57 protein-coding genes and 1 pseudogene (1 of these 58 running past the window's edge) are annotated in these 57671 nt (G+C 39.4%); 45 read left to right on the top strand and 13 right to left on the bottom strand.

Translation table 11 applies throughout. The annotated features are described in order from the left end of the window. The 3 genes from H0184_RS00285 to H0184_RS27480 form a co-directional block, all read left to right on the top strand. A protein-coding gene (locus H0184_RS00285; protein ID WP_221819716.1) for a hypothetical protein crosses the window boundary here: on the top strand, positions 1-373 show its 3' portion. 236 nt of this gene lie to the left of the window's left edge; only the last 373 of its 609 coding nucleotides appear in the window; the start codon falls outside the window, past its left edge; it ends in the stop codon at positions 371-373. Positions 374-496: 123 nt separating this feature from the next. Then, positions 497-781: a hypothetical protein gene (locus H0184_RS00280; protein WP_221821301.1), complete on the top strand. Its 285-nt coding sequence runs from the start codon at positions 497-499 to the stop codon at positions 779-781. Next, positions 778-909: a hypothetical protein gene (locus H0184_RS27480; protein ID WP_260631355.1), complete on the top strand. Its 132-nt coding sequence runs from the start codon at positions 778-780 to the stop codon at positions 907-909. The genes H0184_RS00280 and H0184_RS27480 overlap by 4 nt, the downstream gene beginning before the upstream one ends. Positions 910-1066: 157 nt before the next feature. On the opposite strand, the gene H0184_RS00275 is transcribed toward H0184_RS27480, so the two are convergent. Beyond that, complete coding sequence (locus H0184_RS00275; protein ID WP_221819715.1) at positions 1067-1273, bottom strand: helix-turn-helix transcriptional regulator; 207 nt, start codon at positions 1271-1273, stop codon at positions 1067-1069. A gap of 139 nt (positions 1274-1412) precedes the next feature. Here H0184_RS00275 and H0184_RS00270 point away from each other — a divergent pair, with 139 nt between their 5' ends. From H0184_RS00270 to H0184_RS00260, 3 genes are all read left to right on the top strand, one after another. After that, positions 1413-1619, top strand: coding sequence for a hypothetical protein (locus H0184_RS00270; RefSeq protein WP_221819714.1), 207 nt, complete (start codon positions 1413-1415; stop codon positions 1617-1619). Positions 1620-1710: 91 nt separating this feature from the next. Beyond that, complete coding sequence (locus H0184_RS00265; RefSeq protein WP_221819713.1) at positions 1711-1986, top strand: hypothetical protein; 276 nt, start codon at positions 1711-1713, stop codon at positions 1984-1986. Continuing rightward, positions 1983-2228, top strand: a complete 246-nt coding sequence (locus H0184_RS00260) for a hypothetical protein (RefSeq protein WP_221819712.1) — start codon at positions 1983-1985, stop codon at positions 2226-2228. The genes H0184_RS00265 and H0184_RS00260 overlap by 4 nt, the downstream gene beginning before the upstream one ends. A gap of 23 nt (positions 2229-2251) precedes the next feature. Here the strand turns inward: H0184_RS00260 and H0184_RS00255 are convergent, their stop codons facing one another. Continuing rightward, complete coding sequence (locus tag H0184_RS00255; RefSeq protein WP_221819710.1) at positions 2252-2491, bottom strand: XRE family transcriptional regulator; 240 nt, start codon at positions 2489-2491, stop codon at positions 2252-2254. Between the two features lie 181 nt (positions 2492-2672). Here H0184_RS00255 and H0184_RS00250 point away from each other — a divergent pair, with 181 nt between their 5' ends. From H0184_RS00250 to H0184_RS00170, 17 genes and pseudogenes are all read left to right on the top strand, one after another. Next, entirely contained in the window at positions 2673-2981 is a 309-nt protein-coding gene (locus H0184_RS00250) for a hypothetical protein (protein ID WP_221819707.1), read from the top strand. Then, entirely contained in the window at positions 2966-3184 is a 219-nt protein-coding gene (locus H0184_RS00245) for a hypothetical protein (RefSeq protein WP_221819706.1), read from the top strand. Before H0184_RS00250 ends, H0184_RS00245 begins: the two co-directional genes overlap by 16 nt. Before the next feature lie 75 nt (positions 3185-3259). Beyond that, on the top strand, positions 3260-3478 hold the full coding sequence (locus H0184_RS00240; protein ID WP_221819704.1) for a hypothetical protein: 219 nt from the start codon (positions 3260-3262) through the stop codon (positions 3476-3478). A gap of 15 nt (positions 3479-3493) precedes the next feature. Continuing rightward, positions 3494-3712: a hypothetical protein gene (locus H0184_RS00235; protein ID WP_221819701.1), complete on the top strand. Its 219-nt coding sequence runs from the start codon at positions 3494-3496 to the stop codon at positions 3710-3712. Beyond that, positions 3709-4017: a hypothetical protein gene (locus tag H0184_RS00230; protein WP_221819699.1), complete on the top strand. Its 309-nt coding sequence runs from the start codon at positions 3709-3711 to the stop codon at positions 4015-4017. The genes H0184_RS00235 and H0184_RS00230 overlap by 4 nt, the downstream gene beginning before the upstream one ends. Positions 4018-4660: 643 nt before the next feature. Next, the gene (locus tag H0184_RS00225; protein WP_221819697.1) at positions 4661-4837 is read left to right on the top strand and encodes a hypothetical protein; all 177 of its coding nucleotides are present in this window, start codon (positions 4661-4663) and stop codon (positions 4835-4837) included. 5 nt (positions 4838-4842) lie between these two features. Next, complete coding sequence (locus H0184_RS00220) at positions 4843-6270, top strand: TOTE conflict system archaeo-eukaryotic primase domain-containing protein (RefSeq protein ID WP_221819695.1); 1428 nt, start codon at positions 4843-4845, stop codon at positions 6268-6270. A gap of 108 nt (positions 6271-6378) precedes the next feature. Next, positions 6379-7050, top strand: coding sequence for a hypothetical protein (locus H0184_RS00215; protein ID WP_221819693.1), 672 nt, complete (start codon positions 6379-6381; stop codon positions 7048-7050). Between the two features lie 63 nt (positions 7051-7113). Continuing rightward, positions 7114-7329 (top strand): helix-turn-helix domain-containing protein, encoded by a 216-nt coding sequence (locus tag H0184_RS00210; RefSeq protein ID WP_221819691.1) that lies wholly within the window; start codon positions 7114-7116, stop codon positions 7327-7329. A 28-nt stretch (positions 7330-7357) separates the two neighbouring features. Further along, on the top strand, positions 7358-7579 hold the full coding sequence (locus H0184_RS00205; protein ID WP_221819689.1) for a hypothetical protein: 222 nt from the start codon (positions 7358-7360) through the stop codon (positions 7577-7579). Next, a complete protein-coding gene (locus H0184_RS00200; RefSeq protein ID WP_221819688.1) occupies positions 7576-8142 on the top strand; it encodes an HNH endonuclease in 567 nt (188 codons plus the stop codon). Before H0184_RS00205 ends, H0184_RS00200 begins: the two co-directional genes overlap by 4 nt. 365 nt (positions 8143-8507) lie before the next feature. Beyond that, on the top strand, positions 8508-9221 hold the full coding sequence (locus tag H0184_RS00195; RefSeq protein WP_221819686.1) for a hypothetical protein: 714 nt from the start codon (positions 8508-8510) through the stop codon (positions 9219-9221). Positions 9222-9287: 66 nt separating this feature from the next. Then, positions 9288-9563: a hypothetical protein gene (locus tag H0184_RS00190; RefSeq protein ID WP_221819685.1), complete on the top strand. Its 276-nt coding sequence runs from the start codon at positions 9288-9290 to the stop codon at positions 9561-9563. Positions 9564-9709: 146 nt separating this feature from the next. Then, positions 9710-10039 carry a hypothetical protein gene (locus tag H0184_RS00185; protein ID WP_221819684.1) on the top strand — a complete coding sequence of 110 codons (330 nt, stop codon included), beginning with the start codon at positions 9710-9712 and terminating at the stop codon, positions 10037-10039. Positions 10040-10204: 165 nt separating this feature from the next. After that, positions 10205-11362, top strand: a pseudogene (locus H0184_RS28150) (phage tail tape measure protein); the annotation flags it as partial. A gap of 1023 nt (positions 11363-12385) precedes the next feature. After that, the gene (locus tag H0184_RS00175) at positions 12386-12925 is read left to right on the top strand and encodes a hypothetical protein (RefSeq protein ID WP_221819682.1); all 540 of its coding nucleotides are present in this window, start codon (positions 12386-12388) and stop codon (positions 12923-12925) included. A 13-nt stretch (positions 12926-12938) separates the two neighbouring features. Beyond that, positions 12939-13385 (top strand): phBC6A51 family helix-turn-helix protein, encoded by a 447-nt coding sequence (locus H0184_RS00170; RefSeq protein WP_221819681.1) that lies wholly within the window; start codon positions 12939-12941, stop codon positions 13383-13385. 557 nt (positions 13386-13942) lie between these two features. On the opposite strand, the gene H0184_RS00165 is transcribed toward H0184_RS00170, so the two are convergent. Continuing rightward, a complete protein-coding gene (locus H0184_RS00165) occupies positions 13943-14884 on the bottom strand; it encodes an aldo/keto reductase (RefSeq protein ID WP_221819680.1) in 942 nt (313 codons plus the stop codon). A gap of 19 nt (positions 14885-14903) precedes the next feature. Then, on the bottom strand, positions 14904-15899 hold the full coding sequence (locus H0184_RS00160; protein ID WP_221819678.1) for a Gfo/Idh/MocA family protein: 996 nt from the start codon (positions 15897-15899) through the stop codon (positions 14904-14906). Between the two features lie 126 nt (positions 15900-16025). Between H0184_RS00160 and H0184_RS00155 the strand changes: the two genes are divergently transcribed. Then, on the top strand, positions 16026-16874 hold the full coding sequence (locus tag H0184_RS00155; protein WP_221819676.1) for an AraC family transcriptional regulator: 849 nt from the start codon (positions 16026-16028) through the stop codon (positions 16872-16874). Between the two features lie 270 nt (positions 16875-17144). Here the strand turns inward: H0184_RS00155 and H0184_RS00150 are convergent, their stop codons facing one another. Then, positions 17145-17270, bottom strand: a complete 126-nt coding sequence (locus tag H0184_RS00150) for an IS3 family transposase (RefSeq protein WP_396953571.1) — start codon at positions 17268-17270, stop codon at positions 17145-17147. Between the two features lie 202 nt (positions 17271-17472). Beyond that, positions 17473-18576, bottom strand: coding sequence for a TDT family transporter (locus tag H0184_RS00145; RefSeq protein ID WP_221819674.1), 1104 nt, complete (start codon positions 18574-18576; stop codon positions 17473-17475). A 141-nt stretch (positions 18577-18717) separates the two neighbouring features. On the opposite strand from H0184_RS00145, the gene H0184_RS00140 reads away from it, so the two are divergent. Both H0184_RS00140 and H0184_RS00135 read left to right on the top strand, forming a co-directional pair. Next, positions 18718-19047: a DUF1904 family protein gene (locus tag H0184_RS00140; protein WP_221819672.1), complete on the top strand. Its 330-nt coding sequence runs from the start codon at positions 18718-18720 to the stop codon at positions 19045-19047. 392 nt (positions 19048-19439) lie between these two features. Continuing rightward, positions 19440-20951 (top strand): ElyC/SanA/YdcF family protein, encoded by a 1512-nt coding sequence (locus tag H0184_RS00135; protein WP_221819670.1) that lies wholly within the window; start codon positions 19440-19442, stop codon positions 20949-20951. Between the two features lie 400 nt (positions 20952-21351). On the opposite strand, the gene H0184_RS00130 is transcribed toward H0184_RS00135, so the two are convergent. Next, complete coding sequence (locus tag H0184_RS00130) at positions 21352-22857, bottom strand: MFS transporter (protein ID WP_221819668.1); 1506 nt, start codon at positions 22855-22857, stop codon at positions 21352-21354. 642 nt (positions 22858-23499) lie between these two features. Here H0184_RS00130 and H0184_RS00125 point away from each other — a divergent pair. The 3 genes from H0184_RS00125 (at position 23500) to H0184_RS00115 (ending at position 26888) form a co-directional block, all read left to right on the top strand. Further along, on the top strand, positions 23500-24666 hold the full coding sequence (locus H0184_RS00125) for an ROK family protein (RefSeq protein WP_221819666.1): 1167 nt from the start codon (positions 23500-23502) through the stop codon (positions 24664-24666). Between the two features lie 434 nt (positions 24667-25100). Next, positions 25101-25301 carry a hypothetical protein gene (locus H0184_RS00120; RefSeq protein WP_221819664.1) on the top strand — a complete coding sequence of 67 codons (201 nt, stop codon included), beginning with the start codon at positions 25101-25103 and terminating at the stop codon, positions 25299-25301. A gap of 153 nt (positions 25302-25454) precedes the next feature. After that, positions 25455-26888: an alkaline phosphatase PhoX gene (locus H0184_RS00115; protein WP_221819662.1), complete on the top strand. Its 1434-nt coding sequence runs from the start codon at positions 25455-25457 to the stop codon at positions 26886-26888. A gap of 241 nt (positions 26889-27129) precedes the next feature. Here H0184_RS00115 and H0184_RS27920 read toward each other — a convergent pair whose 3' ends face one another. The 3 genes from H0184_RS27920 to H0184_RS00100 form a co-directional block, all read right to left on the bottom strand. Then, positions 27130-27867, bottom strand: a complete 738-nt coding sequence (locus H0184_RS27920) for an SH3 domain-containing protein (protein ID WP_221819660.1) — start codon at positions 27865-27867, stop codon at positions 27130-27132. A gap of 5 nt (positions 27868-27872) precedes the next feature. Then, positions 27873-28793 carry a hypothetical protein gene (locus tag H0184_RS00105; protein ID WP_221819658.1) on the bottom strand — a complete coding sequence of 307 codons (921 nt, stop codon included), beginning with the start codon at positions 28791-28793 and terminating at the stop codon, positions 27873-27875. A 314-nt stretch (positions 28794-29107) separates the two neighbouring features. Further along, positions 29108-30079, bottom strand: coding sequence for a bile acid:sodium symporter family protein (locus H0184_RS00100; RefSeq protein WP_221819656.1), 972 nt, complete (start codon positions 30077-30079; stop codon positions 29108-29110). Between the two features lie 742 nt (positions 30080-30821). On the opposite strand from H0184_RS00100, the gene H0184_RS00095 reads away from it, so the two are divergent. The 8 genes from H0184_RS00095 (at position 30822) to dgoD (ending at position 41179) form a co-directional block, all read left to right on the top strand. Continuing rightward, positions 30822-31598 carry an IclR family transcriptional regulator gene (locus tag H0184_RS00095; protein WP_221819654.1) on the top strand — a complete coding sequence of 259 codons (777 nt, stop codon included), beginning with the start codon at positions 30822-30824 and terminating at the stop codon, positions 31596-31598. A 291-nt stretch (positions 31599-31889) separates the two neighbouring features. Further along, positions 31890-33206, top strand: coding sequence for an ABC transporter substrate-binding protein (locus H0184_RS00090; RefSeq protein WP_221819653.1), 1317 nt, complete (start codon positions 31890-31892; stop codon positions 33204-33206). Between the two features lie 48 nt (positions 33207-33254). Next, entirely contained in the window at positions 33255-34181 is a 927-nt protein-coding gene (locus tag H0184_RS00085) for a carbohydrate ABC transporter permease (protein ID WP_313771697.1), read from the top strand. 1 nt (position 34182) lies between these two features. Further along, on the top strand, positions 34183-35010 hold the full coding sequence (locus H0184_RS00080; protein ID WP_221819651.1) for a carbohydrate ABC transporter permease: 828 nt from the start codon (positions 34183-34185) through the stop codon (positions 35008-35010). 62 nt (positions 35011-35072) lie between these two features. Then, positions 35073-38249 carry a beta-galactosidase subunit alpha gene (ebgA, locus tag H0184_RS00075; protein WP_221819649.1) on the top strand — a complete coding sequence of 1059 codons (3177 nt, stop codon included), beginning with the start codon at positions 35073-35075 and terminating at the stop codon, positions 38247-38249. A gap of 70 nt (positions 38250-38319) precedes the next feature. Further along, the gene (locus H0184_RS00070) at positions 38320-38949 is read left to right on the top strand and encodes a bifunctional 4-hydroxy-2-oxoglutarate aldolase/2-dehydro-3-deoxy-phosphogluconate aldolase (RefSeq protein ID WP_221819646.1); all 630 of its coding nucleotides are present in this window, start codon (positions 38320-38322) and stop codon (positions 38947-38949) included. A gap of 31 nt (positions 38950-38980) precedes the next feature. Next, positions 38981-39988, top strand: coding sequence for a 2-dehydro-3-deoxygalactonokinase (locus tag H0184_RS00065; protein WP_221819644.1), 1008 nt, complete (start codon positions 38981-38983; stop codon positions 39986-39988). Positions 39989-40030: 42 nt separating this feature from the next. Then, a complete protein-coding gene (dgoD, locus tag H0184_RS00060; RefSeq protein WP_221819642.1) occupies positions 40031-41179 on the top strand; it encodes a galactonate dehydratase in 1149 nt (382 codons plus the stop codon). Positions 41180-41312: 133 nt separating this feature from the next. On the opposite strand, the gene H0184_RS00055 is transcribed toward dgoD, so the two are convergent. Together H0184_RS00055 and H0184_RS00050 are read right to left on the bottom strand one after the other, a co-directional pair. Continuing rightward, complete coding sequence (locus H0184_RS00055) at positions 41313-42476, bottom strand: serine hydrolase domain-containing protein (protein ID WP_221819640.1); 1164 nt, start codon at positions 42474-42476, stop codon at positions 41313-41315. Positions 42477-42527: 51 nt separating this feature from the next. Then, entirely contained in the window at positions 42528-43799 is a 1272-nt protein-coding gene (locus H0184_RS00050) for an FAD-binding protein (RefSeq protein ID WP_221821117.1), read from the bottom strand. 235 nt (positions 43800-44034) lie between these two features. Here H0184_RS00050 and H0184_RS00045 point away from each other — a divergent pair, with 235 nt between their 5' ends. Next, positions 44035-44718, top strand: coding sequence for a hypothetical protein (locus H0184_RS00045; protein WP_221819637.1), 684 nt, complete (start codon positions 44035-44037; stop codon positions 44716-44718). 172 nt (positions 44719-44890) lie between these two features. On the opposite strand, the gene H0184_RS00040 is transcribed toward H0184_RS00045, so the two are convergent. Then, positions 44891-45760, bottom strand: a complete 870-nt coding sequence (locus H0184_RS00040; RefSeq protein WP_221819634.1) for an SDR family oxidoreductase — start codon at positions 45758-45760, stop codon at positions 44891-44893. A 619-nt stretch (positions 45761-46379) separates the two neighbouring features. Here H0184_RS00040 and H0184_RS00035 point away from each other — a divergent pair. The 7 genes from H0184_RS00035 to H0184_RS00005 all read left to right on the top strand — a co-directional run bounded on the left by H0184_RS00035 (position 46380) and on the right by H0184_RS00005 (position 57058). Further along, the gene (locus tag H0184_RS00035; RefSeq protein ID WP_221819632.1) at positions 46380-48146 is read left to right on the top strand and encodes a sigma-54-dependent Fis family transcriptional regulator; all 1767 of its coding nucleotides are present in this window, start codon (positions 46380-46382) and stop codon (positions 48144-48146) included. A gap of 214 nt (positions 48147-48360) precedes the next feature. Further along, positions 48361-49338, top strand: a complete 978-nt coding sequence (locus tag H0184_RS00030; protein WP_221819630.1) for a 2-keto-3-deoxygluconate permease — start codon at positions 48361-48363, stop codon at positions 49336-49338. A 107-nt stretch (positions 49339-49445) separates the two neighbouring features. Then, positions 49446-50735: a four-carbon acid sugar kinase family protein gene (locus H0184_RS00025; RefSeq protein WP_221819628.1), complete on the top strand. Its 1290-nt coding sequence runs from the start codon at positions 49446-49448 to the stop codon at positions 50733-50735. Continuing rightward, entirely contained in the window at positions 50736-51731 is a 996-nt protein-coding gene (pdxA, locus tag H0184_RS00020; protein ID WP_221819626.1) for a 4-hydroxythreonine-4-phosphate dehydrogenase PdxA, read from the top strand. Between the two features lie 303 nt (positions 51732-52034). After that, on the top strand, positions 52035-53777 hold the full coding sequence (locus H0184_RS00015; RefSeq protein ID WP_221819624.1) for an SGNH/GDSL hydrolase family protein: 1743 nt from the start codon (positions 52035-52037) through the stop codon (positions 53775-53777). A gap of 70 nt (positions 53778-53847) precedes the next feature. Continuing rightward, complete coding sequence (locus H0184_RS00010; protein WP_221819623.1) at positions 53848-56769, top strand: glycosyl hydrolase 115 family protein; 2922 nt, start codon at positions 53848-53850, stop codon at positions 56767-56769. Positions 56770-56866: 97 nt separating this feature from the next. Beyond that, positions 56867-57058, top strand: coding sequence for a hypothetical protein (locus tag H0184_RS00005; RefSeq protein ID WP_221819621.1), 192 nt, complete (start codon positions 56867-56869; stop codon positions 57056-57058). Positions 57059-57671: the final 613 nt, after the last annotated feature.

Genomic DNA, 57671 nt, shown 5'->3' with positions numbered 1-57671 from the left:
CGACGTCGAGAAAGTCGTTGTAAGTGACATCGCACCGACTATGGAAGATGAAAATGCTAAGGCATCTGCAGTTGGCGTTAAGTTCAAGATGGAGAATACGACGGAAGGAAAATTTACTGTTTACCCGGATCAAGCAGTCTTGGTAACGAGCACTGGAGAACAAATAGACATGCCGGATATGTTTGTTTCCGATAGTATCGGTGGTGAAATTGATAAAGGAGTTATTAAAGAAGGAAATATCATTTGGTACCTTGAACGCGGTCATGCTGCAGATATAACTTGGATTAAAATGAGTTTTAATGGCCGTGTTGGCGCAGAAGATCAGTTTGACGGTGAATCAAAAGATTTTGAATTCGAAATTAAGTTGAAATAAAAAGGGCCCCGGAGAAATATCCGGGGCTTTTACGTTTGATTTCGCAAACTGACGCAAGACTGACGATTAACCACGCTAGATACTCTTTCTATATAATAAGCGAAATAGAAGGGAGGAATAGCGATGGAAATAAGGAAGACGAAGTTTGTTAGGAGTAGCTTGCTTAATAAAAATAAAACCTTTAAGCGATCTAGAGTATTGGGATTGAGGAAAGAGGTGTTTAGACAAGTAATGAAAATTGGCAACACAACTCTTTTCATCCATTCGGAGTTATGCCGCCTAACCCAGGACGAAAGGCGCCAATATTTCCAAGAGGAACTAGAACGTGGTAATCCTGTTTTGCTGGAACTTCAGAGGTTGGTTCGCGAATCGTATATTAAACGAATGCAGAGTGGTGATGTTAAATGAAGGCAAATAAAAAGAAACAAACGACACCCAAAGTAAAAATTGTAAAACAAGTTTTCTTAGGTGAATTTAAAATTGAGGATTATCTCCAAAAGGAAGTAGAGCGGCTTTTAGAAAAATATAAGAAATAATAAACAAGCCCCGAGCAATTAAGCACGGGGTTTTTTGCGGTATTACCGGTATGTATTTTTAAAGACGCAGCTCCTCTACGGACGCTGACACGCTTATACGTCAGCTTATGCGGCCATTTCCTAAATAATGCAGGTCCAGGCCGTAATACCGGCACATTTATTTTACTTCGTCTTTCACCGCATATAAGTCGTCCACTTTAACGCCCAGCAACGTAGCCAGTTCGAAGGCCTGCGGAATTGACGGATAAGTCTTGCCCGTACACCAATTCGATAGAGTATTCTGCGATACTCCGAACCTCTTGCATATTTCCGGCCGATTATACTCCGACTGTTTTATCCACGATCCTATTAAGCTAACTACCATCAACATCACCTACCATATAAATTCGACGGAGCTGTCCGTAATCCTCTCACAAGATTATTTGTAATTTTACCAAAAATGTTGTGATAGGACGATATTACCGCTCATACCATATACTATCAAGCGATAGGAGGCGTTAAGGATGAGTAATAAGAGAGTTAAGTCGGTTTCTTTTAACATTACCAATCCGCAAGATAGGGCGTTCTTAGACCGTCTGGCAGAGGAGAATATCGAGTTTAGTCCGTATGTAAAGGCGTTAATATTCGAGGATATGCAGCGCAGAAATGCTCCGCTCAAGATCGTTAAACGTAGTGCAAGCGGTGGAATCAAAATAGTCGTAGGGAAGTAATACCCGTCTCTTCGACGGACCCTTTGCGTAACAGTGTAACGCGGTTGACGTTGTCAATTGTCATGACGATTTCAAAAGGGAGGTCACCGGAATGATAGAAGGAAAGGGATTGGGTGGCAAGAAAGTTAATCGAGTGAACGTTTCGCTCTCCAATAAGCAAGACTCGAAGCTCAGGCGCCTGGCGACCGCTTGCAACATGAAGCCGACGACATTGGCCGGAATACTCATCGAAAAGGGGTTAAACGACGCAGAACTTGTCTCGGAACTGCAGCGCGAGTATTGTACACAAGCAGCCTACCGCGTGATCGTCGTCAATAATAACGGAGAGCTGAACTACGTATTAACTGGCCGGGAGGACTTCCGATGAGCTGGGTCAGTTTTATAACCGGAGGCATGACCGTCATAATGGCGTATGCTGTCTTTTCTACGGGTGCTGAGGAGGACGAGGAACTGGTTACGGAAGATTCGGACCTAGTCATTAACGAAGGAAGTGGCAGACATGTGACGCTGAGCTGTCAGACCTGTCGCAAGTTAAAGAGACACCGCGAAATACGTCCGAATGTATTCCAATGCTGCAAGTGTAAGAGGCATGTAGATATTAGCGCATGAAAAAGGCGACCTTGACGGGTCGCTTATTTGTATTCGTATGAAACTACATCCTCGATGCTGTAGCTGTGCTTTAATCCCTTTTCTTCGGCCAAGCGATTGACCGTGTCTAGGATGCTGACTAACGTCTCGACTTCGATTCGACTGACGTCACCTTTTACGTAGGATGAGACAGTTGCCGGTCGGATCTTGCCTTCTACCGCTAAGGCGTTCATCGATATCTCTAATTCCTCTAGTACGTCACCTAATTTAAATTCTAGTGTCATATATACCTCTCCCGAACCTCAGTTTCTGTATTTTCTATTATAACTTATTTTTACGAAAAAGTTTCTTAAAAAGTTTCTAAATTTTTTTAATTTTTACCTTGACGGTTTTACTGCTGGAGTTATATACTCTAATTAACCCAGTGGTATTACCGCAGGAGTTAAACAACAAGGAGTGGGCGCAATGATAGAAACGGTTTATTTGCGTGAACAGGATAACGACGGTTCAGAGATTTTTCAGTCTTATCAAGCGATCATGTTAAAAAATCGAGCTGCAGTTGTTTTTGAAGAGGAAGGAATGACAATTTTTCGTTTAAAAGACGGGACAAACGACCTCGACTTCACCTATTCATTATTTTTCGCACACTTTTTTCTCGTCGGTGATCCATGTAAAACGGTAGACATCGAAAAGGTTAGTAAAATGTCAGCCATTGAGTTTTTCGAATACTTAGTCACGTTGAGGGAGGCTCGGATTAAATGTTCATCCCGATAATTACTAAGCCTGTTGACGTCCGTTTTATCAGAAAGCCCGACGGCTCCTTTGACCTCCGTATCATCGGAACTACTGGGAAACCTATCTTTATTTGTTCGAAGCAATTTAAGCGATTTTTTCCAGGCACATCGACTAGTTATAAGGCCGGAATAGTAAAAATGGATAAGGCCTTTGCTGAAGAGTTTTTCGAGCAAAACACGTAATACTTACGTCGGTATTATGCCGACATCCTTTTTAGCTAATTTTGTACAAGTTGATGATTTTAAGGAGGTGATGGGATGGGGTTAAGTTTTAACCAAGTTGAACGAATTGTCTCTGAAATGGTTAAGGCGTGGAATGAAGTAGATGAACATCGGAGTCGGCTAGATTATACAGGTGACGATGAATACGTTGGTTACCGTGAAGGGCTTTACGACGCATACCTGGATATTCTACTAACCACTGGATATTCAGTTGATGAAATTAATGAAATGGAATCACGATTAGGTAAGAAATAATAGGAGGGAAATAAAATGACAGTTCAGATTCGTTATGTAAAAACAATAGTTGGCTGGTTTAACTTATATGTGGTAAACGGGGATCCTAATCCTCCGGTTACAATCTCACCAGCAAAAATGTCGGAGTTATTTCCGGAAATCTCTAAGAAAGTAAGATTTGGCTGCGGAGAAATTAACGCATTTCAAGCATCGAATCTATTTGGCGAAACTCTAAAGGAGGGAAGAATCGCATGACTGTACGCAAAATTAAGGCTGTTTACACTGTGTCGGATGATCCGGATTTCGGAGTAGTCGAAGATGAAGTTTTCTTGCTGGCGCCAAACGTCATTCTTGAGAGAAGCGAAAACGACGCAGTAATACTTATTCCTAACGAGCCTATAAGCGATGACCAAAATACCGTTTATATTGACCGTGCAGAATGCGGAATGCTTGAAGCAGAATTTCTCGAGGGAGATAACGAACGATTGGACGCTTTGGGCTTGGAATGGCTTGCGACTGCATCATTTCTCGAGGTTATGTATGAACTTGCAAAAAAGTAAGAGCCTGCCTTTATGACTGTGGAGGTCCCGGCAAGCTCTCGAAAATACTCTAGGAGTCGATTATATCATATGGTACACGATCCAGGTAGCGGTGGTTTTTAGGTAAGCGACGGCAATCGCTTTAGAAATAAAGGGTACGGCATTGCTGTACCGGTAATCGTGACGTTGGTACGTCGAAGGCAAGGGCGTATCAGCAAGCGATTTTAAATAGCAGCACGACTCCAGGTGGAGCTCCTTCGGTGGCACGAAAGATTTGTGCTTGGAGCCGTCACAAGTCTGCTGGCCGACTCTCGGTGACTGGCGGCAACCCAATAGGTAGCGCCGAGTATATGTAAGGCTTGATTCGTGGTGGCATGCGGGTCAGGCCTTTTTCTATTTTTATAATAGCATACCGAACAAATGTTCGCAAGTATTTTTTAAAAAGTGCGCGACTTTTAAATTTCGTTCTTATTATACAGTGAAGACTGCGCGACTTTCGGATCTCGTTCCTATTATTAAGTAAGGGTGCGCGACATTTAAAACTCATTCGTATTATTAGGTAAGGTGTCCGAAAAATCATTCTAATACGTCACTATTATTAAGCGGTATTTTTTCCGCGGCAAGTCCGCGTTCACATAAAACAAAATTACGGAGGGGATAACGAATGGAAGAAAAGTACAAGTGTGTACTAAGTGTAAGAGTTGCGAAGGAACTGGTCGCAAAAGATTTTAAGTTAGTTGATATCGAGCCGAGTCGACGGTACCGAGGCAAATTGGTCTTTGTATTTTTAAACACGCCTGAGCTCGATGGAGAATTAGCAAGATTCGAGAGGAAGGAATGAGTTGATTGCCAAAACTGCCAACAGAGAACAGCCGCAAACTTATTTACGCAAAAATAAATGAGCTCTACATCCAAACACGTAGCAAGTATTTAGTCCAATTTCCAAACAGTTATGTGACGTTTAATAAAAAGCATAGCGCCAGAGTGGTCGTTCTAAACGACAGTATGTTAAAGACGCATATTGATGGCGACCTAACCTACGGAATTTTCAACGGAGGCTATTTTAACAAATTCATAACCTTCGACGTTGACTTTAACGACAAAGGTCTTGCGCGCTGGGCAACGCTAAAGCTGATCGACGTACTAGTTCACGAGTTTAATATTAAGCGGCAGGACATTCACGTAAGCGTTAGCGGTAATAAAGGCTATCATGTCGATATGTTCTTCGATAAGCCGATACCCGTGAAAGAGATTCGCGTCTTCTATGACAACGTAATAGCCACGGTCGGCAAATTGCAGGACGGTCAAATAGAGTTTCGACCCTCATGGACTCAAGGCATAAAATTACCACTCGGCGTCCACCAAAAGACCGGCAATCGCTGTTGGTTTTGCGATAATGAAACGTTGACTCCTATTAAATCCTTCGACTATTTGCTCGACGTACAGCCGATGGACTCAACGATAATAACCGAGTCAGACTTCGGACTTACCGACCAACAGGCGAGTGAATTCGAGGCGGTAGCGGCTGAAACGAATATCATGGCCAACGTGATCGACGTATCTGCAGCATTGCAAAAAGCACGTCGCATACTCGAAGCGGGCAGACTTACCGAAAGTAACAGCAGGCACTCGACCACGCTGACGCTTGCGTGTTTCTATAATTCGCAAGGATTTGAGCCAGAAGAAGCTGTCGAGGCGATTATGGACATTCTTAACGCCACACCTCCGCAGTATTTCAGCAAAGGCAGCACGCCGGACCATTGGCTTAAAGAGGCGCAAAGGCTTGTCGCTTATGCTTACGAAAAAGATATGAAACTCGGAAACACAGACAAACAGGTTACGATTTATAAGTCCGAAATACTGGCGGTTCTGCAATGCGGCACCTTCAAGCAAAAGCAAATGCTTTACGCGATGCTCGTAACAAGCAAGCGCTACGGGCCGACTTTTTATCTGAAGACTAAGACAGCGATGGCTATGATTGGCACGACTTCGAGGGAGACCGTTCAGAATGCAATAAAGACGCTGGTGGAAAAAGGTTACGTTGAATATCGGCGAAAGGGCGAGGTAGATATTGCGAAGAGTCTTGAGCTCGGCCAATTTCGCCATAAGCCTAACAAGTATCGTCTATTACTTCCGGAAGTTGCGGAGGATGAGCCGAGTGTCGAAGTATCAAATGAGCAATCAGTCGTCGACGTTGCATTACAATTATGCGATGTAAAGGAAATCAAGCGGTATGTAAAGCGTAGGGAATACGAGAATAAGTGGGCGTTATAGGGCGGTGTTTAAAAGCTCTATATATATAAATATGTTATTACGTTACCGATTTTGTACACATTTATCCAATTTAATAGTAACACAAAACAGCCAAAAGGGGAAATGAAAATGACAGCCAATATAAATTTTAAGAACCCGGGCGAAGGAGCCATTGAATATGCAAGCTCATTCTTCGAACAATTGAACGTAGAGATAACTCGAGACAAAGCACTGTTACTAATTAATCGCCTAATCAAGGGAGATTTTAACGACAATAATGACAAACGGATTAAACGATGTGACTGGTGCGGGTATTTTTATCGCGACAAAACAAAGCCGAATAACTCGAAAGTGTGCGGCCCATCTTGCAAATTTGCGAAAGATAATCACGCCAAGGCGGTCAAGAAGGCTGACAAAGAGCTATTGAAGCCGAAGAAGGAGAAATCATTCGAACGCGAAATGTACGAATGTCACGTGCATTGGCTTGAGTATCCCTATTATGTCTCGGAACACTACATGCTTAAGCGTGCTCATCGTTACGAAACGCCATTCTCAAATGACAAACTCGAGCAAATTGACGCGGCAATTCAACGCGGGTATAAGCGAAATAACAAAGCTACGCCAACGGATGGAAGTGATAAGGTTTACGTCAGAGGGATCAGCCATAAGCATCGTTATGGAGACGTTGAAGTATCTCAATTAGAGCCAGACTATTTTGCGGAAAAGTATTCGGAGAGACACCTGAGACTCGAGCGCAAGAGGGCGCTAGAATTTAGCCGCAGTAAAAAAATGCATATATAGGAAAGCCCATAATAGTTCGTTAATTTTTTTGGGCTCAAACGGAATAGATAGGAGGTAATCGAATTGGACGGGATGAAAGCAAAGGCTATTCGTTATTTTTTAGAGGAATCGCAAGAAAAGTTCGCAAAAAGAATCGGTGTTGCGGCATCGACAATCTGTGCTATAGAAAAAAATCAGCGTGATATTACCGATTATATTCGAGCCAAATTAGTACGAATAGAAGCTGGACTGCCAGAAGAGTTTGATCTTTTTTACGATGGTTTTAGAAAAAGTGTTTAAACCTTAAATATAACACTATTGAAGGGGGATGGCAATAGTTTTGAGTGGAGAAAAGGCAATTCATACAATCCTTTGTATACCTGGCGGAAATTACCCGCACCATCAAAAACAGATAGTTGCGAAAGTCACGGACGGAGAAGAGGCAAGGTATTTCACGTTCGGACCGCATTGCACTAAACGCCAAATCACTGAAATGATTCCGAGGCTTTGGATGGATTTCCGATTTAAAAAGAGGGGGAAGAGCGCATGAGTCAAACGTTAAGGACTTGTAGGATTTGCGGCGAGGTTAAGGCACGGGATGAATTTGAACGGGATAAAAGATACGAAGGTGGTCGCACCACTAGGTGCAAAAGCTGTAAAGCGAAATCGACAGACCGCGCTTACCACGCCTTTTACAAACTAAAGCTACGTGCGGAAATGGCCGGAAATGAAGTCGCTGTAACTCTTGAAGAGATAAAAGCACTGCTGGAGGCCTTCGGAGGTATCTGTATTTATTGCGGAGCCAAAGAGGAGCCAAACGGACCGACATTTCATGTTGAACATGTAAGGGCTCGAAGCCAGGGCGGAGCGGATCATATTAACAATTTGGTAATTAGTTGTCCTACATGCAATTCAAAGAAAAGCGATAAATCGGTAATCGGTTACTATTTCGACGAAGAAAGTTTTACTGATGAAAATTTAAAGGTTTTAGTCCAGTACCTTGCTCTTTCTGCTGATAAAAAGGTCGAAGAATTGCTCGTGAACTTAGTGGATGATTTCGCCATAAGTGAAGTACGCAAGATTCGCGAGGAAATGGAAAAGGAAGTGAAATAATGGGCCGTAGAAATTCTGGTCAAGTAAGATATGAAGGCCTTAGCCAACGCGAAATATGAAGATTAGAACGAAATAAAAAATACAAAAATCCGAGGCGTGATGGTACCGATTGGACGGACCGAGTGCTTCAGAAAATAAAAGAGGCTGAGGAGGTTAACGAGAATGGCGGAATCAACTAAATTAAGGTGTTTTAATTGTGCATTGCAATCGGAATGTTTGCGAAAAGAGCGCAAAGAAAAGTACGAAGATGCAGGCTGGCAAACGTATTGCGAGAAAGGAATCAAAGTTTGGAGTGGCCCGAAGAAGAGTCGACGTCGCTAATAATGGATGTAACAAAATTACTTATAAAATAGGGGGATTTAATAATGAGAGAACACATTTCGAAAGCTCATGAAATTATGAACGGGGCTACAGCTCAATATAGGGAATTGGCAGATAAGCTAAGTCAAGCAGAACAGCAAATAAGACAGGACAAAACCCTTTCTGCACACGGTCAAAGATTAAAAATTGAGGAGCTTAAAAAGCAGCACAGTCGACAAATAATGGAGTTTGCAAAGAAGACCAAAGACGAGTTTCAAATTGAAGTCATTCGCGCAAAGGGCAAGGCTGAGCGCCTTCTTGAAAGTCCGCATAAGAAGCCTAGTGACGCAACTGTGCAAAAATATGAACGTAGCTTGAAAGATTTAAAGACTCGCGTAATGCTGGCGTTCCGTCCGGAAAAGGCCGCGGAACTTGTGAAGGAGTTTGCGGAAGGGATAGACGATCCTTATATTGCCGGACAATTCCGCGAACACTTTTCGGATGTCATTACGCCTATTATTCAGCAGGTAAAACCAGAGGCAAAAGCGGATTTAGTAAAGTTGTACGATAGATTGGATTCGGATTTTAAGACGGAAGACCAGCGAGAGGCGCAACAGGTAATGGAGCAAGCAGACGCAATGTTCTCGGCCAAGATATTCAAGCCTGCTGTCACGGATCACATTAAGGGATCATACGGAAGTCGTTATGCAGACTACGTAAACAAGCCGGACATGTATTTTGCTATAGAAGATTCAGTAAAAGAGCCAGAAGCGGAATAAGATAACGGCCGGCGACTTTATTCATCGGCTTAAATAAAAAAAACAATAAAAAGGGGCGGAATATAAATGAATATTACTACACTTCAAACAGGCAAAATTGTTATAAAAAACGACGAGGAACTGCTAAGTAAAATCGAAGGGCAAAGTCTTGAAGGTGTGGACATTAGCGATTTTAGAGTTAGCGCTGATGATCTTGCAAAGCTATTTAATCTAGCGCAATCTACCCGTTATACCTACGTCAAAGAGGACGGAGTGGAAAACCCACAAGTCATTAAGACCCACGATAATGTCAAGAGATACAAAGTGCTAAAAGCAGCATATCTCGAAAAGTTTAGTAAGTAATAGGGCGCCTTCGGGCGTTCTTTTTTATACATATCTCGTGATGAATTCAACGGTCAGCCATTCCGTTGTCGGAGCGAACATCTTAAAACTGACAGTCCTAACGGGCTGTTTTTTATTTGGCCAAACGAAACTAGAGGGGTGAAAACATGAACACATTGAGCGATGTTCAGCGCGTTGTTGACGAGTATTACACGAAGACGGGTCAATGGATGCAAAACGCAGCACAAGCGCAAGCACTGCCAGTTGATGCAACTTGGCGGCAGGCAGAGCGGCAATACAGCAAAGGCTTGGCGGAATTAAAAAAGTTGAAACTGTCGCAAGAAGACCGGAGAGGCTTCCGGTTATTACGAGATGGTTTCGAAATGATGATTCGAGCATGCGAAGCTGGCCAAAAAGGACGCTATCAAAAGGCGGAACAACTTGGCGCAAAGTCAGGCGAATTATTATCAGGATATTTAAAGGTGGTGACAACGTAAATGGCAGGAGATCAAACAATTCTTGTAAACGTCGGGGCAGACATATCAAACCTCTCATCTGGTTTGACTCAAGCTGCCAACGAGGTTTCTAGATTTTCAAGTAGTACGCAACAAACATTCGCTGAGCTCGGAAAAATCGGCGCTGGCATGACGGCTCTGGGCGTCGCGATAGCCGGTGGCCTCGGATTCGCAGCAAACTCGGCAATGAATTTCGAGTATCAGCTATCCTCGATTAAAGCAGTTTCGGGAAGCACAGCGCAAGAAATGGAAAAGTTGAGCGCATTAGCTATCGAGATGGGCGCAAAAACGAAATATAGCGCTACTGAAGCGGCTCAAGGTATTGAAGAATTAATGAAAGCTGGAGTAAGCACGGCAGATATCCTAGGCGGAGGCTTGCAAGGTGCGCTCGACTTAGCAGTTGCTGGCGAACTTGAACTAGCTGACGCGGCTGAAATCGCATCCACTGCGCTAAATGCGTTCAAAAAGGACAATTTAAGCGTAGCTGACGCCGGAAATCTTCTTGCCGGAGCCGCGAATGCAAGCGCCACGTCAGTTTCTGAACTGAAATTCGGCTTAAGTATGACTTCAGCGGTTGCTGCCGGAGTTGGGCTATCGTTTAAAGATACCTCAACGGCACTCGCAGCGTTTGCAAACTGGGGCTTGCGTGGATCCGATGCCGGTACCTCACTAAAGACGATGCTACTTAACTTATCGCCTAGTACGGACGCTGCCGCCGGACAAATGAAAGAGCTTGGACTTCTTACGGAGAACAATACCAGTAAGTTTTATGACGCTAACGGCTCAATTAAATCGATGGCTGAAATTGCGGAGTTATTGAAAACGCAATTGTCCGGCTTGACCGATGAGCAACGTCAGCTTGCAATGAAAACGATGTTCGGAACGGACGCAATTCGTGCTGCCAACATCCTTTACAACGAGGGTGCAGCGGGTATTGATAAGATGTACGAGTCAATGTCGAAGGTCAAAGCGGTAGATGTTGCGACAGAACGTTTGAATAACACTAAGGGTGCAATCGAGCAATTAAAGGGCGCGTTTGAGACGGCTTCGATTTCGCTTGGTACTGCGTTGCTACCGGCAATTAAGTCAATCACGTTAACAGTCCAAGGCATGATCGACAAGTTCAACAACTTGAGCGAAAGCACAAAGTCAACGATTGCGATAACAGCGGCTATTGCTGCAGGCTTCTTGCTAATCGCTGGACCGCTTCTAATGATTATCGGCTTTATTCCTGCCATTGTCGCAGGCTTTACCGCTATAGCAACGGCAGGTAGCTGGCTCGTAGGAGTTATTGCGGGTATTTCGTCCACCGTTCTAATCGTTGTAGGCGTCATTGCTGCGATTGGTGCTGCGCTCGTATTGGCGTATCAACATATTTCATGGTTTCGGGATTCAGTAGACGCAGCCTGGGAATGGATCAAGCAGGCCTTTAGCGTTGCGCTAGAATTTATCATCGGAATCGTGAAGTCGGTCATGTCCGCAGTGGCTTCGTTCATTGGCGATCGACTAAGCGACATTACGAAATGGTGGTCGGAAAACGGATCGGCCATTATGGAAGTAGCGAAATTTGCCTTCACATTCTTGAAGAGCTATATACAAACGGCGATGGGCTTTATTTCGATGATCTTCCAGACGATTTTTCCGGTAATTGTGGGCGTCGTGAAGATTGCTTGGGCAGTCATACAGGCAGCCTTTTCAACGGCGATAAACTTCGTGCTCGGACTGATTGGCTTTTTTGCTAAGATTTTTACCGGAGATTTCGAGGGAGCGCTAGAATCAGCGAAAAATACTGCGTCGCGAATCTGGCAGAATATCGTTTCAATCTTCAAGAGTATCAATTTAGCGGACATAGGACGTAATATTATCGCTGGATTAGTTAACGGTATTAAGTCGATGGGTTCTGCGGTTTCTAAAGCGGTCAGCGGAATTGCCGGCGCTATTCCTGCGAAGATCAAGTCGTTCCTCGGCATTCATTCTCCTTCAAGGGTTCTTATGGAGCTCGGAGAATTTACCGGAGAAGGTTTCGTAAACGGTCTAAAATCGATGATTAACGAAGTCAAGGTAGCTACCGGGGATATGGCTTCGGCTGCAGTCCCGACGTCCCTTGCTTACTCTACGCCAGGAGTTGCGGGCAATGCTTACACACGACCGCTGGCAGAGAAAACAACGACGCAAAGCTCAACAGTTAATCTAACGCTGAATTATAGCGGAAGCGGTTCGGAAGATGATGCGCGAGGTATGCTCGACATGATTGAGCGCGGATTATCGGATCGGTTTAACTTAAAGGCGCGATTTGGCGGAATCAGAAAGTAAAAACGGAGGTTGAATATGGACGACATTGAAAAGATGAAAAAGGAAATAGCGGCAATGAAAGCCGATCGAATTGCAAGAGGATTACCTGCCGACCCTCCAGCGGAATTCGTTCCGGTAGAAGTTGGCTATTTACTTTTCGAACGCTGCAAACCGCTTTTTGATTTTCTCGTAAAGTATGCAAAACTTTGCGGTGATTCCCAAAGGATTCCTCCGATTGATGATTCGAAGCTGGAGCCTTACGTGGCTGACTTAGAATTAATCGGCGAAACTATCGGCGGGAATTACAATGCCTTCTCTGTAGGGATGCGCAACGCTATGCGATTAGTAAAATCCGCAGATCAGAACGCACCGGAAAAGTTTATTCGTTCCTTACTTCTAAGTTTGAAACTGGCGAGTATTGACGCCAAAAAGTCTCTGAACGAAGTTGCATACGGACACGGGGGTTATGCAGACGTTAAGGCTAAATACGAGGCATACAAGAGTGATGAAGCGTTATTTGACGCGGAGCTCAGTCGACTTAAAGAACATTACGAATCAATTAAACACTTATACTAGGAGGGGAAACTAAATGGCAACATTAAAAGAATTGCAGGAGAATCTTACTCCGCAGCAACAAATGGCGGCTCACTTGCTAATTGCGAATGAATTCGCTGGTAAGGAAAAGCGCACGCAAGAAGCCTTAGCGGAAGAAATCGGAATTAGCCGTCAGCATCTTCATACTTGGAGAACAGAGGACGTCGACTTTATCCGCTACCAGGCAGCATTGACGGACATGAAGCTTGACTCTTATCGTTCACTGGTTGACGCAAGGTTAATGACTCTAATCGAAAAGGGTCCGTCTAATAACGGAATTCCTTCAATTAAAGCTATTGAGCTTTACTATAAGCTTAGCGGTCGCTTAGTTGAGCGCAAGGAAGTTACGCAGTTTACCGAGCTGCAAACAGATCGTCCTCGCCGATTATCCGATGAAGAAGTGGCGCAAGGCTTAGAAGAACTTAACGACATGCTGAAATAAAGAAAGGCCCTCGGAGTAATTCCGGGGTTATACATATTTCGAGTTTTATTGACACCGCATAACCTATCGACTATCATAAAACCGTAAAGGACGAATGAAAACTGTAACGGTGATTGACCGTAGACTGATTGACCGCATGATTGAACGTTGATGTTGGCGCTGATTGTGCCGATTGATTGTCCGGATTAACTTACGTAGTCTTCAAAACTGCTTGAGACCTGCGTGCCAGGTCTGGTGGGTTCGATTCCCACACAGTCCCGCCAACCATATCAAGACCTTAAGCAAATCCTTTCATACATAGACCTGAGGGCACTCGGGCTTTTTTATTGTTGATTGCTGTAAAAGTGCCAAACTTCCATTTGTGCTATCGAAGTCTTTTCAGAAGTGTATCTAATGTATCTACCCTAATTACTCCATGTTACCGGTCAAATGCGAATAGATATCCATGGTAACTTGTAACTTGGAATGGGGGAAATTTCATATTACCTTTATTCCAACAAGGCTTCCTCTTTAACAAAAGGAAACCTTCTAATCTTTTAATAAAAAGAGAAAGCACATTATCTCACACTTATTGCAACATCTTCCAGCCATTTTATCTCTTCTTGTGTTAAAACAATTTTGGATCCTTCATAACAAGAGTTCAATTCTGCTTCATTTTGAGCACCGATAAGGGCACAGGAAGGAAATGGTTGATTGAGAACATATGCAAGTGCGATTTGAATGGTGCTGACACCTTTTTCTTTTGCAAGCTCTTCAGCGCGGCGCAGACGTTCCCAGTTTTCATCACTGTAGAATACGCGAACAAGATCCGCATTGCTGTAATCATTTGACGAGAAGCGACCTGTAAAGAAACCTCTTGCTTGGGAAGACCACGACAAAAGCGGGATCTGATATTTTTCATGCCATTGGCAATCAGCTGCATCAGCGGATACACAACCAGCCCAAAACGGTTCTTTCGCTTTGGCTAAGCTTAGATTGGGACTGCTGAAAGTAAATCCGACTAACCCATTAGCTGCGGCATATTCATTCGCTTCCTGCAACCTTTGAACCGTCCAATTCGACCCGCCTATCGCTTTAATTCTTCCAGCGGCAATATGCTCATTTAAGGCATCAATAATGAGGTTAACCGGGACATTCGGGTCATCACGATGCAACGCATATAAATCGATATAATCTGTTCCAAGCCTTTCTAAACTCTCAAATAGATCCTTTGAAATAGCTTCAGGATTTACACGGGTGCCGTTCTGGTCGTGGTGAGCCCCTTTTGTTAAAATCACCACATCTTCACGATTGTTTCGCTCCGTCATCCACTGCCCAATTGCCACTTCACTCTCACCGCCACAGTAAATATGGGCGGTGTCAATCGTATTCCCGCCTATGGCGAAAAAACGGTCCAGCACTTGGCAAACTTGCTCATACACACTTGGCCTAAAATAGTCTGAGCCTTGAATAAGGGTCGTTACTGGTTTTGTTAGCCCTGGAATCGTAATCGTTTTCATTATTTCAACCTCCAATTTGTTAAATTTCCACACGACGGCGTTCTCGTGCCGATGTCAAACAAGCATCCAACACTTTCATATTCAGGACGGCATCTGATGCTGGAAAAGGAAGTGGTTCTCCGTTCCGAATACTTCTTCCTATAGCATCTGCCTGCAAGGCATATTGGTTCAAGTGAGGAACTTCTACTTCTCTACGTCCATCCTTTGTATGGACAAAAAAGTTATCTCTTTCATCCTGATTTACCACAAAGGCGCTCGGAACTTCAATTCGTCCATCTGTTCCTAAGACTTCAAGTGTATTTCTGAAAGCTGCCCACATGCCGCAATCAAACGTTAAAGCAACACCTTTATTAAACTCTAAAATGCCAGAGGCCATCATATCGACATAATCATGTTCTTCAGACAATAGAGCATGAACCGTTGCAGCCTGCGGCTCTTCGTTTAACAACATCCGTGCTGCACTAATTGGATATACACCTACATCGTATAGCGAACCGCCGCCCCAATCTTGTTTATATCGAATATTGTTCTTGTCCTTTGCGTTGTTAAAGGTAAAGGTGCCATGAATTCCGCGAATCTCGCCAATTTCACCCGATTGAATAATGTCGTGAATGACGTTATAACGCGGATGATATCGGTACATAAACGCTTCGGCAAATGCAACACCAGCTTTTTCGCAAGCCGCTACCATTTCTTGTGCTTCCTGTGCAGTAAGCGCTAATGGCTTTTCGCATAATACATGTTTTCCAGCTTCTGCTGCACGAATTACCCATTCTTTATGCATATGGTTGGGCAGTGGAATGTAAACGACTTCAATAGTAGGATCAGCAAGTAATTCTTCATAGCTTCCATAAGCGGTCGGTATATTCAATTCCTCCGCTGTTTGCTTTGCCTTGTCTAATCCGCGGCTAGCGATGGCAGCGACTTCGCCGGTTTCAGATTTCTGGATTCCAGGTATAACCGAGTGCTTCGCGATGCCGGCGCAGCCAATAATTCCCCAAAGAATTTTTTTCATTCTGTTCCTCTCCTTTTATGTAAGAATATTACTATATTGTCATTATATTAAACTCATAATAAAATAAAAATATAATCTTTTTGCCTTACATATGAAACAATATTGCTATGGAAAGAGTGATAGAACATGCTTCGACAATATCTATTACCTACACTCAATAATAACGAATATATGGTGCTCCCCGAATCGATCGGATGGTATTGGGATGAGCCGGAACATCAGGTAGATAGAAAGGTAGGTACGCTTAATAATTTTAGTATTCACTTTATTGTTTCAGGAACTGGCTATATAGAAATAGACGGAAAACAATTTACCTTGAAGCGGGGGGATGCTTTTTTGTATTTTCCGATGCAGGAACAGCGTTATTATAGCAGTCATCAGGACCCGTGGAATATTCGTTGGGTGCATTTTTATGGAAGCGTTCTCCATCCATTTTTATCAGAAAAAGGGTTTTACCGACATTCACTATGGAATATCCAACATATGAAGCCATTAGAAAAGGCTCATGAGCAGCTGCTCCTTGAAGCGGAGAAAAATAGTTTTTTGTATTTGTCCCGGTTGTCCACTCTCACCTATACGTTCTTAATGGAATTCCTAACAAATGTAGTACCCCGGACTTCCGACCGGAAGCAGGAGTTGGACAATCGAATTCAGGGCTTGCTGCCCATGATGCAAAGTAAAGCATGTGAACCATTTGAATTGGATTACTGGGCGGAACAAGCAGGTGTGAGCACCTATTATTTTTGTCGCCTTTTTAAACGGGATACCCAAATGACGCCAATGGAGTTCATTACATTATGCCGGCTTCAACTGAGTAAACAATTACTGCTTGACCATAAAGAAATGACCATAAAAGAAATTGCTCTAAAAGCAGGCTATCCGAGTATCAGTTATTTTAACAAACGCTTTTTAAAACATGAAGGAATGACACCCACCAATTACCGCGAGCTGTATCCTTTTAAATCACAGAAGTAGAAAGGATGTTTGTTTCCCCCTTTGGCAACTCAGTAAACGGGATAAAACAAGATAATCCATGAAAGATGATGGGTAAATCCATTGTTATTGGATAATCATTTGGTTAGTCTAAGCATATTCCTTTATGAAGGCGGGGATATGAAGAAAATGGATTTACTTTTCTAGAGCATTTCTTCTTACATAAATGGAGTTATTTCCTTGGAACCGCTCTATTATCGATTTCACTTCTATTACAATTATGAGGTGCCCCCCGAAAGTTAGAGTTTTATATTAAGCAGCTATTTGGCTGGTATGGACACGGTATTTAACCGGGCTCATCCCAGCCAATTTTTGTTTTATTCGCTTGTAATTATAATAATGAATATAATCTTCTAGTCTATTTTTTAATTCCTCAATAAAAAGGAACGGTCTTCAAGACTGCCTGTGACCTGCATGCCAGGTCTGGTGGGTTCGATTCCCACGCAGTCCCGCCAACCTTGATATAACGCTCCTTATTGTTTCTCCAACCACTAACCAAGGAACTCTTTCGAGACTTTGCTGGCAGACACATGTTTTAATGGGCAGCCAAACATACATATTCAAAATTAAAGCTCCCCACTTAAAATGGAGAGCTTACTTCGTTTCCTTTACTAATATGTCTAGATGATTGTTTGTTAGCTTTTATTAGATCACTAAAACAAAGCATGAGTTCAAACATTAGAAGAATTATGACTACCCATACGCCTAAGTTTAAGATCGTGTCAATCACGATGGACCCAATAAATAAATGGGTATGGATTAGGGATGTTAAAGTATAAAACATTGCAAAAGTAAAGACTCTACTCCACTGCGTAACATCATAAATAAAGATAGCTTTTTTAAGACCATAGTGTTTCATCCGTTTAAAAAGCCTGTAGATTTCAATAGACTCAACCATAATGAAAATAATAAAGGCTGCTCTCCATATCAATCTTATTGTATCAATACCAATAATGCCTGTGACTAAACAGGCAATCCCGGAAATAGATAATGCCCCATGTAAAATGCAGTTCGTATTGTTCCAATCCAATTCAATTGACCAAGAATTTTTTATGTATCTATATAGGATAAAAAATACACAAACAAGATAAAAACAAAACCCTATGATTAGTAAGGATAGGTTAAAGATATCAGGAAATTCTTTGAAAACAGTGTTAAGTAACAGGACTATCGATTGTGTGCTAACAGTAGTTAGAAGCAGAATTCCATGGACATTCTGATATGATTTTGTCCGAGAAATTTCTAAAAAAGTTTTTACACTTATCCCAATATAAATAATCCACAGGACAATATTTATAATCGCAATAAAGACCGAAATAAATCCCCATTGGAAAAATTGTTTATAAAATATAATGCCACTAATAGAGGTACCAGCAACCCATGTACCAATCCCAAAACGATTGATTAGATTGGAATAATGGATGACTTTAAATTTTCCATCCAGACTGGCAATTATTAAAGAAAGAATAAAGGAAAACCAAAGGGAGAGGTTAATAATGCATAGAATTTTTCCAAAAATGTGTTGGAAGAACTGGATTCCAAAATAGTTTAATAGAACACCCTGTGTAACAATCCCAAGTGCCATAACCATGGCCATGGCTGAAGTTCTAATATAAAGTTTATTAAAAGTGAAAAATAAAATAATACAAATCATAAGGAAAATTAATATCAATAAATAAATCAAATTTATCACCATATAGTTTTAGATATTTAAAAAGTATACCATCATTATATCCGGAGGTCTGCACATTTGTTCAGACTTGATTGAATACAACTAACTTTATACTTGATACTACTAAGTATAAATATTATGGGAGGAATTGAAATGCCGCAATTAATTTTTAAAGGAATTACAGTTGATATAGTAAAAAAAATTAGTGCTGCTTTGGTTCAGGAACTAGCAGACCTTTGTAAATGTGAAACTGACAATTTCACATTAGAAATAATCCACTCTTCTTTTGTTTTTAATCAAGAGGAAGTCCCTGGATTTCCTTTTATCGAAGTGAAATGGTTTGATCGTGGCCAGGAAATTCAGGACCAATTTGCAAAGATAATGACGAACCATATTCATTCACAGGGTATTCCTGAGGTGGAAATTGCTTTTACTGTATTTCTAGAGTCTGCTTATTATTTGAATGGGAAAAATTTCGAATAATGATTCTTTTTTTGATAGACCCTTAGAAAGCTGCTCAAATTGATGAGCGCTTCTTTTTGCATGTTGACCAAAATCAGAAGGACGTTTTCATTCATTAGGTTTTGTTAATTTGTTGAATATTAAAAATTATCAGTTAAAAAGGTTGTCTTCAAGGAAAATAATGGTTACTATATAAATAGAAGTTACATAGTGAATCACATGTTACTAATGCGATTAGGCATGGTGGTAAATGAGGGAATGTATCCATTCCTCAATTTCCACCATGCCTTTTTTATGTAATCACCTGTAAAAATATTTAAAGGAGGTGGATTGATTTAAGTAAGATTATTAACAACCAAGTGGATGACAGAAATAGTAAATAAGTTCATAACGATGGAGGAGTATTTATAGTAATGAAAAAAGTTAATAATATATTATTCAGTTTGTTATTGATATTTAGTTTGATTCCTTTCTCTACTGCCGCGGCAGAAACTCCTGATGCCTCAAAGGACATAAAAACACTAGTAAGTGAATTAATCTATTATTATGGACAAGATGCACGTACAGATGTCCAAAGAACTCTTGAACTGATTGAAGAACAATCTCTGGAAGATTATAAGTTATGGAATTCGGTCACTAATTATTGGGATTGGATCGAGAATGATATGGAAGAAAATATAGATGTGGCTCCAGACGGTCTTCCAAAAGATAATACGCATGCTTTTATTGTTCTTGGGTTTGCTTTAAATAGCGACGGTACAATGACGGATGAATTAGTTGGTAGATTACAAGTTGCCCTAAATAGTGCAAACAAATACTCCAACTCTTATGTCTTAGTAACTGGCGGAGTAATGAAAAATGGTTGGACAGAAGGCGATCGTATGCGTGATTGGCTATTGGCTAACGGACTTCCGATAGAAAGAATCATTGTAGAAAACAAAAGTGCAAATACCGTTCAAAATGCATCGTTCAGCTATGATACTTTGTACAACGACTATAATATAAAAACCGCTTCTATTATAAGCAGCCAATATCATTTAAAAAGGGCTAGTATATTCTATTACACCATGTCACTTTTGAAAGTGAAAGAGCTTGGGAAAACTCCGATTGAGTTTTTAGGACAAGGAAATGCAGGCTGGTATCGAGCAGATAAAACAGAAGAACCAATGTCCCTAAAAGTCAGTGGAATGTCTTCCATTGCAGGTGTACCTAGAGCTAGTAATCTCCCTATCTCCAAACTAGAAGATTTGGCCATTGAAGGGGACCTAGAATACTATTTAGGTGAAGAATTAAATTTAACTGTTAATGCGCAATATGATAGTCAGTATGTTCGTGACGTTACAGAACATGTGGATATTATGGGATTCGATTCAAGTAAAATCGGAGACCAAGAACTTGAAATTACTTATGAAGAAAGGGGAATAACACTAACGAGAAACATCATGGTTAGTGTTGAAGTAAACAAATCTGTACTAGAAAAAGCAGTGGCGGATGCCGAGAAAAAAGTAAAGTCTGACTACACAGGACAGAATTGGAGAGATTTTACAACTGCACTAAGTCTTGCTAGGCAAGTATTAGGAAATAATGAAGCGACACAAGAAGAAGTAGATGCAGCACTCCATTCCTTAATAAAAGCAACGGAAAACCTTGTAAAAAAACCGATAGTGATAGAAGTTGATAAATCCGCGCTGGAATATGCAGTGGCCGATGCTAATAAGAAACAAGCATCAAAATATACTGCTGCCAGCTGGACGGCCTTTAAAAAGGCATTAGCATCAGCGAAAGCGGTACTTGCAAATCCAACTTCATCTAAAGTAGAAGTAGATACAGCTCTTATCGATTTAAATGTTGCAAGTTCCAAGTTAATATTCGCTACGGTTCCAAAGCCTCACAGGGAACGCATAAGCTACCAAATACAGCAGTAAATATGTAGGCGTACCTGTTAATTTGCTCATTATTAGTTGCAGTTGGGGCATTACTCTATATTTATAGAAGAAAAGCGAATCTTGATGCATCAAGATTATAATGGGAGGAAAATGAAAAAGGGTATTTTTGAAATAGTCGACAAGCTACTTAAATAAAATTTTCATGATAAAAGGCTAAACCAAAAAATTGGTTTAGCCTTTGTTGTGAGGTTAGCGCTGCTTGTCCCGATATTGCCAAACGCCGGCGGCTCTCATTAAGTCGCGTTAAATGATCATGGAGTGAACAGTTCTATGGCTTATTTGGAATTTCTAAAGCGGATATTAGAGACAAGACAAAGAAAAAGGCCAGGTATTGAACCTAGCCTTTACTTTAATTTATTAAAAATACAAATAACTTATTTTAGATAGATTTTGCTTTAGCACGAGTGGCATCAAGTTTCTTATTGATATCTTCCACGTCTTTATCTGAAAGCGGGTATAGAGCCATAACAATCATTGAAACGATCGCAAGCACTATTGGAATCCAGATTGCTGTTAAATTGATACCGGCAAGGGCGCCTGCTGATTGCTTCATTGCATTTCCATCGAAACCGTAGGCTGCAAGCACCCATAACGGAATGGCACCACCAAGTGTAAATCCAACTTTGAAGAATAGACCCATGATGGCGTTAATGATAGCAGCGTTACGTTTGCCGGACTTCATTTCACCATAAGAGACAACTTCAGGAACGAGTGCCCACATGAAACCAGTTGCAGAAGTCAGACCCCATTGTTTGATGAAGGTTGCAACATATGCAAGAGCGAGTGAATCGTGCATGCCTTCTAACGACCATACCCAAGTAAGGAGTTCACCGACAATAAACATGCTAAGGAAGAGATAGAAAAACCCTTTTTTACCAAAGATATGCTTTATTTTTGGCCAGAAGACTGGGAAAAGGATACCAGGGATAGAAGCAATAAGACCTACAGCACCCATCCAGTCTGAGTGGTTAACCGTATATTGGTTAAAGAAACCGTTTACTGTGTTCATGAAGAACATGAAGGTGAAAGCAAGCATAAAGAACAGACCAAGAATAAGAAGTGGTTTATTATTCTTCAATTCAACGAACAGGTCGTAAGCTTTCACTTCTGCTGATTGTTCCGCAGTTGCGACAACTGTTTCTTTTGTGAGACGGTAGCAAAGGAACAAAGCGATAGCCCCGATTACCATGTAAACCATGAAAACCCAAAACCAGGCATTACCAGCTGATACATCCGTATAAGTACCCATGTTAATCTTGAGACCGAAGAACCCTGTGTCTTTTAGTTCGCGGTCTTTGGGTGCTGCCATTTGCACAAACATTGGGAACAGTGTGTAAACCATTAGATTAGCAACGTTAGACAGCATCATACGTGTGGTTGTGATTTTATCTACTGATTGTGGGTTCCGTGTTAGTGATGCATTTAATGAACCGTAAGGAATGTTTACCAGTGAATAAACCAAGTCAAGCAGCAAATAAGTGATAAAGGCTACTGCGACTGAACCCCGAATTGCTGGTATAGGAACAAATAGCATCGCAGACAAGATAACAAGCGGAATCCCTGCATATAGAAGCCAAGGACGATATTTACCGTGCTTGAACGTTCGTTTATCGACGTAGGTACCAACCATCGGATCCCAGACGACGTTGACGATTCGGACAAACAAGAAGATGAACCCAGCTGCTGCCGTACCAATGGCATTAACGGTAGTCAGATAGAGGGCAAGGAAACCTCCTACTGTACCAAATACGAGGTTTTGGGCGAAGTCCCCAAGACCGTAACCGATACGTTCAGCAAGGCCGACATCGCGATACTCGTCTCGTTGAATGTTTTCTGTATTTTTATTATTGTTCATTTCTTGGACCGTTGATTCCATTAAAGCCATGAGTATGGTTCTCCTTTCAATATTAAACCGATTTATCCGCTTACAATAAATAATAGACATTGTTAATAATCTATTTGAAAAAATAAGCTGCACGATTTTCATAGACATAAATTTAAGGTTTAACCGCTTTCACGTTGGTTAAAAAAAAGATAGGATTAGGCAAACTACATAATTGGTTAAACTTGATAATGTGATCGTGTTCACTATCTAACTATAAAATGTTAACATAGGGAAATTGATAAACATATATCCGCATTCCTTAGTTTATTTGAATAAACAAACTAAATATACTTTTTATGCTTTTATGCTAATTTCAAATCATCAAAAACAATAAAATAATTCATGCAAACGCTTAAGGTGTTGCGTTAAATTGCTTTTTTTAAAGCCTTTTTTCACCTCTTTTAATCTAGTAATCTCACATTGAAACCGTCTACACTTCATTGCAGAAAAGACAAATTTAGCTCGAAACTTTGTTTGTCTATCGGATAAACTAAGCGATGAATTTATACTAGCACATATTTTTGGGATGAACAATATACAAATTTATATTTTTTTACGTTATAATAAAATAATAAAATGAAATAAAGGAATCGGACCTTTGTTTGATAGGATAAACAAACAAATAAGAGAGGAGGAAAATTAGTGAAATTAGCAGACCCAAACTCTATTAAAATGCATAGTCAAGAAGTAATTCTCAATACTATAATGAAGCACTACCCAATCTCTAGGGCAAAACTCACGGAATTAACGAATTTGAACAAAGCAACCATTTCTTTGCAAACGAATTCATTAATTGAAAAACATCTCGTTTCCGAAATTGGAGCGGGAGTATCTAATGGGGGCCGAAAGCCTATATTGTTAGTTTTTAATAAAAATGCCGGTTATGCTATTGGAGTGGAACTAGCAGCCAATTATATTTTAACGATTTTAATAGATCTAGAAGGGAATATGCTTTACTCTGACTATTTTGAATTTGTAAACGAATCAATGGAAACGCTTAAATCCATTTTAATTGAAAGAATTGGACTAGTAACCAATCAGGCACCGGAATCTCGATACGGCATTATTGGTATTGGGGTTGGGGTCCATGGATTTGTAAATGAGAATCAAACTGTAATTTATTCTCCCCATTCAAATTGGGACAAAATTGACATAAAAAATTTGCTCGAGGTTCATTTTAACCTTCCTGTTTTTATTGATAACGAAGCAAACGCCGGCGCATATGGAGAAAAATTGTATGGTGCAATAAAGGATTCCCATAACAGCATTTTTGTAAGCGTCGGAACTGGTATTGGTCTTGGAATCATTGTAAATAATGAACTTTACCGTGGATCTGCTGGAGTTTCAGGAGAAATGGGACATACCACCATTGAATCAAATGGAAAAAAATGTGACTGCGGAAATCAAGGATGTTGGGAACTGTATGCATCTGAAAGTACGTTCTTCAAAAATCTTTCCAAGGTAAAAGATGGAAGGGTACTGACACTTGAAATGGCCAATAAAATGATACAGGAAAACGATGGGGATATATTGATGGAAATAGAAAAATTTGGTCATTATTTAGGCATTGGGCTAACCAATTTGAACAATACTTTTAACCCTGACTCGATTATCTTGAGGAGTAACTTGATTGAGGCTAACCCAATCATTTTAAAGTCAATAAAGAAGGCGGTTACAAAGAGAGTCTCAAGGTATATACCGGTAAAAAGTGAAATATTCATTTCCCAGCTCAATCGAAATGCCGCATCTCTAGGTGCAGCTTCGTTTATGGTAAAAAAATTCCTAGCAGAACCCAAGATCTTTAAGTAATGATAGATTTATTGAACCTTCAATTTGGTAGGGAAGAGTATGCGTATTTTCTAGGCGCTAACTAAAAACCGCACAGTGGATCTCGCTTGTGCGGTTTTTTAGTGCATGCCCTTGGTATGTTGAGTTAATATTAACGTGTAATTTTTATAACTAGATTGCCTATTCATAATCCGTTTGAAAACATAATAGAATTAAACAATCGTTACTTTGTATTTGTAATCAAACCGCGGATTTATCCTAATTTATGATGATAGTCCAATCCATCCTTGCGTTTTAAAATATTATAGGAGGAGTTAGCACGCAGATATACGGTTGGTGATGAAAAATTGAGATTCCGGATATGGCGATGGATGTGGAGGTTATGGATACGGTTGCTTTTATGGCGGTAGTTCAATTCTATACGTAAATAAAAGAAACAGGAGAGGAAGTGGAGTATGAGATATCAACGAACGTTTTTTATGATTAATGATTTGGTCATCGAAGTTAAGCAGCCTGAAATAACGTTAAAAAAAGTCATAGTAGCCAAAATTAAAATAGAAAATGAAGAATATAGAATGCTCCGAAAAAAATTCGATGAAGATTTATTCCATATAGAGAAAAAGCCTGATGGATGGTATATAACAGAAAAGGAATAAGCACTCTGAATTGATATATACCAAAATGTATTACTATTTACAATTCTTTATCAATAGTTTACTGAATATTTACATAAAACCTATCTTTTCTTAAAATTTCTCAATTAATCTATTACTAGATTCAAAATATACATAATTGAGGAGAGATAGTTAATGAATAATGAAACTTCTAAAAATGCCTTAAACAGAAGAGACTTTTTAAAAGCAGGAGGAATGGGTACACTTGCTCTTACTCTTGGGTCAACTGGTGTGTTAGCCCTCGGTTCGAAAGCATTTGCGGATAGTACTAATAATCCAACAAGCGGTTTTGGGGGTTATGGTCCTTTGGTTCCGGATCCAAATGGAATTCTCGATCTTCCACAAGGGTTTCATTACAAAATTATTTCTAAAGAGGGAGAGTTGATGTCAAACGGGGCAAAAATCCCGGGAGCCTTTGATGGGATGGCAGCTTTCGAGGGTCCTAACAATACCACCATTCTAGTACGGAACCATGAATTGGGTGCAGGGGCAGCATTTGGAAGCAATCCTTATGATGCGGCAGCAAGAGGGGGGACTACGGGGCTGGTTGTAGGACCCAATCGTGAGGTTATCAAAGAATATGTAACCTCTTCAGGGACAATCCGAAATTGTGCCGGTGGAGCGACACCATGGGGTACTTGGTTAACCTGTGAGGAAACGCGTACCGCGACACACGGTTATGTATTCGAAGTAGATCCAGGACAGCCGGAGAACGAAATGTCCAGAACTCCAATCAAGGAAATGGGCCGCTTTTCCCATGAAGCCTGTGCGATTGACCCAGCGACAGGATATGTATACTTAACGGAGGATGCAAGCCCTAGTTATCTTTACCGTTTTGTCCCAAATGATTTAAGCCAAAAGCCAGGAGCGTTACAAAAAGGCGGTAAGCTTTATGCGGCGGCAATTGAAGCGGTAAGTGATCCATCAGCAAGTACATTTAAAACAGGACAAACCTTTAAGATTGTATGGAAGGAACTAGATCCTCATCTTTGCCGCGAGGATGCAAAGGCACAAAACTGCATTGAGTTCAGCAGACTGGAAGGAGCGTTCTTCCAAGAGGGTGTTTTCTGGTTCGACGATACTTCTGCCGGTGATAAAAAACTTGGACGAGTCTACCGTTATATTCCTCACACGAATACATTGGAGCTTTTCTATGAGGGAAATGATGCACGAGAAATGGAATATCCAGATAATATCTGCATGACTCCATGGGGTGACCTTTGGTATGCAGAAGATGGTTCAGGTCAAGATCGATTGTTGGGAATCACCCCAGAAGGCAAAGTTTATCCTTTTGCAGCAAACCGACTAAGTGATTCTGAATTGGCTGGTCCTACCTTCTCACCTGACGGAAACACGCTGTTTGTTAATATTCAAAGCCCAGGCAAAACCTTTGCTATTTGGGGACCGTTCCAACGCAGAAACGCTGCACGTGCAAGGGAAATGTCCTATGCTGCTCCTGCGAATCTTGAACCAATAGTTTCAGAAAAAGTGGCTAAGGCTGCCGAGGAACAAGGTATGTCCATTCTAGAAGCGGCAGCATTTGAACGCCATGGAGTGAAATTAATCTAATTCGCAAAATTCAAGTTATAAATTAAAGTCTAAGTGGTGCCATGCATGGTGCCATTTTTTTTGAATTACAAATAACAAGGAAACATTTGAAAACTAGAAAACTTGATTTATCTGTACTTGAGGTTACATCTAATAGAAAAACAGGTGACAGGAAACTTAAAATTGGCACGTCAACTTTTGATAAATCGGCAGATCTTTAAATTGAAGAGGACTTAAAATCAGGCAGATTATTCTTTCATTGTCATTGCTTTTCTACGACAATCAATGCCGATATCCATCCTTCGACCCCGTTTGTAGTTTGAACTTTTAGCCACTTTATTCCTTTGGAGTCTACTTGTTCTTCATTCAAAAAGTGTATGATTTCTCCATTTGTGATTGTGTATAGACGGGGCGCAGTTAGAGCGGGAGCCTCACGAATATTTCCGCCATCTTCATATTTCTTATTTAAAATCAATTCTTTTTGATCAGGGGAAGCCCCAGTTGCTTGTACGTGCACATGTTCTTGGTTTAACCAAACCTCCGCTTTCCTCCATTTTTGTGTATACCACTCATTTGGATTGTTCATGATGGCAGCAGTTAGAAAAATCACTACAGCCGTGGCAGCATAGAAGGTCCATCTATTAATCCTGCTCTTATTCCTTTTCCGTTTCGTGAAAAGCTTAATCATTTTGTTGAAAAAATTTTCGGACAAGGCAAACATTCCTTCGATGATTTCAATCCATACAGGTATGCCCGCTATTCCTGCTTCTCTCCGCCTTCTTAGTATCGTGGAAAGAAGTGCCATGATTGGGTAAGAAATTGGATATATCATCTTTTTCAACAAACGGCACAATAAGTTTAAGAAGGGAGGAACAATGTACAACAATATCAGCCTTGCGAGTTGCAAGAGCACAAAGAGAGCCAAAAAAAGACGCATCCATTCCGGCAGGACAGTAATTATTGACCAAATCCAAAACAGTTGGTTTAAAATGGATTCCACAATCGCTAGTCTCCTTTATTTAAATAGGATTGAAGTTCTCTCTTTGGACCAGAAATCTGTTTTTTTCTATTGATGATTTCTAGGTTGACAGGGAGATACGGAAATAGTTTTTTCAGCTTGGCCAATCTTTGTTCTGCCTCAAACTGGTCAATAGAGGGATCATTGATTATGTTGAAAAGTTGTTTGTTTACCTCAAATTTGAAGGCTTGATTTTGGTTAAACTCCGATTCCACTAACCGCTTTGCCATTTCATTCTTTTCTCCAAGCTTACCAGCAGTGATAAAATCACCTTCTTGAAGAGCATCTTTAATCGAGGCCGAAATCCGGCGCGCTTCCTCCAAGTCTAGAGCCTCTTGATAGGCGGATAATTCTGCGTTCCGGTCTAAATCGGCAATCGCCTCATCGTGGCGTTGGTCCCGAATACCTTGCCGGATCATAACACGAACATTTCGAACAACAATTCCAGCCTCTCGTAACACCTTGACTAATGGCGAGGTTTGAAAAAATTCTTCAATATGCCGGGCAAAACTCAGCTCCTCTTCAATAGGATAAAATCTTGCTTCCGACTCTACCCAGAAGGGCAAATTATTATTAATAATGTCGCCAAATTCTCCTGCATTTTGTTGAACTAACCTTTCAGGGTGTTCAACGGCAACGTCGATAAATAGATTGACAGAAAATCTTCTTCCTCTTGTTGCAGAAGGGACTTCCTCTTTGTATGTGATGGTATGCTGCTGCATATTGACTGTATAAACCCTTTTATATTTGCCAATCCGTAATTCACTGCGTGACAAACGCTCTCCATTTTTAACTGCATAGTATTCGTTGTGATTATTAACATAAACAAAGGCATAAGTCATCGACGACGCAGGCGGTTTTTCCAAAAAACTAAATTTCACATCTTTAACATCTTCAATAAATTGCATTAGGTTATTTTCCTCCTGGTTTACTATTATATTTGAGAGATCACTTACCCTTGTCTACAATCTATGCAGACAACCAGAAGAAAAGCCCCATATCTTTGCAGAAATTAGAGATTGAGAGATTTGAAGGAATATGATTTTATTGGTTTTTGGGAAAATTGGAGGTGATTTTCATGGAAACAAAGGTTATGCCAAAAAAAGCGGTGTAAGGTAGTTATCTTGAAAAATGCGGAATTGGGTGACAAACACATTTTCTCAATTTCAAAAAAACACACCTTCATGTCGACGTTGAGTTCCAACAATGAAGGTGTGTTTATCTAGCTTGTTAATTGTGAATTTTTTGAATCCGCATCGAGCGATTTATTGTTATCCATCCGATTGAATACGGTCGCTAATATTGGACCAGATATGTTATGCCAAACACTGAAAATAGCACTTGGTACAGCAGATAATGGTGAGAAATGTGCTGAGGCAATAGCAGCACCTAAGCCAGAGTTTTGCATTCCAACTTCAATTGCAACTGCTTTTTTCTTCGATAAATCCATCTTGAATAACTTTCCAAACAAATAGCCCACTAAATAGCCAAGGACATTATGAAGGATAACAACAGCAAATATGAGTAACCCCGTTTTAGCAATATTTTGTTGGTTAACAGATACTACTGCAGCTACAATCGAAACAATTCCGATAATGGATACAAGTGGAAGGACCTTTACACTTGCCTGTGCTTGACGATTAAATAATTTTTTAATAATTAGCCCTAAGACGATAGGTACAATCACAATTTTTACAATGGAAACAAATAGGCTGCCTGGATCTACAGGAATCCATTCGCTTGCTAGTAATAATATAAGTGCTGGTGTTACCACAGGTGCTAGTAGTGTTGTCACTGAGGTAATGGTTACACTTAAGGGTACATCACCTTTCGCTAGGAAAGTCATAACATTAGATGAAGTCCCGCCCGGACAGCAGCCTACTAAAATAACTCCTACAGCAATTTCAGGTGGTAATTGTAATCCTTTTGCAAGTACAAAAGCAAGAAGAGGCATGATTAAAAATTGACCAATAACCCCAATCGCTACATCCTTTGGACGTCTGAAAACTTCTTTAAAATCTCCTGCAGACAATGTTAGTCCCATTCCAAACATAATGATCCCTAATAAGAGGGAAATATGTGGTGCGATCCACGTAAATGCGGATGGCCAAAAAAACGAAAGGGCTGCAAATAATAGCACCCACACGGCAAAGGTACTGCCGGCGAACTGGCTCACTTTCTCTAAAACTTTCATTTTTTACACCTCTGACTTTTTTAATTTATGTAATGAAAAGTATTATAGAATACTTTTTGAATAAAAACAATAGTTAGAATATTAAATTACTAAAACTAAAGTATAGTAATGTTTGAATCAATAGAATAAATAAAGAAGGCAGCAAAGAAATGTGTCTAAGCAAGATTTTCGTTAACTTTTTCAAAAGGACTTGTATATCATCTGAAAAAGTCAATTTTGCACCGTGTGTAGGTTGCGATCTTACAAAAAATGGAGAACTAATGGGGTCTCTTTTATTATTATTATTATTTTTTTTTTTTTTGTTATTTCCGAAAAGTTTTTGGAGTAAATACTTGAAATTATAATGACTTGGATAACAAAAAAAGATAATTCTTAATCTTTAGTTCATAAACAAAAAGTACCAATTTATTTATAGGGCTAGGGGAGTAAAAAAATTATATGTAAAGTAACTTAAAATTATTGGATACAACAAAAGTAGGATTAATTAACTAATTAAAAGATGTATGACAGATAAATGGGCTTTCAAGCTGGAAAATTTCAAAAAGTAATAGATTAGTTACAGCTGTGCTTTTACTAGTAAAAACATTGTTATATAGAAATAATTGAAAATACTAAATATTTAGTTTTTTTCAAAAAATGTAATTGACAACGCTTTCATTAGGATGTAAACTCAAAAACGTAAATGGAACGCAATTCCTTAATACGGAACAAAAAGAAAAATATCCTATTAGTGGGTGGTCAAATGGCAACATCAAAAAGTAATTCCTCAGTTCAATCGGTTGAAAGAGCTTTGATCATTTTAGATGTACTAAAAGAAAATCCAAATGGCTTGGGAATTACTGAAATTGCAAAAAGATTGGATGTGGCCAAAAGTTCTGCCCATCGTTTGACTACTACATTATGTTCATTTGGATTCGTAAGAAAAAACATTGAAAGTGATAAATACCTTTTAGGACTAAAGGTAGTGGAATTAGGGGAAGCAGTGTTAGAGTCTTTGGATTTACGAACCGTTGCCTCACCGTTCCTGCAAGAACTCGTAAATGAATTAGGGGAAACAGTTCATTTAGTGATTCTTGAAAACTCTGAAATTGTCTACATCGATAAAATTGAATCACCTAAAACCATTAGAATGTATTCCAGAATTGGCAAGAGAGCACCTGTACATTGTACAGGCGTTGGAAAAGCTATTATGGCCTTTTTACATGAGGAAGAAATTAATCAAATCATTATTGATAGAGGTCTCAAAAGGTATACGGAATATACCCATACGACAAAAGGAGAACTTTTGAAGAATTTAGAAGAAATTCGTAATATTGGTTATTCAATAGATGAACAAGAACATGAATTAGGGATACGTTGTGTAGCTGCACCAGTCTTTGACCATAAAAACAAAGTTATAGCTGGGATAAGTGTAGCTGCACCGATAAATCGCCTGGAAACAACAATGATTGATAAATATGCAGCGAAAATTACTAATTGCGCTGGTAAAATCTCAAGAGGTTTGGGATACAGGCACTAATAAAATTCTGTTGAGGAAAAAAGTATTAAATATTATTAATCTAGCTTTTTAGGAGGTGATTAGATCTAGAAAAGGGGCAAGGGAGTATCCTCTTCTGATTATGATGAACTGGAATTACATATGAGAAAGTAATTAGTGTTCTGAAAAGTTACCCAGCTAAGAATTCTTGGAAAACCTCTTAGTTAATCAATCAGACGAGGATGAGAAAATGTTTTTTTTTGAAGAGGATTGTAACAACTAGAACATCACTACAAGGATTACTAGCTATTACTATTCGAGGAGGAACCAAGAATGAAAAAACGCTATTTTTCCATTTTCTTAATTGTTGTCTTGCTACTTTCGGTACTTAGTGCTTGTTCTGGGAAATCTACTGCCGGTGGGGAGGCAGAACTGAAGAAAAAGTCTCCTGAAGGTGAAGTATCAGGAGAAATTACAGTTGCAAGCTGGAACCTGGCTGCTGATTCATTAAAAGAGGAAGCCGAAAACTTCATGAAAAAGTACCCTAAAGCAAAAGTTAATATTGAATATGTTACTAGTGACTATAAGAGTATTACCCCTCCTTTGACATCGGGAAAAGGGGCTCCAGATGTAATGCAGATTCAACAGCGTGACTTTGCAAACTTCTTAGAAGTATTTGAAGGGCAGTTTGTTGATTTAACTGCAAGATTAGATGGTAGAGAAAGTGAGTTCGCTGAAGTTGCTCTAAATCTAGTAAAAGATAAAGATGGAAAAATTATGGGTCTTCCGTGGGACATCGGGCCTGTGGGTATCTATTATCGAAAAGATTTCTTTGAAAAAGCAGGAGTTGACCCATCTACTTTAACTACCTGGGATAAGTTTATAGAAGCAGGTAAGAAAATCCAATCTGCAAACGATAATGTATCGATGCTTGCATTAGGTATGAGTTCAAAAGACATTGCTGAAGTGTACCGTATGTTAATGAACCAATTAGGTGCACAGTACTATGATAAGGATGGCAATATCCAATTTGCAACTGAAGAAAATGTTCAAGCAATTGAGATGTTTAAGAAAATCGTCGATGCAGGTTTAGTAGTGGATGCTCCAACTTGGGATGACAGAATCCGTGCATTTGCCAACAATAAAATTGCTTCAGCCATCTATCCGGTTTGGTATGCAGGGACAATCAAAACCCAAGCAGAAAATCAAAAAGGCAAATGGGGGCTTATGCCAATGCCTGCATTCACTGAAGGTGGTCCAAATCAATCCCATTCAGGCGGTTCTACTTTAGCTATCTCTACTCAATCAAAAAATAAAGAGTTAGCTTGGAAATTCATTGAGTACACCCTAATGACAAATGAAGGTCAAGACGTACAAATGAAATATGGTTTGTTCCCTTCTTGGCAGCCTTACTATGAAACTGAGAAATTTAAAGAAATGGATGAATATTTTGGTGTTGCATTATCAGAATTCTTTGGGGAATTATCAACAGACATCCCAACTATTGATTACGGTTCTAAATTTATGGATGTAAATAATGCAATTGTGGGTGCTCTTGGTGACGTTATGGATGGTAAGGAAATTGAAGAAGCACTTAAAGCTGCAGAAGAAAAAGCTGCGAGAGATACAGGGTTAAAGATTAGTAAATAAAAACATAGTACCCCTGGTTCTCCAGGGGTACGAAGTGAGGTGGAGTAGGTGCCGTCGATTGAAACGAAAAAGCAAAATTTAAACTATACGCAACCCAGCGTTAATAAGAAAAAGTTTTCACTTCTTAATTTAAGTCCATATGTATTTATCACACCTTATTTTCTTATCTTTGCTGTATTTATGCTATATCCTTTAATTTATTCTTTTGTATTGAGCTTTAGTAAATGGCGTGCAGGAGTAACCACTTTTGTTGGCTTAGAAAATTATAAAATGTTATTAACGGATCCATTTTTTTGGAAGTCATTGGGAACAACGGGATTAATTTTAGTCATTCAAGTTCCGATTATGCTTATTTTAGCTACAATCATAGCAACTGTCGTCAATTCCGAAAAGCTCCGCTTTAAGGGACTTATCCGATTAGGATTTTTTCTTCCGGTTTTAATTGATTTGGTTACATATGCACTAGTTTTTTCATTACTCTTCAATGAAACTTACGGAATGGTTAATCAAGGCCTAAACGCCATTGGCATTGGAGACATTAAATGGTTCTCCGATGGAACGTGGGCCAAGATATTAATCATTCTAGCAGTAACCTGGCGTTGGACTGGATATAATTCAGTTATTATTCTTTCTGGCCTCCAGGCAGTACCCAAGGATTTATATGAATCTGCAAGTATTGATGGAGCGAGTAAAATAACTAGTTTCTTTAAGATTACTGTTCCATTGTTAAAGCCGGTACTCCTTTTTTGCGGTATTATCTCTACCATTGGAACGTTGCAACTATTTGCAGAACCTTTTGTTTTAACAGGTGGAGGACCAAGAGAAGAAACGACTACGGTCATTCTCTATTTATATGATAAGGCGTTTGGTAACTTTGATTTTGGGTTAGCTTCAGCTGGTGCTTATGTTGTAACCACGATCATTGCGATTTTATCTTATTTTCAAATTCGTATCACAAAGGGAGGGGAAATATAACATGCAAAAACGAGAATTTAACAAATTATTACTTTATATCTTTGCTCTCGTTGGTGTAACGATTTCTGTATTTCCCTTTTATTGGATGTTCACTGCTTCAACGTTAACTGAGTCCCAAATATTTAAAGTTCCGCCAACCCTTGTACCAGATGGAAACTTTATGGATAATTTAAATAATTTAACAGAAGGCTGGCCAATTTGGAGTGCATTAATAAATAGTTTAGTTGTTTCAGGAATCACCACCATTACTACTATTTTCTTCTCAGCACTAGCTGGGTATGCATTCGCTAAATATAGGTTTAAGGGACGTGAGCCTTTATTCATCAGTGTTCTGTTAATCATGATGGTACCAACTCAGGTGATGCTGGTACCGATGTTTATCATTATGATGAATTTTAATTGGATTGATAGCTACTTTGCCTTAATCGTTCCATATCTAGTCACTCCATTTGGTGTGTTCCTAATGAGACAGCAAATGTTAGCGTTTCCAGATGACTTAATAGAAGCAGCTAAAATCGACGGCTGTAAAGATTTTGGGATCTTTTTTCGAATTGTCCTTCCGGTAATGAAACCTGCGTGTGCGGCACTTGGGATTGTTACATTTATGCATTCATGGGGCAATTTTATCTGGCCGTTAGTGGTCGTTTCTTCTGAAGAATTGTATACACTGCCTCTTTTACTTTCTATGATGGTTCAGCCGGGGCAGGTAGTACAGTATGGCCAAGTAATGGTTGCCGCAGCTATAGGTTTAGTACCGATGCTCTTACTATTTCTATTCTTTCAAAAGCACTTTGTTTCTGGAGTGTTTGGCGGTTCGGTCAAAGGCTAAAGGTTATTTCAAATTTCAACTGAGGAACCGACATAAAACTATTAATCGATGGGGGAAATCGTATGAAAAACAATTGGGAAAATTTATCAGTTCTTCATAAAAATCGTTTAGATGAAAGGGCCTACTTTTTTCCATATAAAAATGAACAATCTGCCCTGACCTATGATAGGGGGAAGGCAGTTAGTTTTCAGCTGCTTAATGGACTATGGAATTTTCACTATGCAGAGAATCCGACTTTCGCACCGAGTGATTTTTTCAAAGAAACATTTGACACCAGTGATTGGGATCAGCTGCATGTTCCTTCTAACTGGCAGCTGCATGGATATGGCAGACCGCATTATACGAATGTTCAATTTCCGTTTCCAATTGATCCTCCTCATGTTCCAACGGAAAATCCAACAGGGTCATACCGACGGGAATTTGAGGTGCCGAGTGAATGGATAAACCAAGCTATTATCTTACGCTTTGAAGGTGTTGATAGTGCCTTTCATGTGTGGGTAAATGGTCAGGAAGTCGGGTATAGTCAAGGCAGCCGGGTACCAAGTGAATTTGATATTTCTTCAGTTGTCCGCGAAGGTAAAAATGTAATTGCAGTCCAAGTCTATCAATGGTCTGAGGCAAGCTATATTGAAGATCAGGATATGTGGTGGCTGAGCGGTATTTTTAGAGATGTGTATCTGTTGGCCAGACCAAAGGTCCATATTCGAGATTATTTTGTGAGAACGATACTGGATAATAATTATGAGAACGCCCAATTAGAAATAGACGTAAATCTATTAAATAAGAATTTCTCTCCAGTTTCCAAATATCAGGTAGAAATGAAACTTTTCAATCAAAGTGTTGAAGATGTCATAGTCCACGATTTAAAAAATATATCAATTGCCGGTGGCGATGAGACAAAGCTTTCTGTTGAAATCCCAGTTGATAATCCAGATAAATGGTCGGCAGAAGATCCTAATTTATATCATCTCCTGATAACGTTAAAGGATGAAAAAGGAAATGTTATTGAAGTTGTTCCAACGAGAGTAGGTTTTCGTTCAGTAGAAATAAAAGATGGTCTCCTGCAAGTCAATGGTGTTCCAATCATGATTAAAGGGGTAAATCGCCATGATCATCACCCGGACCTTGGAAGAGCGGTACCGTTGGAAACAATGATTGAAGATATTCATTTAATGAAGCTTCATAATATTAATGCCGTCAGAACATCCCATTATCCAAATGATCCTCGTTTTTATGATTTATGTGATGTATATGGATTATATGTCATTGACGAGGCAGATCTGGAGTGCCATGGGTTTCATGTTATAGATGACATTAATCAAATTAGTGATGATCCTGCCTGGAAAGAGGCTTATGTAGATCGGATGAAGCGAATGGTTGAACGTGATAAGAATCATGCCTCTATTATCATGTGGTCACTAGGTAACGAATCAGGATTTGGTAGAAATCATGTCGCGATGGCTGAGTGGTCAAAAGAAAAAGACCCTACAAGACCAATTCACTATGAAGGTGAATGCCGTTTTATCATGACGGGAGATCAAAATAATCCAACAAAAGATCCTATTGCCTCTGACGTCCATACAACGATGTATACTTCGGTAGAGATTATTGACGAATTAGGAAAAAGAGATGATTTGACAAAACCACATATCCTTTGTGAATATGCACATGCAATGGGCAATGGTGCAGGTGGATTGAAGGAGTATTGGGATACTTTTTACAAGTATCGCAGATTACAAGGGGGATTCATTTGGGAATGGATTGACCACGGAATCAGACAAATTAGTGAAAACGGTGAAGAGTATTTTGCCTACGGAGGAGATTTTGGAGATACACCTCATGATTCTAACTTTGTTATCGACGGTCTCGTTATGCCTGACCGTACACCTTCACCATCATTAACGGAATACAAAAAAGTTATAGAACCAGTGGTTGCAAATGCCGTGGATCTAGAAAAAGGAATTGTAGAACTTACGAACAGATTTGATTTTATTTCCTTAGATCAGCTGCAATTAACATGGTCAGTTGTATGTGATGATCAAATTCTTGATCAGGGACTGCTTTCTATTCAAGGAATTCAAGCGGGTGAGACAAAGAAAATCGTAATCCCATTTGTGCTGCCAACGCAAGTTAAATTAAACACTGACTATTGGTTAAATTTAAGCTTCCGTACAACAGTAGACACGGTATGGGCTCAAGCAGGCTATGAATCAGCATGGGCACAATTTAAGCTGCCTGTTGCTGCTGCTGAAGTGGATGAAACCACTCCATTACAATATCCACTTCATGTTAAAGAATGTAATCGTTTCATTTCAGTTTCCGGTAATGGTTTTGATTTTGTCTTTAATAAAGTATTTGGTGTTATTGATTCTTGGTTAGTTGATGGAATGAAGGTTCTTGAAGAAGGTCCAAAACTTAACTTCTGGAGAGCGCCTACTGATAATGACAAACTTGCCAGCGGTAAATGGAAGGACATTAGTTCGAAAGAGGCATGGCAAAGACATGGCCTGCACTGGATGCAGCACAGAATCAATGATGTATCGTATGTTGAATCATCTGACAAAAAGAAAGTGGACATTCATGTGGACGTTCGTATTGCACCACCAAGACTCTCTTGGGGTATCAGCAGTACTTATACCTATACTATTTTCGGCAGTGGTGATGTTGTCTTAAAAGTAAAAGGAGCACCAAATGGGGACCTGCCAGAAACTTTACCTAGAATTGGTTTAACCATGAAGCTTCCAAAGGCATTTGAAAATGTTTCTTGGTATGGTCTTGGTCCAGGTGAAGCATATGTGGACAGTAAAATGGCTAATCGTGTGGGTATATGGTCTAGAAAAGTGGATGATTTGTATACACCATATGTATGGCCGCAGGAAAATGGAAATCGTCATCAAGTTAAATGGGTATCATTAACAGAAGCGAATGGTTTCGGTCTGTTAGCAGTCGGCAAACCTGAAATTGATTTTAGTGCTCATTACTATACTATTGAAAATTTTGAAAAGGCTAATCATACGTATGATTTGAAAAAACAGGACTTCATTACCTTTAATTTGGATCACAAGCAGCATGGACTTGGTTCTTCTAGCTGCGGTCCAGACGTGCTAGAGAAATATCGTTTAAGACCAGAAGGTTTTGAATTTGAAGTCAGGTTTAAACCTTATTCAAAAAACCAATCTTCCCCTATAGAACTGAGTAAGGTTCAACTAGAAGGAATAACCGAAAAACAATTTGTATAAAGCTAGATGAGATCCTATTGTGTTTAACCGTACAATAGGATTCTCTATAGTCTGAAAGAAGGGATTTCATTTGCTAGACATTTTACAAAAAATAAGAGAAGAAAAGATTGTTTCAATCATTAGGTTCAAGAATGCTAACGACCTAGAAGGGGTAATTGATGCTTTGTTTGAAGGAGGAATCCGCTTAGTAGAAATCACGATGAATACCCCAAATGCACTACAGGGTATTGAAATAATTCAAAAAAAGTATCCTGACATGCTAGTTGGTGCTGGTACAGTGTTGGATGAAGAAACGGCAAGGCTAGCTATTCTTTCCGGTGCCAGCTTCTTATTAGCACCTACTCTAGATGAAGGGTCGATAAGAATGGCAAATCGTTATAGCATTCCTATGATTCCAGGAGTTCTAACTCCAACTGAAATTTTGAAGGCCAGCGAAGCGGGTGCGCAAGTGGTAAAAGTATTTCCGATTCGCTCATATGGCCCTCAGTATATTAAAGATATAAAAGGACCATTGCCACACGCTAATATCATCCCTGTGGGCGGTGTGAACATAGAAAATGCTAAGAATTATTTGGATAGTGGAAGTTTTGCGGTTGGAATTGGAACGCCATTGGTGAATAATCAACTGATTGAGCAGAAGAATTATAATGAGATTTATAATCGTGCGAAAAGATTAATAGAAGCTGTAAAGCAAAGGTAAAAAATAAAAGAGATACGAGTGGTGAAGAATATTGTATATTATTACCATTGATTCAGGCACAACCAATTCTCGTATTCGACTAATCGAAAACAAGCAAAACACCGTTATAGACGTTATTAAGAAACCAGTAGGTGTTAGAAATACAGCCATAGATGGGAATATAGATGCATTGAAAAACGGTATAGCAGAAGGACTGCAAGAGATAATAAATCGAAACAAGCTCCAATTTAATGACATTCAATATATTGTAGCAACGGGGATGATTACCTCAAACTTAGGCCTTCATGAGGTTAAGCATATTGAAGGGCCATGTGGTCTTGAAAAGTTTGCCAAAGCCTCATCTGTACAAATAGTTGAAAGTTATTTTAATATTCCATGCATTTTTGTGCCAGGTATGAAAAATAGAGTAGAGGATTACCCTGGAAAACTATTGGAAAATATCGATTCTTATGATGTTATGCGGGGGGAAGAAGTTGAAACCTTTGGACTTTTACACCAATTAGGATTAAAAGGAAAAGGGATGATTCTTCTGCCGGGCTCCCACACTAAATTTGTCTTTGTGAATAATGGGCAAATTGTATCCTGCTATTCTACATTATGCGGGGAGATATTATTCGCTGTAAGCAGGAATACAATCCTATCCAGTTCATTAAATGAAGAGTTGATAACTGGGATTGAAAGAGAGTATCTTATCGAAGGTTATAAGTCTAGCAAGAAGTTCGGTTTAACACGGTCATTATATCATGTCCGTCTATTACACTTGTTTGATCAACAAATGAATGACAACCAGCGATCCAACTATTTTGCAGGTGCTGTGATAGCTTCCGATATTCATTCCATTCAAAAGAGTAATAGGTTTGAAGACCTTAATTGGGTCGTTATTGGCGGAGCCAATCCTCTGCGAAAGGCATTTGTAGAAATCTTTTCTCATATGGAGTTGTCGGATATAGTGGTAGAAGCAACAGATGAACAGGTAGAACTCTCCACGGTTATAGGTTCTAAAGCAATTGGAGATATTGTATCGTTGAATTTGGTCTAAATGAAAGAAAAAATATTACTTCTCTAAGAGGTGAATTTAGTAATGAAGATTACTAGTCTAGAATGCTTTATTGTTCCTCCAAGATGGTTGTTTTTAAAGATTGAAACGGATGAAGGAATTGTTGGCTGGGGCGAACCAATTGTTGAAGGAAAGGCTCATACAGTTAAGGCGGCAGTTGAAGAACTAGGAGAATATCTTATTGGGAAAGATCCAATGAGAATTGAAGATCATTGGCAAGCACTCTATCGTTCAGGCTTTTATCGGGGCGGTCCGGTTTTAATGAGTGCGATTGCTGGGATCGATCAGGCTTTATGGGATATTAAAGGTAAATACTTTAATGCCCCTATTTATCAATTACTAGGAGGATCTTGCCGTGATTCTGTCCGTGTATATTCGTGGATTGGAGGTGATCGGCCAAGTGAAGTTGGAAGAGAAGCTAAAGAAAAAGCGGAAGCCGGTTTTACCGCCATTAAAATGAATGCAACGGAAGAGCTTCAATATATCGATTCTCATAAGAAAATTGATTCTGTTCTCGAGCGAGTTGCTGCCATTCGCGAGTATTGCGGAAATGATTTGGAAATTGGAATTGATTTTCATGGAAGAGTACATAAACCAATGGCCAAAGTTTTAGCAAAAGAACTTGAGCAATTCCGGCCTATGTTTATTGAAGAGCCTGTACTACCTGAAAATAATGAAGCATTGAGGGAAGTTGCTCACGCTACAACGATTCCGATTGCAACGGGGGAAAGAATGTTTTCTCGATGGGACTTTAAAAAGCTGTTATCCGATGGTTATGTAGACATTATTCAACCAGATCTTTCCCATGCCGGCGGCATAACGGAGTGCAGAAAGATAGCAGCAATGGCCGAAGCTTACGATGTAGCAGTAGCACCGCATTGCCCGCTTGGTCCGATTGCATTAGCAGCATGTTTACAGGTTGATGCTGTATCTCATAATGTCTTTATCCAGGAACAAAGTATAGGCATTCATTATAACAAAGGCAATGATTTGCTGGATTATATTGTAGATCCAGCTGTATTTGACTATAAGGATGGCTTTGTCCAATTGCCAACAGGACCTGGGCTTGGAATTACAGTCAATGAAGAATATGTTAAAAAACAAGTGGAAGTTGGCCATAATTGGAAAAATCCTGTATGGCGACATAAAGATGGAACAATTGCAGAATGGTAGATTGTAAACTATATTTTCTTGAAATATATTAAAAAACGAAAACTGCTATCCAATGGGTATTGATAATTAACAGTTTATAACAAAAAATTCCCATTCCTTATGGATTTGGGAATTTTTTATGTTTTGGATGTTCTTAAAGCGAACCATAAATAACCGAGCGAAGCCGAGGCTGATGGTAAGCCTCGAAGTTAGGCATCATTTGCTGCATATACACAGCAGAAAGCTTTTCTTTTGGGTCAATCATTACCCAGGTGCCCGCTAAACCGCACCATCCGAATTCTCCAATCGAACTATTACTGCCGCCTAAAGGTGGATCCATCATGACTCTGACACCCAATCCATAACCATAGCCCTTCAAATACTCCCAGTTATAGTACGGCAGCACGTCTGGCTGTAGATGATTGGTGGACATGAGTTCAATTGTCTTACTTCCTAAAATTTTGACACCGTTAAGCTCGCCGCCATTTGCCAGCATATGGGCAAATCGACTATAGTCGGCTAACGTAGAAAGCAAACCTCCGCCTCCACTTTCAAACTTGGCTTCTGCCTGGTAATTTCCATCCATTAAAGAATTTTTGGTTAACTCCCCATTTTCACTGCGATTGTAAAGGCTGCAAAGCCGCTCTTTTTTCTCCTCGGGAATCTTGAAAAATGTGTCCTTCATTTCTAATGGATCAAAAATTTCATCTTTTAAAAATTGTCCAAAGGATTTACCTGACAGTACTTCAATCAGTGCTCCTAAGACGTCATGGCTATAGCCATATTGCCATTGTGTGCCCGGTTCAAAGGCAAGTGGAACCTTGCTAAGTATTTGGGAGAGGGTTCTTACATCTAAATTCTCAAGACCCTTGTCGTTATTAAAGTTATTGAGCGCCAGTGTAACCTGACGTTCTGTTTCATTTCCTTCCCCTCCATAGGTTAATCCGGAGGTCATCATGAAGAGATCTTTAATCCTGATTGATTTTGAAGAGGGTAAAGTCGACAACTCTCCGTTTTTAGTTCTATGGTAAACTTTTGGTTCTTTGAATTCCGGAAGATACTCTTCCAAAGGATCATTCAGCAAAAACAAACCCCGTTCATATAAAATAAGGGCAGCAACACAAGTTACCAATTTGGAGTTTGAATAAATTCTATAAATCGTATCTGGTAATATTGGTTTTTCCGTTTCAAGGTCGGCATATCCAACGTAATCTTCAAATGCTGTTTTCCCTTGATAGGTAACGGAACAGGCACATCCAGCAGGACCTTTTTCGACAAAGCTTTTTAATAATGGATGTAGTTTTTCAAAAGATTTCAAACAGTTTCCCCTCCTTAGAAATATCGGCTTGTATAAATAGCGCGTTAACTTTCACTCTGCAGCATGAAATATATATTTATTCAAAAAGGTATTGCGGAATTTGCCATTTGGATCATATTTTATAAGAAGTTGTTGAAATGCAGTCATTTTTTCATAAAGTGATTGTATTTTTGCAGGTGAAGTAGTAAACAGTTTTCCCCAATGTGGTTTTGCTTGAAAAGGTTCAAGCTGTGCCTCGATTAATGGCAGTACCTGCTGAACATCCTCCCATTTATCCTGCCATGTAAAGTGAATGGCCACAGAATCCTGCTTATAGGATGGGCTTAACCAAAGATCATCCTGGGCAATAGTCCGCACTTCGGATATTAATAGATACGGTGCGATTTGTTCACGGATCTCTCCAAGCGCACAAATAGCGTCATATGCATGCTCGCGGGCCATAATATATTCACTTTGAAGCTCTTGACCTTTACTTGGGATAAAATCCATTCGGAAATGTGGCATACGATCAAGCCAATTCCCTGGCACACCCAATTGAGCTGTACAATTCTCTGCTCCAACTCCCGGCACGGGATGCAGATTTTGGTTTGCTGATTTTGCTCCGAAAAATTTCTCTCCTAATGAGAATGTTTGATCATCCGTCAGTTTGCTCTTCAACCACACCTGGTTAAACCTTTCATTTTGCCAATCCGTAAACAGACTAACGCTATAAGAGCTGGAAAAAATAGTATCAAAATGATGTTCTAGTTGTGCCAACGGAAGGTTCTCATATACATCCTGCCTCATTTGATGACTTGGAAGGACGTCAAGTGTGAGCTTTGTGACTACTCCTAATCCACCTAGTCCAACCACCGCGCCATGTAATTCCTCTTCTGATTTTTCCTTTGAAAAAGTTACAATGCTTCCATCGGCAGTGACTATTTCCATAGCATGTACCGCTGCAGCTAAATTTTGATTGCCATTGCCTGAACCATGTGTTGCTGTTGCAACCGCTCCAGCAACCGAAATGTGCGGAAGGGAAGCAAGGTTATGTAAGGCATAACCATTTTGCTGTAGCACATGACAAAGATCTCCATACTTTATTCCTGCTTCCACGGTTACAGTTTCCTTTTCTCGATCAATCGATAAGACATTGTTGAGATTTTGCAAGGATACCATATTCTCTCTAGAATCTGCGATGCTATTAAACGAGTGGCGCGTTCCAATCACACGCAGCTTTGTTAAACTTGAAACCAATTGTTGAACTTCTTCAATAGTTTCAGGTGTATGCCAATTAGTCGTACTATATTGAAAATTACCTGCCCAATTTCTATACATATCTATCAAGTCTCACTCCATCCTTACTGTTATATTATTTTAACTATATTGATAATTACAATAAATTACAAACAAAATATACGAGATGAGTGTCTATCGTTACAAGGGCCTGCAACAAAACGGAAAGAAAAATAAAGGAATTAAGCGGGATGTAGTAAAAATAGTAGGGAATTCTCTTATTCTGTTCTTGTGTTTTATGATATGGTTTAGTAGAAATTTAGAAAAAAGTTGGTGTAATTCATTGAGTAAAAAGAAATCAAAACGTAAAGCAAGGAAGAAGGAAAGTGGTACGTTTGGTACAGTTCTAATGCTATTTGGCTGTTTTTTGGTTGTATTGTTTATAGGGTGGTATATGATGGTGGGGCATTTAGATGGGGAAACTTATCATGGAGTCGTGGAGCTGCCCTTAAAGGAGAGTTATGCGAACCCAGTATATGCTTTGGCATTGTTACATTGGGTCATTGGAATTCCTAGTGTCATTGTTTTTTTAATCTTAATGGTAAGAGAGAGCCAAAACGAATTCATGCCAACCTGTTTCTATAGCGTTCCAATTTTTCTAATGAGTTTGGGCTTTACTATTCAGTATATGGTTTTGTTAATTAAAGTAGACGCTGATTCATTATGGTGGGTTTATGTTGCTGCGGCAGTCCTCGGCTTCCTGATCGCTAATCTCTTAATCTATTTGGATAAAAGTAAATTACATACTGTATTGTTTGGACTGGGTGCTGTTTTATTTGTCCTTAGCTGGATCCTTTTAGTCATGGCGAACTCTGCAGATGGTCATTATATTATTACTTATAAGAATAAACTAAGAGGAAGTTTCTCGATTAAGATATTGGTAGGAACCTTTCAATCGATGGGGATTATGGTTTTCCTGAGTATGTATGGTTTTCTATTAAAGCTTCGATTGGGCAGGGAAGAATAATAGTCTTTTCCCGCACCATAACTATTCAACTATAAAGTTAAATTAACATATGCCGTTTATTTAGTGCCTGTCCCCTAAGACTTCAACGCTGTAAAATGCAGGGGGCAGGCACTATTTTTGATGGTGGTTAGGTACTTGGGGTTTCATCTCTCTAAAAACATAAGGAGATTATCTACCCATTAACGACTCTTCCGCCATTAATATGAAGGATTTGTCCAGTAACATAGGATGAATCTGAATGTGATGCGAGGTAGACATATGCAGGAGCAACCTCCTCCGGCTGTCCTGGGCGCTTCATTGGTGTATCCTGACCATGTTTACTTACTTCTTCTGCTGTAAAAGTAGAAGGAATAAGTGGTGTCCAAATAGGTCCTGGGGCGACTCCATTTACCCTGATTCCTTTCTCGGCCAGCTGAAGGGCAAGAGACCTTGTAAAGGTTGTAATGGCACCTTTTGTAGAAGAATAGTCAAGCAGCTTTGGATGTCCTTGATAGGAAGTGATGGACGTTGTATTAATAATGGCACTTCCTTCTTTAAGGTGAGGTAACGCGGATTTTGTTAAATGGAACATTGAAAAAACATTTGTCCGGAATGTCTTTTCCAGCTGCTCTGAATCTATCTCCATAATACTTTCCTGCGGATGCTGTTCTCCGGCATTGTTCACCAGGATATCAAGGCCGCCAAGCTCATCTATTGTTTGCTGGACAGCTTCTTTACAGAAGGATTCATCACCGATGTCTCCAGGTATTAAGAGGCATCTGCCGCCTTCCTCCTCAACAAGCTGTTTGGTTTCTTCGGCATCTTTGCTTTCGTTTAAATAAATAATCGAAATATTTGCCCCTTCCTTTGCGAAAGCTATTGCTACAGAACGTCCAATTCCACTGTCTCCACCAGTAATGATCGCATTCTTTCCTTTAAGCTTGTTACTTCCTTCGTAGTTCGGATTTTCCGTGTCTGGAAGCGGCATCATATCCTTCTCCATTCCTGGCTGCTGGTTTTGTTCTTGTGCGGGCAATTTACTTGGGTACTGTTCATTATTCATATCCTATTACCTCCTATAAATTTGGGATGTTAGTTCAGTACCCATTAAACGAAGAGAATAAACCATTATTGCCTCTAAATCCTTTTTTGATTTATCTTCTCATCTTTTTTAACGCGAAAAAAATGTAGAAAATTCAAATAAAATGGAAAACGAAAAATGTTAAAAAGTTGGAGGGGGCGGGAATGATACAAAACAAATACATCTCAGCTGAATATTGTTGCATAGCAAGTAGTTTATAAACTTTGAAACCGAACAATACTCTAATGGGGGAATGGAAAATGAAAATTTTTAAACCGGAATGGCTTTCACTAAGCAAAGAAATAAAATTGAAGCTAATTCGTTTAGCGATATTGGAAAACCAGAGCAGATACTCATCACGGTCATGAGCAAAATTAAAATAGTGCACAGTTTCACGCTCAATACCACCAAAATAACTTTATGGTTAAAAGCCTCTTTAGCTTTGTAGGGACCCTTCCGACAAGTGAAGAAGGCTTTTTTGTCTATATGCAAGCCAAAGTATAAAGAAACGATCGTATACGGATTAGAAGTACCAAGTGGTAGTCAATCATTTCTTTTTGTATAATGACTGTAGCAAACTGCAACAGAGGTGGAAAATGTTATGGCGATAAAAACATTATTTATTGCACCATATAGAGGACTTAAGGAATTAGCGTCAGTTTTAGCGAAACAGCAACCGGACCTCGATATTGTGATAGAAGAAGCGGATTTAGGAGATGCAATTCCTGTTGTAAAGGAATATGAAAATAAAGGAATACAATTCATTATTAGCCGTGGGGGGACTGCAAAGTTAATTAGTCAATTCACCAATATACCGGTCGTTGAAATTAAGTTATCTGGTTATGATATCTTAAGAACGTTAACCCTTATTAAAGATTATCAAATGAAGGTCCACATGATTGGTTTTCCTAATATTTGTAATGATGTTTTATCCATTGCCAATTTATTAAATATCGATATATCCTATACGATTGTTCATCAAAAAGAAGAAGTAGCGAATGCTGTTAAGGAAGCTTGGATGAATGGTGCTCAGCTTATCTTGGGAGATACGATAACTGTAAACACAGCAGAAAGTTTCGGCTTGCAGGGGATGATGATCACAACGGGAAAGGAATCAGTGTTAGAAGTTTTTGACCAAGTAAGACAGTTGAATCGGGTCATGAAGCAATTAGAAAGCGACTACTCCGTATATAAACATTTCATACATTCTATGAAGGATTGCGTTGTAATCTTTCAGGAGAGTGGAAAGATTGTTTTTGCTAATCAAGCATTCATCCAAAAACTTTATAAGAAAAATAAAGAAATCAATCAACTTTCGATTTATAATCTGCCTGATGAATTTCTCCCGTTAATCCATGAGTTATTGGCGATAAAGGATCCTTTTTCGCAGATTAATAAAAATATCGTACTGGATGGTGAGGGTTTACGTGTGACAGCTGGAAGAATAGACCACGGTAAATTTTATTATTTTAGAATTCATGAAAAAGATTTAGAGGGGAGAAAGAGTATAGAAGTACACAAAGGTCGTATCCCCAAAACATCTCTCGCTCAATTAGTAACGACAAGTCCTATTATTAAAAATGTGTTATCAAAAGCAAAGGCAGCAGCAGAAACGAAGGATCCTCTAGCTATTTGGGGTGCTCAGGGTGTTGGAAAGAAGTTTCTTGCTTCCTCTATCCATTCTGAGAGTGAATATCGAAATGATCAATTTGTGGAACTTTTCATTCAAAATGATTCATCAAGTGTCACCGATGAAATTGCGTTTTTTCTTTCTACCCTTCAAAGGACAACTGTTTATGTTTCAGGATTTGAACTTATTTCCCAAGAACGGCAAAAGGAGATTGTGGAACTCTTTACTAATAAACAAATGAGAGTTATCTATTCTTTTTCATTCGATCCTAATAAAAAGACCAGCCTATTCCATAAGGATGTAATAAATCGAGTGAATACAAACTCTATTTATATGCCGACCTTAAAAGAAAGAAACGAGGACTTAGGAGAATTAATTCGTTTGTTTGTGAGTATTTTTAATGCTCAATTTGGAAAACAAGTGGTGGGGATTAAGGAAGAGGCCCTAGAATACCTCAGAAATTTTTCTTGGACGGAAAATATTAAACAACTAAAGAGTGTCGTGAAGGATTTGGTCATTGCCTCGGAAGGGGATTACATTGATAGCCAGGTAATTAATAGCTTATCACTTGATAACTCTATGGTTAAAAAGGGGTCTGAAATTGATCTAACTAAATCGTTAGAGGAAATTGAAAAGGAAGTAATTCTTAAAGTTCTTAAAGAAGAAAATATGAATCAAACCAAAGCTGCTAAGCGTTTGGGAATTAATCGTACTACCTTATGGAGGAAAATAAATTAACGTTGCAATTTGCAACGTTAATTTATTTTTATTATTTTTTCGCATAAAACCATTGCAATAATGAACACGAGTATATATAATCACATTTGTAAGCGCGTTACATTTTGAAGGAAAACGAAAGTGTTGCATTTTTAATCTATTATTATTTTTTTATCATAGGAAAGAGCGTTTTCATTAGAGTGTAAGCGCAAATAAAAACAAAGGGGATATTACAATGAAAATTAAACAAACGTTGGATAGAATTCCAGGCGGAATGATGGTAGTACCTTTATTGCTGGCTGCTACTATTAATACATTTGCTCCAAATCTACTTCGAATTGGTAATTTTACAGAGGCTTTATTTGTTAATGGAGCAGGAACGCTTATTGCACTGTTCTTACTTTGTGCAGGGGCTCAAATTAATGTTCGGAATATCGGAGTATCAGTTAGTAAAGGTGCCACTCTTCTTTTTGTTAAATGGGTAGTGGGTGCAATTGTTGGTTTATTAGCCTTTATGATGGCAGATGCAAATGGTTTGTTCTTTGGATTAGTTCCTATGGCTATTATTGCCGCCATGACAAATAGTAACGGTGGCTTATACATGGCTTTAGTTGGTCAATATGGTAAGGCAGACGACAAAGCAGCTTATTCACTTTTAGCCCTAAATGATGGTCCTTTCTTAACAATGGTAGCGTTGACGATTTTCGGTACAATGGGATTTGTTGAAGGGATGTTCTCAGCAACAGCATTTATTTCTGTGTTACTTCCAATCGTAGTCGGTTTTATTCTTGGTAATCTAGATGGGGAAATGAGAGAATTCTTTGCAAAAGGTAGTGACATGTTAATTCCGTTCTTTGCCTTCGCATTAGGTATGGGGATTAACTTCCAAGCAATTATCTCAGGTGGTTTAGCTGGTATTGCCATTGGAATCATGACTGTATTACTAACAGGTTCAGTATCATACTTCGTTTTCAAAGCACTTAAATGGAACCCAATTGTAGGTGCTGCTGAAGGATCCACAGCAGGAAATGCGGTTGCTACACCTGCTGCGATTGCAGCGGCAAGCCCAGCATTTGCCGCGAACGTTGAATTAGCGACAGTTCAGGTTGCTGCTAGTGTAGTAACAACAGCTATTCTTTTACCACTGTTTGTTGCTTTTCTTGTGAAACGTTTAGAGAAAAAGGGTAAAACAGCATCAACTAATTTCCAATAAATAAATTAGAGGAACCATTCATTTTTCTGAATGGCTTTCTCTATTATTTCAATCTATTAAAATATAGGATAATTGTAGTTATTTATTGACAGTAAGGAGTGCAAACGATGAAATTAGCCATTATTGCAGATGATTTAACGGGAGCTAACGACAGTGGAGTACAGCTAGCCAAGTTCGGTTTGAAAACATCTGTACTATTTGGACTAGACAAAAATGCTGTTCATGAATCAGAAGCTGTCGTCTTTGATACAGATAGCCGTTCAATTGAGAAAAATGAAGCGTATAATAGAGTTTACGAGATTATGGAATTCCTTAAAAACCAAGGATTTAAAAACATTTACAAAAAAATTGATTCAACAATGAGAGGGAATCTAGGTAGTGAGATTGATGCGGTTTACGATACATTAAAACCAGACTTTGTTTTCGTTGTTCCTGGGTACCCTAAAAATGGGAGGACTGTATTAAACGGTCATCATTACTTAAATGGGATTCCTCTAAATGAAACGGAAATCGCCAATGATCCCAAGACGCCGGTTACTGAATCTCATATCCCTACTCTTTTAAAGCAACAAACGAATCGATCTGTTGGTCTTATTGAGAAAGATATATTGCTAAAAGGGTCGGACATCATTCTAGAACACCTTGAGGAATTTGCAAGAAAAAATATTTCCTATGTTGTTGTTGATTCTGAAACAGAAGAAGATTTGGAACGAATTTTAAAATATACAAGAGGATTAAACCTTTACATCACATGGGTAGGTTCTGCAGGTCTAGCAAATTATCTTCCTGGGTATTACGAAATGGAAAAGACAGATAAACAAGTAGTCATTCCCAAACATAATAAACCTATACTAACTGTTGTTGGAAGTGTGAATAAAAATTCTAGACACCAGTTAAGTGTTGTACTAAAGAAAGATGGAGTTACCGGAATTAAAGTGGAATCCTACAAAGCTGTTTCGTGTGAAGAGGAAAGAACAACAGAAATCACAAACGTGGTAAAGGCAGCGAGAGATGCGGTCAAAAACGGTTTTGATGTTGTCATATATTCTACTGGTAAAACAGAAGATATAGAAAAAGCTAGAAAAACTGGTCAAGAAAATGGCTTTAATTATACAGAGACGAGTAATGCAATCGTCAAAATGCTGGGTGAAATAAGTGCCGCATTAATTGAGGAGAAGCTATTTAATGGGATTGTAATGACAGGCGGGGACACTGCAAAACAAGTATGTGAAATATGGGGTGTAAAAGGCTTTTATCTGCATGATGAATTGGAGATAGGTGTGCCTATTTCAACATTTATCGGTATTGATGACATCTTTGTCATTACAAAAGCTGGTGGTTTTGGAAAAGAAACGGTGTTTGTTCACGCAATTGATAAGTTAAAAGGAGTGTTATAAATGAAACCAATTATAGGAATTACTATGGGAGATGCTGCAGGGATTGGCCCAGAGATCATTGTTAAATCGTTAATGGACAAGGATATTTATGATCAATGCCAACCAATAGTGATAGGTGATGCGAAAATCCTAGAGAGAGTAAAACCAATTGTTAAGGCTGATGTACAAATCAATGTGATTCATACTGTATCTGAAGCAAAAAATGAATTTGGTATCATTGATGTCATTGATTTAGACTTACTTCCTGTTGATTTGCCATTCGGTCAAGTATCTGGTGAAGCGGGAAATGCAGCTTATCAATACATTGCCAAAGCTGTAGCCTTAGCAAAGGAAAAAGAAATCAATGCCATCTGTACTGCTCCACTAAACAAAGAGGCTATGCATAAAGGTGGTCATCTATATCCTGGTCACACGGAAATACTGGCGAAATTGACAGACACAGAAGACTTTTCAATGATGCTGACAGCACCGAACTTAAAAGTAATCCATCTCACTACTCATGTCGGTTTGATTAAAGCAATTGAAATGATTAATCCAGAGAGAACTTATAAGGTAATAAAATTAGCACATGAAACTCTATCAAGAGCAGGAATTAAAAACCCAAGTGTTGCTGTTTGTGGTATCAATCCACATGCTGGTGAAAATGGACTTTTCGGTAATGGTGAGGAAGAAGAAAAACTAATTCCTGGAATCGAAAAGGCTAAGGCAGAAGGAATTAATGCTTCTGGACCGCACCCAGCAGACACTCTATTTTTCCGTGCGGCTCGTGGCGACTTTGATATTGTTGTGGCATGTTATCATGATCAAGGTCACGCACCGATTAAGGTTATGGGGATTGAAGATGGTGTAAACATTACGGTAGGATTAAAAGGCGGGGTTATCCGTACATCCGTTGACCATGGTACGGCCTTTGATATTGCCGGAAAAAACATTGCTGATTCAAGGAGTATGAAAGCAGCTATAAAGTCAGCAATTGAATTAGCACCAAGAGATTAATTATAGAAAGATCCTTTCTTAAATAAGAAGGGGTCTTTTTTGTGCAGATTTAGGTGGCCTATTAAATAATAATATAAAGCGATTTCAAAAATACATTGACCTTTCTGAAAATAATAATAAAATAATTACATATAGACTTTGTTTGTTGAATGAATAAACATTGTTGAATTAGAATCAGGTATACTACCCTGTGGTTATAATTATAACCAAAATGCTCTCATTAGATTGGCAGCAGGTGTCATTTATGAAGATTTCACTAGTTATATGTCATATAAATTGTATCCATAGGAGAGATAGGTAACGATGACAGAAAGTAGATTAATAAAAAATGACGATAGTAATGATGTTTTCAAGGCACCAAAAGACCCAGCAGCAAAACGGGATAGCTTTTTCGTCATGTTTGAGAAAGTTATAGAGGCAACTCCCCGTAATGAAGGTAAACCCTCGCAGGAAATCTATTTAGACGCAGAAAGATTAAAAAGTATTGCAAAGCTTGTAGGTGGCGTGAGTGATGAGCAAATTTTAACTCTCCTCGACGATTGTAAGGGATTTCATAAGCTGGTTCACAGTATAGGTATAGTAATTAAAACAGGAAATGAAAATGCAGGAAAAATCAATTTTGTGTTACATAATTATGGAAAACGAAAAAAATATGAAACTGGAACACTACTAAGAATAGCTTGTCCAACAGATGGAACTGAAATGGTAGTAGAACTCGGGGATTTCCAATGGTCCCAGGATGACGATGTTCCCGGTAAATTTGCTTTTGAATTTGACCATCCGGGTGAACTAGCAACAGTAAGTGTCAAATTTTATCTGCATGATGCCTATAAGGTACCTGAGATATCGCCGGAACCGCCGATCGCATTTGGTTCTAAAGGGTACCAGGCTATGATTAGAAAGTCCCTTTTAAGCAAGGGAAACAATCAAAGATTAAAAGCGGCAATTGAAAAAGCAGAAAGAGGCGAGGATGTTACCATCGCATATATAGGCGGCTCCATTACTCAGGGGGCTGGAGCAAAACCAATCCATACTCAATGTTATGCTTATCAATCTTATTTGAAATTCAGAGAAATGTTTGGAAAAGGTGAAGGGGAGAATATCCATTTTGTGAAGGCGGGAGTAGGAGGTACACCATCTGAGCTTGGGATGATTCGGTATGACCGGGATATTTTAAGAAATGGAACAGTAGAGCCGGATATCGTGATTGTTGAATTCGCAGTCAATGATGCAGGTGACGAAACAAATGGAATTTGTTATGAGAGCCTCTGTTTAAAAATACTTACTTCGGAAAACAAACCAGCGGTTATTTTATTATTCAGCGTGTTTGAAAATGATTGGAATCTGCAAGATAGGCTATCTCCTATAGGCAGGCATTATGACCTTCCAATGGTAAGTGTAAAGGATGCCGTGGCAGAACAGTTTAGGCTTACAAAGGAAGAGGGAAACATTATAACCAAGAGGCAATTCTTCTATGATATCTATCATCCAACAAATGACGGTCATTCTATTATGGCTGATTGTCTTTCTTATCTATTTTTAGAAACGAAGAATTCGAGTAGAGATATAAATGACATTGTAATAGATAAATCGCCGGTTATCGGTAATAGTTTTAAGGATGTTCAGTTGCTTGACAGGAAAGACAACATAATTGATGCAAGGATAAAATTCGGCAGTTTTTCAGAAACAGATGACGATTTGCAGATGGTAGAGATGGATGCTAACCCTTTCGTTACTCCTCAGTTCCCGAATAACTGGATGCGTACAGCTGCAACCGGGAATGAAAGTTTCCAACTGACGATAAACAGCAAAAGTCTCATTCTTGTGTTTAAGGATTCAGGAAATAGTGAGTTTGGTACTGCGGATATTTATGTGGATGGCCAACATATAAAAACCGCCGACCCTCATGAAGTTAACTGGACTCACTGCAATGCTGTAATCCTGTATCAGGAGAATGTACGCCGGGAACATCAGGTAGAAATCAAGATGGCTCCCAAGAATGAAGACAAATGTTTTACCATTTTGGGATTCGGATATACCTTGTAGCTTTTCTTGCTCCTGCTAGGACTGAATTTATAATATAGAACAAATATAGATTTTAAGAGAGGGTTTTTTGATGGAATTTGTAATCACTCAAGAAATGTTAAAAAATGAATCTGCTGCAGATGATCATACATCCATATTAGGTTCATTATTTTTTCAGGAAAAAGAGGCTTTTAGCGGTGTCAAAAAAATAGCCAGCAAGGTTATGCATGATGTGGAGTTAGTTTTCGGATATGCACCACAAGCAGCCACGGACATAAAGAAGCTTGGAAAAATGGCAGTTTTGTATGGAACGGTGAATCATAGCCCGATACTTCATGAACTTGAAGAAAAAAAGATGATTGATTTATCAGAGGTTACAGGGAAGAGAGAAGTATATCTCTTTCAAGTGATTGACCATCCCTTTGAAGGCGTTGAAAAAGCACTTGTCATTGCGGGAAGTGATAAACGTGGTACGATATACGGTCTATTCCATTTATCCGAGCTGCTTGGAGTTTCTCCGTTGGTGGATTGGTGCGGGGTGAAGCCGCAGTGTAAAGTTTCATTTTCTTTGAGTGGAGACTTAAAATACGTATCTAAAGAACCATCTGTACGTTACCGTGGCTTTTTTATCAATGATGAATGGCCGGCCTTTGGAAACTGGACGATGAAGAATTTTGGCGGTTTTAATGCAGAAATGTATGACCACGTGTTTGAACTGCTGCTAAGATTAAAGGGAAATTATCTCTGGCCAGCCATGTGGTCAGCACGTTTCAGTGATGATGGACCTGGCTTGGCAAACGCAGAACTGGCGGATGAATATGGAGTCGTAATGGGGGCATCCCATCATGAACCTTGTCTCCGGTATGGAGAGGAATATAAATATCTGCGTGGAGAGAACTCGATTTATGGTGATGCTTGGAATTTCATTACAAATAGAGAAGGGATTACAAAGTTCTGGGATGATGGTTTGAAGCGCAGCGGCAAGTTTGAAAATGTCATTACGGTTGGTATGCGCGGAGAGGCAGATACTTCAATCATGGGTAAAGAAGCTTCACTGGCTGACAATATCCAATTGTTACGAGAAGTGCTGCAGACACAAAACCAGCTGATACGAGATAATATTAATCCTAATCTTTCAGAAGTACCAAGAATGCTGGCGTTATATAAAGAGGTGGAACCATTCTTTTACGGAGATAAGGATACACCAGGGTTAATGAACTCTGAGGAGCTTGAGGATGTGATTCTGATGCTCTGTGATGATAATCATGGCAACCTGCGGACGCTGCCAACAGAAGAAATGCGTAACCATAAAGGTGGATATGGTATGTATTATCATTTCGATTATCACGGCGGACCCATTTCGTATGAATGGATAAACAGTTCTTACCTTCCTAAGATATGGGAGCAAATGAGCATGGCTTACGACTTCGGAATCCAGGATTTATGGATTGTGAATGTAGGTGATATTGCAACACAGGAATTCCCGTTATCTTTTTTCATGGATTTGGCTTATGATTTTGAAAAATGGGGAACAAGTGCGATTAATAAAACAGAACTTTATACTAAGCGATGGATTCAAAAACAGTTTGATAGTGTTTTCTCTGAGGATAATAGGCAAAAGGTATTTGAGCTGCTTACAGGTTATACAAAGATTGCTCATAATCGCAGACCAGAGCACATGAATGGAGAAGTATATCATCCGGTTAACTACAAGGAAAGTGAGGAATCATTACAGCAAATAGATTACCTTTTGGATATTGCTGATGAACTATATAAGCTTGTGGAGCCTGAGAACTTACCAACTTATTTCTCACTCGTTTATTATCCTGCTGTAGGAAATCTGAATTTACAGAAGATGTGGCTGTTAACCGGCAAAAATCATTATGATGCCAAGCTGGGTAAAATGGAAGCAAACAGACTGGCGGATCGGGTTAGGGAATGTTTGAAAAGAGATAGGGAGCTCGTAGAAGAGTATCATACCATTGATAATGGTCGTTGGTACGGAATGGGACTTTCTGAGCACATTGGTTTTATCAATTGGAACGAAGAGGGATGCAAGTACCCAATTCTATTGAACGTCTTACCTGTTAGTAAGCCAAGACTTGTGGTCACGGTGGATGGGACGGAACAGTACACAGAGGGTCCTGCATGGCATAATAATAAAGTTTATTTAAATGACTTCCTGCAGCCGGATGTTGAAGAAGCTTCATTTACGATTTCGAGTTTAAGTGATTTGGCTGCGGATTTTACGGTTACTAGCAAAAATCAGTGGCTGACAATTTCTAAGACGAGCGGCAGCTTAGATGGCAAAGAAAAAACAATGGAAGTAATTAAAGTGAAGATTAATCGTAATGCAATGAATGACGAGACAGAAGGCAGTATTGTCGTGGAGATGCCATGTGGTACCTGTACCATCATTGTAAACGCCATACAGGCTGATTTCAGTAAACTGCCTGAAATGACTTTTGTTATGACCAATGGATATATATCCATAGAAGCTGAACATTATTATATGAATAAAGAAGCAGCGAATCAGCAGGGTGATGTTAACCGATTTGAGGTGCTGCACGGATATGGCAAGACATTATCTGCCCTGAAGGCATTTCCTGCAACGAGATATTTTACTGCAGGAAAGGACGCGCCTTATTTAGAGTATCATTTTGTAGTACAAGAAGCTGGAGCATATGAGTTGGAGTTATATATGCAGCCTTCTAATCCGGTCACTCAAGATAGTACGTTATTCTGTGGAATACAGGCAAATGAGGATGACATTAATATGGTTAATATTCTCCCGGAAGGATACCGAGTTGATGATCAAAATTGGGCAGCAGGGGTGCTGAATAACATCCGCAGGCATTGCAGCAGCATAAATTGTAAGGAAGGATTAAATACCCTTCGAATTTATGCGGTGAGCCCAGGATTTGTATTGGAGAAGCTGGTAATCTATCCGGAAGGGAAGAAACCTGCAAATAGCTATCTGGGGCCGACGGAAACTTATTATATAGGGAAATAGAAATCTCGGGAATGAAAGGTGCGGGGTTGAATAAGACGACATAAAACAGACAATCTTATCATATTTATCATCAATGAGAGGTTAAAGAGGTGAAAATATGTTACGCAATGCTGGCAGAAGATTCATCTGGTTTCTGATCGGAAGTTCAATCTTTGCTGCCTTTATAGGGTATGTCCTGTATAAGGCTGGTCTCATATCATTTCAAGGTCCTCCTCCAAAGTCTCAAAGAGCATTGAATAATAATGAGCGTATACGAAATAGAAGAGTTGGCAGAATACGAGTTACTTAAGAGGTACTTATCTGTACCTACAAAGATAGACAAATATTAAGCTTGTTGGCAGAGTGACAGCTAGAGTAAAATAAGCGGAAATTTTCCGCTTATTTGGATTATGGAGCTCGTTTCGGGGTAAATAAGCGGAGGTTTTCCGCTTATGCAAAGCAAAATCGCCTTATCTCAAATATATTGAGTCGATAGACGGAAATTCTCCGTCTATTTATGCTTTTATTAATTAAATTTATGAACTAAACGGAAATTCTCCGTCTATTATCAGCTCGGATGCTTAACATGACTCCCTTATTTTCCATGTTAAAAGTCAAGTCCTGATAATTGTGTAAATTCAAAAGTACCTGTTTTCAGCTTCACCTTTGCTTATTCTCTATCCATACCCTTACATTTTTTTTGACGAAACTTCCATGGTTTTTTATCTTCATATCCGGGGAGGGTTGTCAAAGGCTTTTCACTTTGACAACCCTCCTCGGATATGTAATCATTCCATGATGGAAGTGAGTCGAAAATAAGAGTTTTATTTGTTATTAATTATTATCTTTCTCTTGGAGTATTCCTCCTGGTATTGCATGAGAACAGCACCAATCAATCGAAAAGCAGATTGTGTATTGGGGAA

The sequence above is a fragment of the Neobacillus niacini genome (assembly GCF_019749295.1).
Lineage (GTDB): Bacteria > Bacillota > Bacilli > Bacillales > Cytobacillaceae > Neobacillus > Neobacillus niacini_D.
Note: the sequence above shows the minus strand (reverse complement) of the source record. Positions and strands in the feature narration are given on the sequence as shown.

Excerpts from the sequence above, each read along its gene's own strand:
- H0184_RS00280 (WP_221821301.1), top strand. The coding sequence starts at position 497 with ATGGAAATAAGGAAGACGAAGTTTGTTAGGAGTAGCTTGCTTAATAAA.
- H0184_RS27480 (WP_260631355.1), top strand. The coding sequence starts at position 778 with ATGAAGGCAAATAAAAAGAAACAAACGACACCCAAAGTAAAAATTGTA.
- H0184_RS00275 (WP_221819715.1), bottom strand. The coding sequence starts at position 1,273 with ATGGTAGTTAGCTTAATAGGATCGTGGATAAAACAGTCGGAGTATAAT.
- H0184_RS00270 (WP_221819714.1), top strand. The coding sequence starts at position 1,413 with ATGAGTAATAAGAGAGTTAAGTCGGTTTCTTTTAACATTACCAATCCG.
- H0184_RS00265 (WP_221819713.1), top strand. The coding sequence starts at position 1,711 with ATGATAGAAGGAAAGGGATTGGGTGGCAAGAAAGTTAATCGAGTGAAC.
- H0184_RS00260 (WP_221819712.1), top strand. The coding sequence starts at position 1,983 with ATGAGCTGGGTCAGTTTTATAACCGGAGGCATGACCGTCATAATGGCG.
- H0184_RS00255 (WP_221819710.1), bottom strand. The coding sequence starts at position 2,491 with ATGACACTAGAATTTAAATTAGGTGACGTACTAGAGGAATTAGAGATA.
- H0184_RS00250 (WP_221819707.1), top strand. The coding sequence starts at position 2,673 with ATGATAGAAACGGTTTATTTGCGTGAACAGGATAACGACGGTTCAGAG.
- H0184_RS00245 (WP_221819706.1), top strand. The coding sequence starts at position 2,966 with ATGTTCATCCCGATAATTACTAAGCCTGTTGACGTCCGTTTTATCAGA.
- H0184_RS00240 (WP_221819704.1), top strand. The coding sequence starts at position 3,260 with ATGGGGTTAAGTTTTAACCAAGTTGAACGAATTGTCTCTGAAATGGTT.
- H0184_RS00235 (WP_221819701.1), top strand. The coding sequence starts at position 3,494 with ATGACAGTTCAGATTCGTTATGTAAAAACAATAGTTGGCTGGTTTAAC.
- H0184_RS00230 (WP_221819699.1), top strand. The coding sequence starts at position 3,709 with ATGACTGTACGCAAAATTAAGGCTGTTTACACTGTGTCGGATGATCCG.
- H0184_RS00225 (WP_221819697.1), top strand. The coding sequence starts at position 4,661 with ATGGAAGAAAAGTACAAGTGTGTACTAAGTGTAAGAGTTGCGAAGGAA.
- H0184_RS00215 (WP_221819693.1), top strand. The coding sequence starts at position 6,379 with ATGACAGCCAATATAAATTTTAAGAACCCGGGCGAAGGAGCCATTGAA.
- H0184_RS00205 (WP_221819689.1), top strand. The coding sequence starts at position 7,358 with ATGGCAATAGTTTTGAGTGGAGAAAAGGCAATTCATACAATCCTTTGT.
- H0184_RS00200 (WP_221819688.1), top strand. The coding sequence starts at position 7,576 with ATGAGTCAAACGTTAAGGACTTGTAGGATTTGCGGCGAGGTTAAGGCA.
- H0184_RS00195 (WP_221819686.1), top strand. The coding sequence starts at position 8,508 with ATGAGAGAACACATTTCGAAAGCTCATGAAATTATGAACGGGGCTACA.
- H0184_RS00190 (WP_221819685.1), top strand. The coding sequence starts at position 9,288 with ATGAATATTACTACACTTCAAACAGGCAAAATTGTTATAAAAAACGAC.
- H0184_RS00185 (WP_221819684.1), top strand. The coding sequence starts at position 9,710 with ATGAACACATTGAGCGATGTTCAGCGCGTTGTTGACGAGTATTACACG.
- H0184_RS00175 (WP_221819682.1), top strand. The coding sequence starts at position 12,386 with ATGGACGACATTGAAAAGATGAAAAAGGAAATAGCGGCAATGAAAGCC.
- H0184_RS00170 (WP_221819681.1), top strand. The coding sequence starts at position 12,939 with ATGGCAACATTAAAAGAATTGCAGGAGAATCTTACTCCGCAGCAACAA.
- H0184_RS00165 (WP_221819680.1), bottom strand. The coding sequence starts at position 14,884 with ATGAAAACGATTACGATTCCAGGGCTAACAAAACCAGTAACGACCCTT.
- H0184_RS00160 (WP_221819678.1), bottom strand. The coding sequence starts at position 15,899 with ATGAAAAAAATTCTTTGGGGAATTATTGGCTGCGCCGGCATCGCGAAG.
- H0184_RS00155 (WP_221819676.1), top strand. The coding sequence starts at position 16,026 with ATGCTTCGACAATATCTATTACCTACACTCAATAATAACGAATATATG.
- H0184_RS00140 (WP_221819672.1), top strand. The coding sequence starts at position 18,718 with ATGCCGCAATTAATTTTTAAAGGAATTACAGTTGATATAGTAAAAAAA.
- H0184_RS00135 (WP_221819670.1), top strand. The coding sequence starts at position 19,440 with ATGAAAAAAGTTAATAATATATTATTCAGTTTGTTATTGATATTTAGT.
- H0184_RS00130 (WP_221819668.1), bottom strand. The coding sequence starts at position 22,857 with ATGGCTTTAATGGAATCAACGGTCCAAGAAATGAACAATAATAAAAAT.
- H0184_RS00120 (WP_221819664.1), top strand. The coding sequence starts at position 25,101 with ATGAGATATCAACGAACGTTTTTTATGATTAATGATTTGGTCATCGAA.
- H0184_RS00115 (WP_221819662.1), top strand. The coding sequence starts at position 25,455 with ATGAATAATGAAACTTCTAAAAATGCCTTAAACAGAAGAGACTTTTTA.
- H0184_RS00105 (WP_221819658.1), bottom strand. The coding sequence starts at position 28,793 with ATGCAATTTATTGAAGATGTTAAAGATGTGAAATTTAGTTTTTTGGAA.
- H0184_RS00100 (WP_221819656.1), bottom strand. The coding sequence starts at position 30,079 with ATGAAAGTTTTAGAGAAAGTGAGCCAGTTCGCCGGCAGTACCTTTGCC.
- H0184_RS00095 (WP_221819654.1), top strand. The coding sequence starts at position 30,822 with ATGGCAACATCAAAAAGTAATTCCTCAGTTCAATCGGTTGAAAGAGCT.
- H0184_RS00090 (WP_221819653.1), top strand. The coding sequence starts at position 31,890 with ATGAAAAAACGCTATTTTTCCATTTTCTTAATTGTTGTCTTGCTACTT.
- H0184_RS00080 (WP_221819651.1), top strand. The coding sequence starts at position 34,183 with ATGCAAAAACGAGAATTTAACAAATTATTACTTTATATCTTTGCTCTC.
- ebgA (WP_221819649.1), top strand. The coding sequence starts at position 35,073 with ATGAAAAACAATTGGGAAAATTTATCAGTTCTTCATAAAAATCGTTTA.
- dgoD (WP_221819642.1), top strand. The coding sequence starts at position 40,031 with ATGAAGATTACTAGTCTAGAATGCTTTATTGTTCCTCCAAGATGGTTG.
- H0184_RS00040 (WP_221819634.1), bottom strand. The coding sequence starts at position 45,760 with ATGAATAATGAACAGTACCCAAGTAAATTGCCCGCACAAGAACAAAAC.
- H0184_RS00035 (WP_221819632.1), top strand. The coding sequence starts at position 46,380 with ATGGCGATAAAAACATTATTTATTGCACCATATAGAGGACTTAAGGAA.
- H0184_RS00030 (WP_221819630.1), top strand. The coding sequence starts at position 48,361 with ATGAAAATTAAACAAACGTTGGATAGAATTCCAGGCGGAATGATGGTA.
- H0184_RS00025 (WP_221819628.1), top strand. The coding sequence starts at position 49,446 with ATGAAATTAGCCATTATTGCAGATGATTTAACGGGAGCTAACGACAGT.
- pdxA (WP_221819626.1), top strand. The coding sequence starts at position 50,736 with ATGAAACCAATTATAGGAATTACTATGGGAGATGCTGCAGGGATTGGC.
- H0184_RS00015 (WP_221819624.1), top strand. The coding sequence starts at position 52,035 with ATGACAGAAAGTAGATTAATAAAAAATGACGATAGTAATGATGTTTTC.
- H0184_RS00010 (WP_221819623.1), top strand. The coding sequence starts at position 53,848 with ATGGAATTTGTAATCACTCAAGAAATGTTAAAAAATGAATCTGCTGCA.
- H0184_RS00005 (WP_221819621.1), top strand. The coding sequence starts at position 56,867 with ATGTTACGCAATGCTGGCAGAAGATTCATCTGGTTTCTGATCGGAAGT.